Source organism: Imperialibacter sp., from assembly GCF_048007035.1.
GTDB lineage: Bacteria > Bacteroidota > Bacteroidia > Cytophagales > Cyclobacteriaceae > Imperialibacter.
In genome coordinates this window covers 3138615-3195923 of sequence record NZ_CP180355.1, presented here as the reverse complement: position 1 = coordinate 3195923, position 57309 = coordinate 3138615, and the positions used below count along the sequence as shown (strand labels likewise).

Annotated in this window: 54 protein-coding genes and 1 pseudogene (2 of these 55 running past the window's edge); 30 read left to right on the top strand and 25 right to left on the bottom strand. The window is 45.9% G+C overall.

Features of this window, described 5'->3' with window-relative positions; translation table 11 throughout:
- The 3 genes from ACMVP2_RS13795 to ACMVP2_RS13785 all read right to left on the bottom strand — a co-directional run.
- Positions 1–433: the 5' portion of an adenylate kinase gene (locus ACMVP2_RS13795; protein ID WP_339784836.1), read on the bottom strand. It extends 140 nt beyond the left edge of the window; 433 of the gene's 573 nt are visible here — the first part of the coding sequence; its start codon is at positions 431–433; its stop codon lies off the left edge, out of view.
- 71 nt (positions 434–504) lie between these two features.
- Positions 505–1032 carry a hypoxanthine phosphoribosyltransferase gene (gene hpt, locus ACMVP2_RS13790; protein WP_339784834.1) on the bottom strand — a complete coding sequence of 176 codons (528 nt, stop codon included), beginning with the start codon at positions 1030–1032 and terminating at the stop codon, positions 505–507.
- Positions 1033–1102: 70 nt separating this feature from the next.
- On the bottom strand, positions 1103–2014 hold the full coding sequence (locus tag ACMVP2_RS13785) for an aminopeptidase (protein WP_416868075.1): 912 nt from the start codon (positions 2012–2014) through the stop codon (positions 1103–1105).
- A gap of 81 nt (positions 2015–2095) precedes the next feature.
- On the opposite strand from ACMVP2_RS13785, the gene upp reads away from it, so the two are divergent.
- Both upp and ACMVP2_RS13775 read left to right on the top strand, forming a co-directional pair.
- Positions 2096–2776 (top strand): uracil phosphoribosyltransferase, encoded by a 681-nt coding sequence (gene upp, locus ACMVP2_RS13780; RefSeq protein WP_339784830.1) that lies wholly within the window; start codon positions 2096–2098, stop codon positions 2774–2776.
- A 71-nt stretch (positions 2777–2847) separates the two neighbouring features.
- A complete protein-coding gene (locus tag ACMVP2_RS13775) occupies positions 2848–3315 on the top strand; it encodes a hypothetical protein (protein ID WP_151996285.1) in 468 nt (155 codons plus the stop codon).
- Positions 3316–3326: 11 nt separating this feature from the next.
- Here the strand turns inward: ACMVP2_RS13775 and ACMVP2_RS13770 are convergent, their stop codons facing one another.
- Positions 3327–4358: an SMP-30/gluconolactonase/LRE family protein gene (locus ACMVP2_RS13770; RefSeq protein ID WP_416868074.1), complete on the bottom strand. Its 1032-nt coding sequence runs from the start codon at positions 4356–4358 to the stop codon at positions 3327–3329.
- 164 nt (positions 4359–4522) lie between these two features.
- On the opposite strand from ACMVP2_RS13770, the gene ACMVP2_RS13765 reads away from it, so the two are divergent.
- From ACMVP2_RS13765 to ACMVP2_RS13755, 3 genes are all read left to right on the top strand, one after another.
- Positions 4523–4783 (top strand): hypothetical protein, encoded by a 261-nt coding sequence (locus ACMVP2_RS13765; RefSeq protein WP_416868073.1) that lies wholly within the window; start codon positions 4523–4525, stop codon positions 4781–4783.
- A 154-nt stretch (positions 4784–4937) separates the two neighbouring features.
- Positions 4938–5318: a hypothetical protein gene (locus tag ACMVP2_RS13760; RefSeq protein ID WP_416868072.1), complete on the top strand. Its 381-nt coding sequence runs from the start codon at positions 4938–4940 to the stop codon at positions 5316–5318.
- A 35-nt stretch (positions 5319–5353) separates the two neighbouring features.
- On the top strand, positions 5354–5539 hold the full coding sequence (locus ACMVP2_RS13755; RefSeq protein ID WP_339784821.1) for a PspC domain-containing protein: 186 nt from the start codon (positions 5354–5356) through the stop codon (positions 5537–5539).
- Here the strand turns inward: ACMVP2_RS13755 and ACMVP2_RS13750 are convergent.
- From ACMVP2_RS13750 to ACMVP2_RS13710, 9 genes are all read right to left on the bottom strand, one after another.
- A complete protein-coding gene (locus ACMVP2_RS13750; RefSeq protein ID WP_416868071.1) occupies positions 5536–6738 on the bottom strand; it encodes a formimidoylglutamase in 1203 nt (400 codons plus the stop codon). The two genes, ACMVP2_RS13755 and ACMVP2_RS13750, sit on opposite strands and share 4 nt — an antisense overlap.
- Before the next feature lie 31 nt (positions 6739–6769).
- Complete coding sequence (gene nqrF / locus ACMVP2_RS13745) at positions 6770–8068, bottom strand: NADH:ubiquinone reductase (Na(+)-transporting) subunit F (protein WP_317489458.1); 1299 nt, start codon at positions 8066–8068, stop codon at positions 6770–6772.
- Between the two features lie 151 nt (positions 8069–8219).
- Positions 8220–9062, bottom strand: coding sequence for an acetyl-CoA carboxylase, carboxyltransferase subunit beta (accD, locus tag ACMVP2_RS13740; RefSeq protein WP_317489457.1), 843 nt, complete (start codon positions 9060–9062; stop codon positions 8220–8222).
- 134 nt (positions 9063–9196) lie between these two features.
- Positions 9197–10921, bottom strand: coding sequence for a hypothetical protein (locus ACMVP2_RS13735; protein ID WP_416868070.1), 1725 nt, complete (start codon positions 10919–10921; stop codon positions 9197–9199).
- A 133-nt stretch (positions 10922–11054) separates the two neighbouring features.
- Positions 11055–11315, bottom strand: a complete 261-nt coding sequence (locus ACMVP2_RS13730; RefSeq protein WP_317489455.1) for a DUF4834 family protein — start codon at positions 11313–11315, stop codon at positions 11055–11057.
- Positions 11316–11342: 27 nt separating this feature from the next.
- Complete coding sequence (carB, locus tag ACMVP2_RS13725; RefSeq protein WP_416868069.1) at positions 11343–14156, bottom strand: carbamoyl-phosphate synthase large subunit; 2814 nt, start codon at positions 14154–14156, stop codon at positions 11343–11345.
- Between the two features lie 217 nt (positions 14157–14373).
- Entirely contained in the window at positions 14374–15768 is a 1395-nt protein-coding gene (gene lpdA / locus ACMVP2_RS13720; RefSeq protein WP_416868068.1) for a dihydrolipoyl dehydrogenase, read from the bottom strand.
- 35 nt (positions 15769–15803) lie between these two features.
- Positions 15804–17324, bottom strand: coding sequence for a 2-oxoglutarate dehydrogenase complex dihydrolipoyllysine-residue succinyltransferase (gene odhB / locus ACMVP2_RS13715; RefSeq protein WP_339784807.1), 1521 nt, complete (start codon positions 17322–17324; stop codon positions 15804–15806).
- A 17-nt stretch (positions 17325–17341) separates the two neighbouring features.
- The gene (locus tag ACMVP2_RS13710) at positions 17342–20065 is read right to left on the bottom strand and encodes a 2-oxoglutarate dehydrogenase E1 component (protein WP_339784805.1); all 2724 of its coding nucleotides are present in this window, start codon (positions 20063–20065) and stop codon (positions 17342–17344) included.
- A gap of 270 nt (positions 20066–20335) precedes the next feature.
- Between ACMVP2_RS13710 and ACMVP2_RS13705 the strand changes: the two genes are divergently transcribed.
- The 9 genes and pseudogenes from ACMVP2_RS13705 to ACMVP2_RS13665 all read left to right on the top strand — a co-directional run bounded on the left by ACMVP2_RS13705 (position 20336) and on the right by ACMVP2_RS13665 (position 29850).
- On the top strand, positions 20336–21040 hold the full coding sequence (locus ACMVP2_RS13705) for a 30S ribosomal protein S16 (RefSeq protein ID WP_339784803.1): 705 nt from the start codon (positions 20336–20338) through the stop codon (positions 21038–21040).
- Positions 21041–21045: 5 nt separating this feature from the next.
- Positions 21046–21569 (top strand): annotated as a pseudogene (gene rimM, locus ACMVP2_RS13700) (ribosome maturation factor RimM).
- Between the two features lie 6 nt (positions 21570–21575).
- Complete coding sequence (gene trmD / locus ACMVP2_RS13695) at positions 21576–22250, top strand: tRNA (guanosine(37)-N1)-methyltransferase TrmD (RefSeq protein WP_339784799.1); 675 nt, start codon at positions 21576–21578, stop codon at positions 22248–22250.
- Between the two features lie 81 nt (positions 22251–22331).
- Positions 22332–23399, top strand: a complete 1068-nt coding sequence (locus ACMVP2_RS13690) for a LacI family DNA-binding transcriptional regulator (protein WP_339784797.1) — start codon at positions 22332–22334, stop codon at positions 23397–23399.
- Between the two features lie 98 nt (positions 23400–23497).
- Positions 23498–23854, top strand: a complete 357-nt coding sequence (gene rplS / locus ACMVP2_RS13685; protein WP_151996269.1) for a 50S ribosomal protein L19 — start codon at positions 23498–23500, stop codon at positions 23852–23854.
- A 74-nt stretch (positions 23855–23928) separates the two neighbouring features.
- Complete coding sequence (gene dapF / locus ACMVP2_RS13680) at positions 23929–24696, top strand: diaminopimelate epimerase (RefSeq protein WP_339784795.1); 768 nt, start codon at positions 23929–23931, stop codon at positions 24694–24696.
- A 78-nt stretch (positions 24697–24774) separates the two neighbouring features.
- The gene (gene secA, locus ACMVP2_RS13675) at positions 24775–28143 is read left to right on the top strand and encodes a preprotein translocase subunit SecA (protein WP_339784793.1); all 3369 of its coding nucleotides are present in this window, start codon (positions 24775–24777) and stop codon (positions 28141–28143) included.
- 6 nt (positions 28144–28149) lie between these two features.
- Complete coding sequence (locus ACMVP2_RS13670) at positions 28150–28659, top strand: SPOR domain-containing protein (protein WP_339784791.1); 510 nt, start codon at positions 28150–28152, stop codon at positions 28657–28659.
- The gene (locus ACMVP2_RS13665) at positions 28660–29850 is read left to right on the top strand and encodes a M20 family metallopeptidase (protein ID WP_339784789.1); all 1191 of its coding nucleotides are present in this window, start codon (positions 28660–28662) and stop codon (positions 29848–29850) included.
- 2 nt (positions 29851–29852) lie between these two features.
- On the opposite strand, the gene ACMVP2_RS13660 is transcribed toward ACMVP2_RS13665, so the two are convergent.
- Together ACMVP2_RS13660 and ACMVP2_RS13655 are read right to left on the bottom strand one after the other, a co-directional pair.
- Positions 29853–30983, bottom strand: coding sequence for a hypothetical protein (locus ACMVP2_RS13660; protein WP_339784787.1), 1131 nt, complete (start codon positions 30981–30983; stop codon positions 29853–29855).
- A 144-nt stretch (positions 30984–31127) separates the two neighbouring features.
- A complete protein-coding gene (locus tag ACMVP2_RS13655; RefSeq protein ID WP_339784785.1) occupies positions 31128–32312 on the bottom strand; it encodes a porin in 1185 nt (394 codons plus the stop codon).
- 380 nt (positions 32313–32692) lie between these two features.
- Between ACMVP2_RS13655 and ACMVP2_RS13650 the strand changes: the two genes are divergently transcribed.
- From ACMVP2_RS13650 to ACMVP2_RS13635, 4 genes are all read left to right on the top strand, one after another.
- Positions 32693–33892 (top strand): Na/Pi symporter, encoded by a 1200-nt coding sequence (locus tag ACMVP2_RS13650; protein ID WP_339784783.1) that lies wholly within the window; start codon positions 32693–32695, stop codon positions 33890–33892.
- A gap of 51 nt (positions 33893–33943) precedes the next feature.
- Positions 33944–34324, top strand: a complete 381-nt coding sequence (locus tag ACMVP2_RS13645) for a phage holin family protein (RefSeq protein WP_339784781.1) — start codon at positions 33944–33946, stop codon at positions 34322–34324.
- Positions 34317–34547: a hypothetical protein gene (locus tag ACMVP2_RS13640; RefSeq protein ID WP_339784779.1), complete on the top strand. Its 231-nt coding sequence runs from the start codon at positions 34317–34319 to the stop codon at positions 34545–34547. The genes ACMVP2_RS13645 and ACMVP2_RS13640 overlap by 8 nt, the downstream gene beginning before the upstream one ends.
- A 120-nt stretch (positions 34548–34667) precedes the next feature.
- Positions 34668–35435, top strand: a complete 768-nt coding sequence (locus ACMVP2_RS13635; RefSeq protein ID WP_416868067.1) for a geranylgeranylglyceryl/heptaprenylglyceryl phosphate synthase — start codon at positions 34668–34670, stop codon at positions 35433–35435.
- On the opposite strand, the gene ACMVP2_RS13630 is transcribed toward ACMVP2_RS13635, so the two are convergent.
- The 7 genes from ACMVP2_RS13630 to panC all read right to left on the bottom strand — a co-directional run bounded on the left by ACMVP2_RS13630 (position 35421) and on the right by panC (position 41071).
- Positions 35421–36341 (bottom strand): AraC family transcriptional regulator, encoded by a 921-nt coding sequence (locus tag ACMVP2_RS13630; RefSeq protein ID WP_339784775.1) that lies wholly within the window; start codon positions 36339–36341, stop codon positions 35421–35423. The two genes, ACMVP2_RS13635 and ACMVP2_RS13630, sit on opposite strands and share 15 nt — an antisense overlap.
- A gap of 121 nt (positions 36342–36462) precedes the next feature.
- Complete coding sequence (locus ACMVP2_RS13625) at positions 36463–37605, bottom strand: acyl-CoA dehydrogenase (RefSeq protein ID WP_339785014.1); 1143 nt, start codon at positions 37603–37605, stop codon at positions 36463–36465.
- 94 nt (positions 37606–37699) lie between these two features.
- The gene (locus ACMVP2_RS13620; protein WP_416868202.1) at positions 37700–38389 is read right to left on the bottom strand and encodes a zinc metallopeptidase; all 690 of its coding nucleotides are present in this window, start codon (positions 38387–38389) and stop codon (positions 37700–37702) included.
- Positions 38389–38880 carry a D-glycero-beta-D-manno-heptose 1-phosphate adenylyltransferase gene (gene rfaE2 / locus ACMVP2_RS13615; RefSeq protein ID WP_416868066.1) on the bottom strand — a complete coding sequence of 164 codons (492 nt, stop codon included), beginning with the start codon at positions 38878–38880 and terminating at the stop codon, positions 38389–38391. The genes ACMVP2_RS13620 and rfaE2 overlap by 1 nt, the downstream gene beginning before the upstream one ends.
- Positions 38837–39862: a lysylphosphatidylglycerol synthase transmembrane domain-containing protein gene (locus tag ACMVP2_RS13610; RefSeq protein ID WP_416868065.1), complete on the bottom strand. Its 1026-nt coding sequence runs from the start codon at positions 39860–39862 to the stop codon at positions 38837–38839. The genes rfaE2 and ACMVP2_RS13610 overlap by 44 nt, the downstream gene beginning before the upstream one ends.
- Entirely contained in the window at positions 39859–40209 is a 351-nt protein-coding gene (gene panD / locus ACMVP2_RS13605) for an aspartate 1-decarboxylase (RefSeq protein ID WP_416868064.1), read from the bottom strand. Before panD ends, ACMVP2_RS13610 begins: the two co-directional genes overlap by 4 nt.
- 4 nt (positions 40210–40213) lie before the next feature.
- On the bottom strand, positions 40214–41071 hold the full coding sequence (panC, locus tag ACMVP2_RS13600; protein ID WP_416868063.1) for a pantoate--beta-alanine ligase: 858 nt from the start codon (positions 41069–41071) through the stop codon (positions 40214–40216).
- Between the two features lie 128 nt (positions 41072–41199).
- Between panC and ACMVP2_RS13595 the strand changes: the two genes are divergently transcribed.
- From ACMVP2_RS13595 to ACMVP2_RS13560, 8 genes are read left to right on the top strand one after another with little or no spacing between them, the layout of a single operon-like run.
- A complete protein-coding gene (locus tag ACMVP2_RS13595; RefSeq protein ID WP_151996255.1) occupies positions 41200–42012 on the top strand; it encodes a glycogen/starch synthase in 813 nt (270 codons plus the stop codon).
- Positions 41996–43315 (top strand): DUF4270 family protein, encoded by a 1320-nt coding sequence (locus ACMVP2_RS13590; protein ID WP_416868062.1) that lies wholly within the window; start codon positions 41996–41998, stop codon positions 43313–43315. The genes ACMVP2_RS13595 and ACMVP2_RS13590 overlap by 17 nt, the downstream gene beginning before the upstream one ends.
- 3 nt (positions 43316–43318) lie before the next feature.
- Positions 43319–45169: a glutamine--fructose-6-phosphate transaminase (isomerizing) gene (glmS, locus tag ACMVP2_RS13585; RefSeq protein WP_416868061.1), complete on the top strand. Its 1851-nt coding sequence runs from the start codon at positions 43319–43321 to the stop codon at positions 45167–45169.
- Between the two features lie 2 nt (positions 45170–45171).
- Positions 45172–45555 (top strand): RidA family protein, encoded by a 384-nt coding sequence (locus tag ACMVP2_RS13580; RefSeq protein ID WP_416868060.1) that lies wholly within the window; start codon positions 45172–45174, stop codon positions 45553–45555.
- Complete coding sequence (locus ACMVP2_RS13575; RefSeq protein ID WP_416868059.1) at positions 45552–46013, top strand: hypothetical protein; 462 nt, start codon at positions 45552–45554, stop codon at positions 46011–46013. Before ACMVP2_RS13580 ends, ACMVP2_RS13575 begins: the two co-directional genes overlap by 4 nt.
- Positions 46010–47560, top strand: a complete 1551-nt coding sequence (gltX, locus tag ACMVP2_RS13570; protein WP_416868058.1) for a glutamate--tRNA ligase — start codon at positions 46010–46012, stop codon at positions 47558–47560. Before ACMVP2_RS13575 ends, gltX begins: the two co-directional genes overlap by 4 nt.
- Complete coding sequence (locus tag ACMVP2_RS13565; RefSeq protein WP_317489427.1) at positions 47557–47769, top strand: hypothetical protein; 213 nt, start codon at positions 47557–47559, stop codon at positions 47767–47769. Before gltX ends, ACMVP2_RS13565 begins: the two co-directional genes overlap by 4 nt.
- Before the next feature lie 8 nt (positions 47770–47777).
- Entirely contained in the window at positions 47778–48548 is a 771-nt protein-coding gene (locus ACMVP2_RS13560; RefSeq protein ID WP_339785010.1) for a TIGR00266 family protein, read from the top strand.
- A gap of 2 nt (positions 48549–48550) precedes the next feature.
- Here the strand turns inward: ACMVP2_RS13560 and ACMVP2_RS13555 are convergent, their stop codons facing one another.
- Positions 48551–49111, bottom strand: coding sequence for a methyltransferase family protein (locus tag ACMVP2_RS13555; protein ID WP_416868057.1), 561 nt, complete (start codon positions 49109–49111; stop codon positions 48551–48553).
- A gap of 60 nt (positions 49112–49171) precedes the next feature.
- Here ACMVP2_RS13555 and ACMVP2_RS13550 point away from each other — a divergent pair, with 60 nt between their 5' ends.
- Positions 49172–50386 (top strand): NAD(P)-dependent oxidoreductase, encoded by a 1215-nt coding sequence (locus ACMVP2_RS13550; protein WP_339784754.1) that lies wholly within the window; start codon positions 49172–49174, stop codon positions 50384–50386.
- Positions 50387–50464: 78 nt separating this feature from the next.
- Here ACMVP2_RS13550 and rho read toward each other — a convergent pair whose 3' ends face one another.
- On the bottom strand, positions 50465–52198 hold the full coding sequence (rho, locus tag ACMVP2_RS13545) for a transcription termination factor Rho (protein ID WP_317489424.1): 1734 nt from the start codon (positions 52196–52198) through the stop codon (positions 50465–50467).
- A gap of 263 nt (positions 52199–52461) precedes the next feature.
- Between rho and serS the strand changes: the two genes are divergently transcribed.
- From serS to ACMVP2_RS13530, 3 genes are all read left to right on the top strand, one after another.
- Positions 52462–53736 carry a serine--tRNA ligase gene (gene serS / locus ACMVP2_RS13540; protein ID WP_416868056.1) on the top strand — a complete coding sequence of 425 codons (1275 nt, stop codon included), beginning with the start codon at positions 52462–52464 and terminating at the stop codon, positions 53734–53736.
- Between the two features lie 62 nt (positions 53737–53798).
- Complete coding sequence (locus tag ACMVP2_RS13535; protein WP_339784750.1) at positions 53799–55937, top strand: prolyl oligopeptidase family serine peptidase; 2139 nt, start codon at positions 53799–53801, stop codon at positions 55935–55937.
- A 110-nt stretch (positions 55938–56047) separates the two neighbouring features.
- On the top strand, positions 56048–56497 hold the full coding sequence (locus tag ACMVP2_RS13530) for a GNAT family N-acetyltransferase (protein WP_416868055.1): 450 nt from the start codon (positions 56048–56050) through the stop codon (positions 56495–56497).
- A gap of 7 nt (positions 56498–56504) precedes the next feature.
- On the opposite strand, the gene ACMVP2_RS13525 is transcribed toward ACMVP2_RS13530, so the two are convergent.
- On the bottom strand, positions 56505–57309 hold the 3' portion of the coding sequence (locus ACMVP2_RS13525) for a serine hydrolase domain-containing protein (RefSeq protein WP_416868054.1). Its footprint extends 764 nt past the window's final position; only the last 805 of its 1569 coding nucleotides appear in the window; its start codon lies beyond the right edge, outside the window; the stop codon is at positions 56505–56507.

Genomic DNA, 57309 nt, shown 5'->3' with positions numbered 1-57309 from the left:
TGGTAATTTTTGCCTCGTCCTGGTCATCCACTCTCCCGGAAGTCTTACCTCTTTCTTTGATTCTGGCCCTTAGCTCGGCTTCCGGAACGTTGAGCGCTATCATTCCTTTGATAGGTTCGCCCATGCCATTGAGCAGGTTGTCCAAAGCCTCAGCCTGATTAACAGTGCGGGGAAAGCCATCAAAGATAACCCCCGACGATCCATTGGTAGATTTCAGCTTATCGTCCACCATGCCAATCACCACCTCGTCCGGAACCAGCTTGCCATCATCCATGTACTTTTGAGCTAGCTTTCCGAGCTCGGTGCCTTCAGTCAGGTGTTTGCGAAATAAGTCGCCAGTCGATATATGAGTCAGGTGATATTTGCTAATTAGCTTCTCACTCTGGGTTCCTTTACCGGCACCCGGAGGGCCAAACAAAACAATATTCAGCATTACATTAGGTTTCGTTTCTTTTACAAAGGGTCAAAAATCCGAAATACTTATCAAAAAAAGAATTACAAACTTCAGTCTTTAATTTTATAGATGTCTGGCAGTTGCCTGCCAAGCTCGTCATAGTCAAGTCCGTAGCCCACAACAAACTTATCAGGAATGCTGAAACCAACGTAGTCAAGCTGATATTTGTTCTTGAAAACATCAGGTTTTACCAGTAGTGTGCAGACTTTAACTGATGCTGGCGACTGCTCCCAAACCATTTCCAAAAGTTTGCTCATCGTGCGCCCAGTGTCTATAATGTCCTCTACAATCAGCACTTCTCTGTCTTTCAACTCATGCATGAGCCCAATCAGGGTTTGCACTTCACCGGTTGAGGCCGTTCCTTTGTAAGACTTCAGCTTTACAAAGGAAATCTCGGCATCAACCTTGAGCAAACGAATAAGGTCGCCGGCAAAAATGAAGGCCCCGTTCAACACCGCAAGCATCACCACGCTTTTACCAGCATAATCCGCATCAATTTGCCCGGCAAGCTCATTGAGTCTGTCGCTGATCTGATTTCGCTCTATGTATTGCTCAAATTCTTTGTTGTTAATCGTCATACCTCTTCAGTATTTTTAATGCACCCAGCTGGTTGGATTACCCGAGCATCCACATTGCAATGCTGCCTGGCTACAATTCAGCCATCAGTACCTCATACAGACTCACCATAGCCGTAATGTCATCTTTGTGCACGGTTTCGTTTGGCGAGTGCACATTGCTTTCAGGAGCCCCCACAAAGCACCAGTCGATAGGATAGGGAGAAATTTGCACGTCCCGACCATCGGAAGAGCCGCTCCCTTCTACTTCCAGCTGAAAAGGCACACCTGACGACTGAGCGATAGCTATGATCCTATGCACATACGATTTTCGTGGAATATTTTTATCTCTCATTGACACTGCAACACCTTTACCATGATGCACTCCGTCAGTCACCCAGGTAATGTCGGAAACCAGTGCCTGTTTTATCTGCCAGCGCTCGTACAAGTACTTTGTGAGGTATTGCACCGAACCACCTCCATGCTCTTCCCAGGCGCTGAAGACGATCACTCCGTGCTCTAGTGTTTCCGCCACTTTCAAGGCATTATAAACGCCCAAACGGTTATCAAGATAACAAGTGGTTACCATGTCGTCGTGTTGTCGAAAGTTGCATTTGTAGGTAAGCCCGGTGCCTCTGTCAATGGCTCTGCCAAATTCATAAAAGGCACGGCCTTCTTCATTTAATACAAGCTTGCATTCGATTGGCCCGAGGCTGTCTTCCCCTACCAGCAGCGTACCAGTATCGGCATCTGGCCCGCCAATGGGCACCAGTTGGTTGTCGTACCTGACAGTAAACCCAATGGAGTCCATGTGCGCAAAAATTGCCGTCCTGGGATTGCCAAAGGCCAGGATGAGGCAATCCTGAAACTCCGGCCCCTGAATAATCTCAGGCCTCACTTTCCATGTCTTTTGCTGCTTGTTTATATAAGACAACAAGAACTCCTTCATAGGAGCTTCATCGCCTGAGGGCGCATGCACGGCACAGAGGTCTTTCAATAGCTTCATGGATTTTCCAGTTTTCTTAAATGTCAACCCTGGAGAATCACCCCCATGGTCGTCGGATGCTTTTTAATGGCGGTTAAATTTATGAAATTGAAACATCTCAAAAGCATCGCCATGAAGATTCACATTTTAAATCAGCAAACCTCAATCGCCAACCAGTTTTTATGTGAATTGAGGGACACGTCGGTACAGACGGACAGGCTTCGTTTCCGTGCCAATTTGGAGAGGCTGGGCGAGCTGATGGCCTACGAGTTTTCGAAAACGCTGCTGGCAAAAAAATGTGAGGTAGCTACTCCTCTGGGGACTTCGCAAGCAGAAGTGCCAGTTAACGACTTGGTAATGGTAACGGTGCTAAGAGCAGGTATTCCCTTCTATCAGGGGTTTCTTAACATTTTCGACAAGGCAGAATCCGGCTTTATTGGCGCCTACAGGGAAGAGGGTTCTGCAAAAGATTTAATGATAACACTTAATTATTCTGCTTTACCCAACCTTGACAACAAACAACTCGTATTAATTGATCCGATGCTGGCTACCGGAAAATCGCTAGTGAAGGCTTTCAACCAGTGCCTGAAATATGGCCACCCGAAAGCCGTTCATATCATGTCGGTGATAAGCGCTCCTGAAGGTATCAGCTATCTGGAGGAATCAATTGACCATCCGGGAAGCATATGGACCTGGGCAAAAGATAGCCATTTAAATGAAATGGCCTATATCGTGCCAGGCCTTGGCGATGCCGGCGACTTATCTTTCGGTACCAAAGAATGATTCGTTGACGATTGGTGTTGATTTGGAAAGTGATAACTCCAACTTTTTAATATTGCTTTCACCCTGTATATATGCAGATCAATTTCGTAGCCGAACTCCTGAAATACCTGGGCGTTTATGTTCTTAGCATGTTTAAGTTCATTGTAGGCCCCACTATTGGTATTTCTTCAGGGCTAAATATTTTTGTCACCTTCGGGCTTTCAGTAGCCGGCATGATGACCATGGTTTACCTGGTCACCTACTTTGGCGAGCAGGTGAGGTTCCTCACCAGCCGCTTTTTCAAACCAAAGCCCAACGAAAAAAAATTCACAAAGAAGAAACGGCTTTTCGTGACACTCTGGAAAAAATATGGTGTCTACGGAGTGTCCTTCTTTTCCCCGTTATTCATCACACCGATAGGCGGTGCACTGATACTCAATACGCTCGGTGTGAAAAAGGAGCAGATCATTGGCCCGATGTGGGTGAGTGCCATTTTTTGGGGCATTATTCTCACCCTTTTCGTAAAATATGCCAAAGACCTCATTCTTTGGCTTTACTAACCAATAGGGGTTTAGTCCCTTAACTTCATCCTTAGCAATCGACTTTCGGAAGTAATAAAAACCACCTTGTCGTCACCTGCAAAAGCAATATTGGCTGTTGGCGCTCCCGTGATTATTGTGCCCAGGTGCTTTCCGGACGGACTTAAAACAACTACTCCACCCGGGCCAGTGGCAAAAATGTTTCCTTTGGAATCTACCTTCATCCCATCGGGATTTCCGGGTGTTACTTTCGTCAATTCAGTAGCATCAAAGAAGACCTTCCCTTCCCCAACAGAGCCATCTTCATTCACTGGAAAAGACATCCAAATTGACCTTTCAGGGTCTGAGTTGGCTACATACAATGTTTTCTCGTTGGGCGACAAGGCTATGCCGTTGGGCTTGGACATTTTATCCGTCACAAGTTCGATCTCTCCACTTTTCTTTAGCCGGTAAACGCCGTTGAAGGGAATCTCTTTGATAGGGCTGGCGTCCAGGCCGGTAAGACCATACGGGGGATCGGTAAAGTAAATATCCCCCCAACTGCTCAAAATGAGGTCATTGGGGCTATTCAAACGCTTGCCCTCGAACCTATCAACCAACGTAACAAATTTGGAGGCAGGCGCATCCAAGGGCGCATCCATCCTGGCCACCCTTCTATCGCCGTGCTGGCACAGCAATAGCCTGCCCTGTTCGTCCAGAATAAGGCCGTTGGCTCCAGGCTCCCTTTCCTCTTTTCCTGCCTCAGCAGTGTAGCCCGAAGGCTTCAGGAATACGCTAACACCCTCACCTTCCTTCCATTTGTAAGCCACATTGTTAGGCACGTCAGTAAAAAGCACCATTTGCTGCGAGGGCACCCACACAGGACCCTCTGCCCAGGTGTAACCCTCTCCCAGTATTTCGAGTTTTGCGTCTTTATCAATTAGTTTGTCAATAGCAGGGTCCAGTCGATCCACTACCTGTGGCTTCGATGCTTCTTCATTGCCAGTTTCTTCGGTCTGAGGTTTCTGCGGCCCGCAGCCGCTCATCAATATGGCAATGGCCACGCTATAATAAATAGGCTTCATACAAGTAGGTGTGTTAAAAATAGGTTCAACAATGTTTGGGTAGTTAATTTCCGAATATTTTCATTGGGAAGTGAGTGTAAAACGTAAATATTCGCATTCGTAAAAAAACTTTTCGCTTTCGTCAGCGTTTGCTCTATTTTTCTCCCGCATTAATTACTCCGAGAATGTTTGGCATATTTAAAAGAAAAAAAGACGCCCCCAAGAAAGAGAAAAAGCTTGAATTGGTTGATCTGGAGCAGCAGCCCCTTGCGGTTGGCGACAAAGTGGAATCTCTGAGGTATGATCTTGGCATAAGCATATTGATCCAGGAAGAAGATGGGCTCTATTACCAGTCGGAAGCAAGCGGAACCAAAGTCCACTGGACTAAAATGATCGATGCTTCTACAGAATTTCAAAAGGTAAAGAAGATTATTGTCGACAAATAAACGCTAAAAAGGGAAAGGCAGTCCGAACAAAGGTGAACAATCACCGGGCTAAAAGTGTCCGTTTTTGTTACACCCCTTATCTTTTATTTATTATTTAATATTTTGGTTATCAATTAGTTATATTGTTTGGCATTCGAATTGCAAGCTTTTTGGCATGCGGTCGAAAACTCAAATAAAGGGAGTCATATTCAAAGTCGTCTCTCTGCCTGCTTTTAAAAACATTGTTATCATTCTGGGGATAGCCGTAGCCCTTCTCGTAGGCTTCTTCACTTTGCACGCTCGGCCCAATGCAATGGGTGAGTTTGCTATTGATCCGAAGACAGTAAGCTCCAACGTCATAGTTGTGGGCTCGGATTTTCTTGACGTTGAAACTACGCCTGAAGTGATTATTTATGACAGGAACCTTGACCTTATTTTATCTGCCAATCTGACGTCAATTTCTGACTACGAAAAGGAGCACCTCAGTAGATTGCTGAAAGTATGTGATCTTATGTTTTCGAGCGACAATACAACCATTTATCAATTGGATAAATAATTGCCTTCGCCTATATTCCATAAACCTTATTTAACATGACTCAAAGACTAACAAGATCAAGAGATAAAATGCTGGGCGGTGTTTGCGCAGGAATTGCCAACTACTTTGGGTGGGATCCCACTATGGTTCGTCTTGGCTATGTTGTGCTGTCTCTGGTCAGCGCCGCCTTTCCAGGCATACTTGTTTACATTATTATGTGGATAGTGGTGCCAGAAAGTTAATTCAGCTTGGCGTGGGTGGTCATCCACCTTTCCGGAATTTCACCTTTGGTAGCCGTTTCATAGTCTTTGTAACTGCACGGCACAATGCTATTTCGGCTGTACTTGGCTTTCCCGCCCGGATAAGGTACTTCCATCCACCACTTTTCGGACGACTGACTCTTAAAAAATGTAATGGTGGAGGGCTGGTTGTTCATCGACACCACGTACTTGGTGTAGTCTTTCTCCCTAAAGTGCCTGTCGTCTTTCCTGTGATAATATCCCTCTATAAAGTACCAGATCATCGTGGCGGTTACCATGGCGGTTGAGCTACGAATATCATCTTTCAGCGGATTGTAACCGTAGAAGCCAGCCGAACTTAGCTTCTCGCTGTTGCCCGCATACCAGCAAATCTGGCAAGCCTCCTCACCAGTAAGGCCGAAAACCTGTGCATGTTGACCGCCTGGTGCATAAATAGAGCTCAGTGCCGACATGTCGAAGCTCAGCATATCAGCCTGCCGGATAGACGGCTCCATTTCGTCAATACTCTCTCTCAATACGCCCAGTCTTACTGATTCGAAATAAAATTTCTCAACGATGTTCAACGCCTGCTGGTCGACCAGATATGTTTGAAAAGCCAGGTGAGTATAGTTAAAAAGGTAATTGGGCTGATGAACAAGAATTCTATGCAGCCTGCGATCAGCCTCTGCAGCCTTTTTGTCATCCTCCAGGTCAAATGAACTATCTACGCCAAGCACTGAGATCATCTTGTCGAAGGCCTCATATGCCATGTACTGGCCATAGTCGATATCGTGTGAGCCTCCGATAATAATTGGCAGAATATCCTTTTCCAGCAGCGATTGCACCACCTCTTTCAGTCTTAGAACAGTGTCTTCGGCGGTCGGCCCGTTTCGCAAATTGCCGAGATCGACGATGTTGTTTTTGCCAAGCCCTTTGCTCAGCCCATACAGCTTTTTCCGAATGGCATCAGCCGATTGCTCAATGCCTTCACCGCTGTTTTCGCCTCTGTGCTCCTTGATCCCAACAATTGCTATGTCAGTGTTTTTTAGGTCGGGCATCTTGTTGGAGAATATCCTGATGCTCTTTAGAAATGCAGACTTCGGCAATGCTTTGGTGACATCTGAAGAAACCGGATCGAAAAAAAGCTTGAAGTCCATTTGCTCGCTTGAGATTGAATCATAAAAAAAGGGAAAAATTTTCATTTTTCCCTTTTACAGTGTCTTGATTCAGAGATTATCCTCCGAAGTCATCAAATCGAATATTTTCATCCGGGATACCAAAATCCTCTCCCATTTTTTGAACTGCTGAGTTCATCATAGGAGGTCCGCAGAAGTAAAGCTCTATTTCTTCAGGAGACTCGTGCTTGCTGAGATATTGGTCAATTACCGCCTGGTGCACAAAGCCCAGGAATCCGTCTCCTTCTTTGTCGTTTACATCCTTCTTCACTTTCCAGTTGTCTTCTGGCAAGGGCTCGGAAAGCACTACAAAGAATTTGAAGTTAGAAAAAGCCTTTTCCAGTTGATAAAAATGATCAAGGTAAAATAGCTCTCTTTTCGACCGGCCACCATACCAGAAAGTAACGGTTCTGCCAGTTTTCAAAGTTTTGAAAAGCTGATAAAGATGTGATCTCATTGGCGCCATGCCAGCTCCTCCACCCACGTACAGCATTTCTGCGTCAGAAGGGTTAATGAAGAACTCTCCGTAAGGGCCTGAAATTGTTACCTTGTCGCCTGGCTTTCTTGAAAAGATGTACGAAGAAGCTAAGCCAGGATTAACTTTCATCCAGCCATTATTTGCTCTGTCCCATGGAGGTGTAGCGATCCTCACGTTTAGCATGATTTCTCTACCCTCAGCAGGGTAAGACGCCATAGAGTAGGCTCTTTCGGCTGGTTCAGGGTTGACCATTTTCAAATCCCATAGACCAAATTTGTCCCACTCCTTCTGAAATTTCATTGGATCATCATGCTCCTTAGGGTGGGCAGTAATATCCATGTCCTTGAAATCAACTGTACATTTTGGAACCTCAATCTGAATATAACCACCGGCCTGGTAGTCCATATCTTCAGGTATTTCAACAACAAATTCTTTAATAAATGAGGCCACGTTGTAGTTTCTAACAACAGTCGCTTCCCATTTCTTGATACCGAAGATTTCTTCAGGTATCTCTATTCTCATGTCTTGCTTCACTTTCACCTGGCATCCAAGTCTAACGTGCTCTTTCTGCTCGCTTCTGCTCAAATGGCCAACTTCTGTAGGAAGGACGTCGCCTCCACCTTCCAGTACTTTGCACTTACACATGGCGCAAGTGCCGCCTCCACCACAAGCGGATGGAAGAAATATTTTTTGGCCAGACAACGTTGACAGAAGGCTTGTGCCTGCTGCCGCTATCAGAGGATTCTTCTCGTCCCCGTTAACAATGATCTTTACGTCGCCTTGCTGAACCAGCTTGGCCTGAGCCACCAGAAGAATTACCACCAACAAAAGAATGATGACGGTAAAGGCTACAATAGAAGTTAGAACAATAGATGTCATTGACTATGAAAGATTTTTGGTTCTTACTTAACAGACACAAATATATCTATAACACGGGTTTTCCATTAACCAAACACTGAAAATTTGAATATTATTAGCAAGTGCCATGGTTTAACCTTCTGTGCCCGTTTTAGTTATCAGCTTTTAGAAATTAATTATTGAGAAGCTTCAACAGATTGGTAAGTTTTGTCTTCAGATTCCTTCTGTCGACTATAAAGTCCAGAAAACCGTGATCAAGCACAAATTCAGCACTTTGAAAGCCTTTGGGAAGGTCTTTTCCAATGGTTTCACGGATAACCCTTGGGCCGGCAAAGCCGATCAAAGCACCCGGCTCAGCTATATTGAAGTCGCCCAACATAGCAAACGACGCTGTTACCCCACCGGTGGTCGGGTCTGTCAATAATGATATATAGGGTATTTTAGCTTCTGATAAAAGTGCAAGTTTGGCTGAGGTCTTTGCCATCTGCATCAGGGAAAAGCCCGCTTCCATCATTCTGGCACCACCAGATTTGGAAATCATAAGAAAGGGAATCTTATGCTTAAGGCTATGATCAATTGCCCGGGCGATTTTCTCCCCGACCACTGAACCCATTGAGCCGCCAATAAAGGTGAAATCCATACAGGCAATCACTATTTCGGAGCCGTTCATTTTGCCAACTGCCGATCTTACAGCATCATTCAACCCAGTCTTCTTAATGGAGGCCTCAATGCGCTTTGGGTAAGGGGCCGAGTCAGTGAACTTGAGAGGATCAGCCGACTTCATGTTGGCATCGAGCTCCTGAAACTTATTGTTATCAAAAAGTATTTCAAAATACTCTTTTGAGCCAATACGCACGTGAAAGTCGTCGTCAGGGCAAACGTAAGCGTTGTTTTTCAGCTCCCTGATATGAATGATATTACCACTTGGCGTCTTGTACCATAGTCCGTCAGGTGCCTCTCTCTTCTCGTCTGTCGGTGTTAATATTCCCTTGTCCTGTCTCTTAAACCACGCCATACTGTTTCCAATTGTTGGACTGCAAAGATATTAGATATTCTTTAAAAGTAACGACGAATTAAGCAGATGCTAAGTTCCCGCTCACAATGATAACCTGCCATTGCTGATGCAAATTTGCGACAGCCCCTTAGCCCCTAAAACTTAATGCTCACCCCAAAATAGGGCGAGATATACTGGGTAGCCTTGTAGGAGCCGTCAGCTGTTGGTGCAAAGGCCCAGTAATAGTCAACGCCAGCCGCCAAAAACCTATTGAGGTGATAAATGAAGCGAACCTTGGCCAGGGATCTTTCGTCGAGCTTAAATGCGTCTTTCAGGGTGGACAGATTGCCTTTCACATAGCTTCCATGAATCGACACCTTGTCGCCAAGCCTGTCCACATCAGCATTTAGCCTCACCACGGCAGGTGCTGTTTCGGAAACGTCGTCGGGCAACAAAATGCTGCCGCCAAGTTGCACTTTCTGCAATATGTGCCCTGTGAGGCTACCATATATGCCACTCATTTTCCCAGCATTGGCTAGCGAAAGCAACCGGGCATCCTTGTTCAGTTCATAGGAGGCGTCAAAAAACTGAGGCAAATAATTATCAGTATAGGTAAGACGCTCAATTCTCATGTCAGTGCTGAGAAGGTCGGCGATGAAATTGAAACGAAAATTGATCCCACCACTGATTCCATGTCCGTCGGTAAATTCTTTTGTATCGCCCTGTGCGGCATATATTGTGGCTATCGAATCGGCTAGGGCAGTGGTTCCGGCGTTTAGTTTCGAATAGTTGAAGAATGCGTCAATCTGAATAAAAGGAATCCTCAGCAAATTGATACCTGCATCCAGGCCAAAAGCACCCACACCTTCAGCGGTAAATTGATTCACCACAAAAGTGCTGTCGCTGGTTGGCCGCTTGGTCTGGTCTTTGTCCTTAATGATAGTGGCTCCTATCTCCAGCGTCCTCACAATCGGTATAATCGTCCATGCCATTGGGCGCACATAAGGGCGCACAGCCAGCAAATTGAGCGAGGCGGGGTCAAAATCGCTGTACATCCCTTCAAGCCCAAACAGACCTTTAAAATTCAGGTCGTAGTGAAGCCCAAGCTTCCGCTTTTCGTAGCTGGTTGTGTTAGTGTAGTTGTTAATCAACCCTCCAAAACCGATCATGGTATTGTTTAGCTCACCAACACGGACATAAACCGGGTCTCTCTTTTGTGAACCGTACCTGATGTACCTGATCAACCTTGCCGCACCAACACCACCTTTGAAAATCTCTGTTCGTATTGCCTGGCTCTCGAGCCCGTACAGTACGGGCACATTGAGGCCGAGGCCTATTTTCCAAATTTTGAATTCCGGAGCGAGTACCAAGCCTACAAAATTCTCATCTCCAATCTTGGTGTAGGTCACGCCTCCGGTGAAAGAACCTCCGGATTCACTGTCGGGCGGCCCAGCCCTGAAATCTTCAGGAACCGGTGCTATGTCTCTTTTTTCTCGTTCTTCTTTCGGCTCCTTTGTCTCTTCTTCTGGCTCACTATCAAGTATTTCTTTTTCAATGGGCGCCTGCAGGCTGTCCGTTGCTGGAATTGTGTCGGCTTGGTAAGTAGTAACAGGTGTTATTGAGTCAAGAGGTTGCGTTGGCAGCGTGACTGTGTCGGCTATGGATGCCGGCTCGGCAACCAGCGTATCAACGACTGCCGGTAGCTGATCGACCTTGCCAGCCTTCTTATCTTTTTTCTTTTTCTTCTTTTTTGTGTTCTCCCACAGGTACGAATAGTCAGCAAATGGGTCTTCTGCTTCCTGTTCCTGGGCAATTAAGGGTGCTGCGACTAAAACAAAAAAAGAAGCTGCAAGCAAGTAGTAGAGTATCTTCTTATTCATATAAGCTAAATTATCATAAAAATAATACTATTTCCAAGCAGTAAGGCCGCCGAAACCCTATTCCTCCCTCAAAAAAACAAAAGCGCCTCAATTGAAGCGCTTTTCACTATAAAATCAAAATATTGTTCGTGGGTTATTTTACTTCCTCATAGTCAACATACTCTCCACCTTTTTTTCCTGATGAGGATTTCCTTTTTTTTACTTCGTCTTCGGGTATGTAATCCACCCTAATTTCCTCGTGGCGGGCGTTCGTCGTTGTTCTGCTCCTGTACTGTTGCTGCTGCCGCTGTTGGTACTGCCTGCCCGATCCAAAATAAAGTGCTCTCATGATAAAGCCGCCTACTTTATAGAAGACGTAAAAGAAAATGAGGAGTATGAGAATGAATTTAAACATCTGCTTTAAATTTTTAAGTCCTACTGTTTAACGACTCAAATAAAGATTTCGTTCTGAATAAATTTTTAAGAAGTAGTCATCCATCAGATCGTCAATAAAATAAATCGCCTCACCCGTCGACTTCATTTCAGGTCCAAGCTCCTTGTTCACATTTGGAAACTTGTTGAATGAAAACACAGGAACCTTGATCGCATACCCTTGCTTTTTAGGTGAAAATTTGAAATCCTTCACTTTCTTCTCCCCCAACATCACCTTTGTGGCATAGTTTACATAAGGCTCATCGTAGGCCTTGCATATAAAAGGCACAGTACGTGATGCCCTCGGGTTTGCCTCAATAATATACACCTGGTCGTCTTTTATTGCAAACTGAATGTTGATCAGACCAACCGTTTTCAGTGCCAAAGCGATGGTTTTGGTGTGCTGCTCTATCTGGCGAATAATAAAGTCGCCCAGGTTGTAAGGAGGAAGCACGGCGTAGGAATCGCCAGAGTGAATGCCAGCCGGTTCGATGTGCTGCATGATCCCTATGATGTATACATCTTCACCATCGCAGATGGCATCAGCCTCGGCTTCAATTGCTCCGTCCAGGAAGTGGTCGAGAAGCACTTTGTTACCCGGAATATCTTTTAGTAAATCAATTACATGCGACTCCAGCTCCTGCTCGTTGATCACAATTTTCATGCTCTGTCCTCCCAAAACGTAGGAGGGTCGCACCAGCAGAGGAAACCCAAGCTCCTTCGACAATTCAATGGCCTGGTCGGCGTCTTCTATAACGCCAAACTCAGGATATGGAATGTTGTTCTCTTTTAGCAGGGAAGAAAAGCTACCTCTGTCCTCAGCAAGGTCAAGAGATTTATAGTCTGTGCCGATAATCTTGATGCCATATCTTTCGAGCTTTTCAGCCAGCTTAAGTGCTGTCTGCCCGCCTAGCTGCACAATAACGCCCTCAGGCTGCTCATGCAAAATGATGTCGTAGATGTGCTCCCAGAAAACTGGCTCAAAGTACAGCTTATCGGCAATATCAAAGTCGGTAGAAACCGTTTCCGGATTGCAATTAATCATGATGGTTTCGTAGCCGCATTCCTTAGCAGCCAGCACACCATGCACGCAAGAGTAATCAAACTCAATTCCCTGACCAATTCGGTTGGGCCCTGATCCCAGAATGACAACTTTCTTCCTGTCGCTTCTTACCGACTCGTTCTCATCATCAAAAGTGCTGTAGTAATAAGGCGTTTTCGCTTCAAACTCCGCAGCACAAGTGTCGACCAGTTTATATACCCGCTTTATTCCCAATGCATGACGCTTGGTGTGCACTTCGCTTTCCAGGCAGCCCAAAAGATGGGCGATTTGCCTGTCGGCGTAACCTTTGGTTTTTGCTATCCGAAGAATTTCCGCTGGAATGGTTTCTATTGTAAACGATTCGATCTCATTCTCCAGTTTCAAAAGTTCCTCAATCTGGTCGAGGAACCACATATCAATTTTGCTGAGCTTATGAATGGTCTTCAGCGGAATGCCCAGCTTAATGGCATCATATACATGGAAAAGCCTGTTCCAGCTGGGATGGCGGAGGCTCTCCAGGATTTGCTCCTGATTAGTGACTTCCTTGCCATCGGCACCCAGGCCGTTTCTTTTTATTTCAAGCGACTGGCAAGCCTTTTGAAGGGCTTCCTGAAAGTTGCGGCCGATGCCCATTACTTCGCCCACCGACTTCATCTGAAGGCCAAGGCGACGGTCAGCTCCCTTAAACTTATCAAAGTTCCAGCGTGGAATCTTTACGATTACATAGTCGAGTGCCGGCTCGAAAAATGCCGAAGTGCTGCCCGTAATTTGGTTTTGTAGTTCATCAAGGTTATAGCCAATAGCTAGCTTAGCCGCTATTTTGGCAATCGGATAACCGGTTGCCTTTGAAGCAAGGGCCGAAGAACGAGATACCCTTGGGTTGATCTCGATGCCGACGATCATGTCGTCTTCGGGGTTAACTGCAAACTGCACGTTGCATCCTCCGGCAAACATACCAATGCCATTCATCATTCTGATGGCCAGGTCACGCATATGCTGGTATATGGTGTCGGGCAAGGTCATAGCCGGTGCCACTGTGATCGAATCGCCAGTATGCACACCCATGGGGTCAAAATTCTCAATGGAACAAATGATGATTACGTTCCCAATATTGTCCCGAAGTAACTCCACCTCGTATTCTTTCCAGCCAAGGATACTTTGCTCCACCAGCACTTCGTGAATGGGTGAAGCGTGTAGGCCGTTGTTCAATGCCTGATCAAACTCTTCCGGCTTTTCAACAAACCCCCCTCCAGATCCACCAAGTGTGTAAGACGGGCGGATAACCAAGGGGAAGCCTATTTCCTGTGCTATTTCCTTTCCCTGAAGGAATGACGTAGCTGTTGCCCCTTTACACACGTTTACCTTTAGCTCGTGCATCTTCAACCGGAATTTCTCCCGATCCTCGGTGGTCTCGATGGCTGCAATGTCTACCCCGATGATCCTGACGCCATATTTTTCCCAAAGCCCGGCTTTGTCGCAGTCGATAGCGAGGTTAAGGGCTGTCTGTCCGCCCATCGTAGGCAATACGGCGTCAATTTTGTGCTTTTCAAGAATCTGTTTGATGTATTTCTTCTCCAGCGGCAAAAGGTACACATGATCAGCGGTGACCTTGTCGGTCATGATCGTGGCTGGGTTCGAATTTATCAGTATTACTTCTATTCCTTCTTCACGAAGCGACCTTGATGCTTGTGAACCGGCATAGTCGAATTCACAGGCTTGTCCGATGACAATTGGGCCGCTTCCAATGATTAGAATTGATTTGATACTGGGGTCTTTAGGCATCTTTAGAATGTATTGAAAGGAAGGTTAGCAATTCACAAATCCAGGCAAAGTTATATGCCACCGCCCGATTATCAAAAGAGATTTCGGAAAGATGGGCAAGAAAAATCAAGATGGCTGAGAACCGAGCCCTGTTCGCCGACAGATTCTCATCTATCGGTTATGAAACAATAAAAAAGCCACCCTGCCAGGGCGGCTTTTGATTCCAACCAATCGTTTTTTACATGTGAATTGGTCGGCTGTCCGTTGCTGCCAAACACGCTTCTTTCACAGCCTCCATGTAAGTGGGGTGTGCATGCGACATGCGTGACACATCCTCAGCAGAGGCCCTGAATTCCATGGCTGTGACGCCAGCAGCAATCATATCGGCCGCTCTGGCACCAATAATATGGATGCCCAGTATCTCGTCAGTTTGCTTGTCGGCCAATACTTTTACTAGTCCATCCGTATCTCCCGAAGCCCTTGCTCTGCCCAGCGCCTTGAACGGAAACTTGCCGACTTTATATTCCTTCTTCTGATCTTTGAGTTGCTCTTCGGTGTAACCAACAGCAGCTACTTCCGGCCAGGTGTATACAACACCGGGGATCAGGTTGTAATTAATGTGAGGTTTTTGCCCCATTATGGTTTCAGCTACAAACACACCTTCCTCCTCGGCTTTGTGCGCAAGCATGGCACCTTTGATCACATCGCCGATTGCCCAAATATTGTCCACGTTTGTGCGCAGATGATCGTCCACTTCAACCAGTCCTCTGTCAGTTACTTTTACGCCGGCCTTCTCCAGACCAAGCCCTTCAGTGTAAGCCTTTCTGCCAATCGACACCAGGCAATAATCTCCTTTCAGGTCTATCTTCTCTCCTTTCGGAGTTTCTGCAGTCACAGTCACTTCCTTGCCCTTGGCCTCTACTGCCGTTACTTTGTGGGACAGGTAAAAGTCCATGCCAAGTCCCTTTAGCGATTTCTGCAGCTCCTTACCCATAGTCGAATCCATGGTGGGAATAATGCTGTCGAGAAATTCTACCACAGATACCTTGGCCCCAAGCCTTGCGTAAACCGAGCCTAGTTCCATACCTATGACGCCACCACCTATCACAATCATGTGCTTGGGCACTTCGGTCAATTCAAGTGCTTCAGTGCTGGTAATGACTCTTTTTTTATCGATCTTGATAAAAGGAAGGCTGGCGGGCTTAGACCCGGTAGCAATGATTACTTTCTCAGTCGTAATCTTCTTTTCCTCTTTTCCGGAAATTTTAATGGTGTTCTTGTCTATAAACGAACCCATGCCATGAAAAACATCGATCTTGTTCTTCTTCATCAGAAAGTTGATGCCGTCGGTGTTTTGTTTCACCACGTCCGTTTTCCTGGCAATCATTTGCTTTAAATTCACTTTCGGCTGGGGAATGTCAATCCCATGCTCCTTAAATGTGTGTGCCGCATTGTGGAAGTGCTCGCTTGAATCAAGGAGCGCCTTTGAGGGGATGCAACCGACGTTGAGACAGGTGCCTCCCAGGCTATCATATTTCTCAATAATCGCAGTTTTTAAGCCCAGCTGTGCACACCTGATGGCTGCTACGTATCCGCCGGGTCCTGAACCAATTACTGTTACCTGATAATCCATGTTGTTTGTTTTAAATAAAAAATAGTGAATGGGTTTTACACTCCCAGAAGAAGTCTGCTAGGATCCTCCAGCAATTGCTTCACACGTACAAGGAAGCTGACAGACTCACGACCATCAATGATGCGGTGATCGTAAGAGAGGGCCACGTACATGATTGGCCTGACCACTACCTGACCATTTTCCACAACCGCCCTTTCAACTATATTGTGCATACCCAGAATAGCTGCCTGGGGAGCATTTATAATAGGTGTAGAAAGCATGGAGCCGAAAATACCTCCATTAGTTAGAGTAAACGTGCCACCCTGCATTTCGTCAATGCTCAACTTTCCGTCTCTGGCTTTCAACGCCAGTCTCACTATTTCCTTTTCTATTTGATCGAAGCTAAGCGCTTCTGCATTTCTTATCACAGGCACAACAAGCCCTTTTGGCGTGGATACGGCTATCGAAATGTCGGCGTAGTCGTTATAAACAATTTCCTCCCCGTCGATCTGTGCATTTACCGCAGGCCACTCTTTCAGTGCCATGGTAACTGCCTTGGTAAAGAATGACATAAAGCCCAAACCAACTTCATATTTCTCTTTGAAGCTGTCTTTGTATTTTTTTCTCAACTCCATCACAGGCGCCATGTTCACCTCATTAAAGGTGGTGAGCATCGCTGTTTCATTTTTCACAGAAACCAGTCTTCTGGAAATAGTCTTCCGAAGAGAAGTCATCTTCTCTCTGCGCTGTCCCCTTGAAACACCGCCACCGATTTGAGGTGCGGCATAAGATGGAGCCGCTGGCTTGCCAGCATCAGCTTTTGGAGCAGCCGATTTTTCCGCTTTCATAGCGTCCTCCTTGGTGATGCGCCCGTCGACTCCGGTTGCTTTCACATCAGAAGCAGAAAGTCCTTTCTCGGCCATAAGCTTTGCTGCTGCCGGAGAGGCATGCCCAGCTGCATAAGATGAACTGCTTGATGTTGCAGGAGCAGCAGCCGGAGCAGGACTTTTGGCCTCCTCTTTAGCAACTGCACCTTCCATTACTTCAATTTTGCATATTAAAGCACCTATCTCAAGTGTCTCACCCTCCTTAGCAATCACCTGAAGCTTGCCTGTAGCCTCGGCAGTCAGTTCAAAAGTGGCTTTGTCAGATTCAATTTCAGCGATTACTTCATCCAGCTGCACAATTTCGCCATCCTTTTTGACCCACGAAGATATGGTCACCTCATTGATGGACTCGCCAACCGTGGGGACATGCATTTCGATTGTCTCGCCAGTCGATGTCGCCTCTTTAGCCGGCGCTGACTTTTCTTCTTTTTTCTCTTCTTTCGCAGGAGCTGCGCTGTCGGTGTCGATACTGCATATAACAGCACCAATCTCAACAGTTTCTCCCTCTTTGACCAAAATCTTTATTTTTCCGGCTGACTCAGCGTTTAGCTCGAAAGTGGCTTTGTCAGATTCCAGCTCACACAGAAGTTCGTCCCTCTCCACAATGTCACCATCATTCTTTAACCACTTGGCAATGGTTACTTCGGTTATTGATTCCCCTACTGCAGGGATTTTAACTTCAAGGCTCATTATTTATTAGGGTTTAATTATGCAAATGCTTTTTGTACAATCTCTTCCTGCTCTTTGTTGTGCAGTTTGTAGTAGCCAGTGGCAGGAGAGGCTGCTGCTTTTCTTGAAACCAATTCCATTCTCACTTCAGGGAACATCCTTAGCAAGAAGGTCCAGGCACCCATATTCTCGGGTTCCTCCTGGGCCCACACGAGTTTGGCTCCTTTGTATTTATTGATTTCAGCGAGGATTTTCTTTCTCGGGAAAGGATGAAGCTGCTCCACACGAACAAGCGCAACGTCTTTTCTATTACTTTTCTGGCGTTCATCCAGTAAGTCAAAATAAATCTTGCCAGTGCACAGGATAAGCTTTTTCACATCCTTCGGCTTTACTTCCGTGTCGCCAATCACTTCCTGGAAACTACCATCGGTCAAGTCGCTTATGGGCGACATCACTAGCGGATGACGGAACAAAGACTTTGGAGACATTAGCACGGCTGGCATGCGGAACGGCATCACCAGCTGACGGCGGAGCATATGGAAGAAGTTAGCAGGTGTAGTCAGGTTACAGAAGAACATGTTGTTTCCTGAACACATCTGGAGGAATCTTTCCGGGCGGGCATTGGAATGCTCAGGCCCCTGCCCCTCGTAGCCATGAGGCAATAACAACACAAGGCCATTCATTCGCTGCCACTTGGTATACGACGGCACGATGAACTGGTCGGTCATTACCTGGGCGCCGTTAGCAAAGTCACCAAACTGAGCCTCCCAAATAACCAGCGCATTTGGATTGGCCATGGCATAACCAAACTCAAAGCCCAGCACACCAAACTCTGAAAGCAATGAGTTGAAAATTCTGAACTTTTCCTGACCTTCCTCAATGTGATCCAAACTATTGTGGGGCTTATTAGTGACACTGTCACGCAACACGGAGTGCCTGTGAGAAAAAGTGCCCCTTTGCACATCCTGGCCAGTCATTCTGACAATCTTTTTCTCAAGAAGCAGCGACCCATAAGCCAGTAGTTCAGCAGTTGCCCAGTTGACCGACTTCTCTTCGAAAATCATCTCGGTGCGTTGCTTCAGCACTTTGTCAATCTGCTTCAGTGGCTTGAAGCCCTTTGGAATAGTTGTGAGGGCCTTGCCTACTTTATCGATTACTTTCTGATCAACAGAAGTTTTAGGCGGATTTTCAAAATCATCAGGTTTTGAAATCCTCAATTCCTGCCATTCTTTTTCCATCGGGGAGTACTGATAAGGGAGTGGCTTTTGCTTCACCATGTTGAGCCTGTCCTGCAAAAGGTCTCTGAACTCCGAATCCATTTTGTCAGCCAGCTGCGCATCTACATCGCCTCTTTCTATCAAATGCTTGTTATATACTTCCCTTGGGTTCGGGTGCTTCGATATGATATTGTAAAGTGATGGCTGGGTGAATTTCGGCTCATCACTTTCGTTGTGCCCGTGCCGACGGTAGCACACCATGTCAATAAACACGTCTCTCTGGAATTTCTGTCTGAACTCCACAGCCAGGTTAACACAAAAAATAACTGCCTCGGGCTGGTCACCATTTACGTGAAGTACTGGCGAGTCAATCACTTTAGCCACATCCGTACAGTAGATACTGGACCTGGCGTCGTCAAAGTCTGTCGTAAAGCCTACCTGGTTATTGATAACAAAGTGAATTGTACCACCTGTGGTATAACCATCCAGCTTACTCATTTGAACCACTTCGTACACTATGCCCTGGCCGGCCACCGCCGCATCTCCATGAATAAGGATAGGAAGCACTTTGGTCGCATCGTTTTTGAATTCCCTGTCGACCTTTGCTCTCAGAAACCCTTCCACTAACGGATCAACTGCCTCGAGGTGAGATGGATTGGGCGCCAACCTGAGATCCACTGTGTTGCCCGAAGGAGTTACTATCTGGCTGGAGTAGCCCATATGATATTTCACATCACCATCGCCCATTGTCTGGTCGGTGGCTGCATTACCTTCAAACTCATTGAATATCTGCTCATAGGTTTTCCCCATGATATTGGCCAGCACGTTCAGTCTACCCCGGTGAGCCATGCCAATCATCACTTCCTGTACGCCCAGCTCAGCACCTTTATTAATAATGGCGTCAAGTGCTGCTATTGTTGTTTCGCCGCCTTCGAGAGAGAACCTCTTCTGCCCAACATATTTAGTATGAAGGAAATTCTCGAAAACAACTGCCTCGTTCAGCTTCCTGAGTATTCTTTTTTTCTCGTCAATAGAGGGATTAAAATTCAAAGCGTCGAATTCGACCTTCTTTTTGTACCACTCTAAAATATCCGGCTCCCTGATATACATATATTCGAAGCCAACAGCACCTTCGTAAATCTGCTTAAGAGATTCTACAATTTTCCTTAACGTCGCTTTCCCAATACCAATCGCCGCCCCTGACTGAAATTCAACATCGAGATCCGCTTCCGACAACCCGAAGTCGCTTAGGTCAAGCAGGGCCTTCCGATCCTTCCTTTCCCTTACCGGATTGGTTTTGGACTTAAGGTGGCCACGTGTTCTGTAGGCATGAATAAGGTTACTAACGGCGATCTCCTTGTCCGACACTCCTCCTGAGGCAGCCACAGCATGACCATTTTCGCCATACTTCGATTGAGAGAACTCAAAACCCTCGAAAAATTTCTGCCAGGTAATGTCTACTGACTCAGGATCTTGTTTGTAACTTTGGTATAGTTCATCGATGTAGGACGAGTGTGCGTTAGCGATATAGGAATATTTATCCATGTTGTTGGGTGACGTTATATTCAGGTAAAGGTAAATAATACATTAAATCTATTAAAATCGCATATTCGTTTTAACGAATATATATGCTATTTCTACTCCAGGGCACTTTTTTTGAACCCGATTGGCAGGCAATATGCTTTGCCTGCATTTTTCGCTCCTGAAGCCACTATCAATTTGCTGCGAATGAGTAGGTTTTGCAAAAAAATCTCTATCTTTGCGATCCAATTTTCCGGACGGGTTCCGGAAGAGATTAAATAAAACGAACAAAAAATGGCAGTTAAAATCAGGTTATCACGTCGAGGACGTAAAAAACTTGCAATGTTTGATGTGGTTGTGGCTAACAGTACTTCGCCACGGGATGGTAAGTTCATCGAGAAATTGGGAACGTACAATCCAAATACCAATCCGGCAACAATTGTTTTGAATGATGAAAAGGCATTTGACTGGGTCATGAAAGGTGCACAACCTTCTGACACCGTTAGAGCCATGCTTTCTTACAGAGGCATTCTTTTGAAAAAACACCTTCAGATTGGTGTGAATAAAGGAGCCATTACACAAGAACAGGCTGATGCCAAGTTCGAAGAGTGGAAGAATCAACAAGATACCAAAGTGACTGGTAAAGTTGAGTCTCTGGCTAAGAAGAAAGAAGACGAAAGAAAATCACGTCTTGCTGCTGAAACCAAGGTGAGCCAGGCAAGAGCTGAAGCTATTCGTAAGAAGGCTGAGGTTGCTGCTGCGCCCGAAGCCAGCGAAGAAGCTGCAGTAGAAGAGGCTGCGGTTGCGGAAGAAGCACCTGCTGCTGAAGTAACTGAAACAGCACCGGTAGTAGAGGAAACACCTGCTGCTGAAGCACCAGTTGAAGAGGCTCCGGTTGCTGAAGCACCTGCTGCAGAGGAAGCTCCCAAAGCAGAAGCTCCTGCAGAAGAGGCCCCTAAGGCCGACGCTCCTGAAGCAGACGAGAAAAAAGAAGAGTAGTCCTTATGCATTTGGATGATTGCTTTCAGCTTGGGGTAATCACCAAAACCCATGGCACAAAGGGCGATGTTCAGGTTTGGATCGATTCGGACGACCCTGGGCATTACAAAAATCTGGAATCAGTTCTGTTGTTGATCAACAACGAGCTGGTTCCTTTTTTTTAGAGCATTGGTCACTCAACGGAAAAAAGGCCATTGCCCGCTTCGATGAAGTGAGGTCGTTGGATGCGGCTGAAAAGCTTGCCGGCACGGAGGTCTACCTCCCAGAAAGCAGCCTGCCGGAACTTTCGGAAGGGCAATATTTCTTCCACAACCTTGTGGGGCTTAAGGCAGTTGAAGAGGGCAAAGTATTGGGCACCATATCAAACATCCTTAACTTTCCTGGGCACGATGTACTAGCCATAGATTGCCAGGGAAAGGAAGTGCTTGTGCCAATAAGCGATGATATTATTAAAGCTGTGGATTTAAAAGCGAAATCGGTTACGCTGCAGCTCCCACCCGGTTTGCTTGATATATACTTAGACTCTTAGTCAGTCATGGTAAGATTCGATATTATTTCATGTGTACCCGAGCTTCTCAAAAGCCCTTTTGAGCACAGCATTCTCAAAAGAGCCATCGACAAGGGCCTGACGGAAGTTAAAGTGCACAACCTGAGAGATTATGCTGTCAACAAACACAAAACTGTTGACGACTACGCTTACGGCGGAGGAGCTGGCATGGTGCTACAAATAGAGCCCATCGACCGTTGCATCCAGGCCCTCAAAACCGAACGAACCTACGACGACATTATATATATGAGTCCTGATGGGGAGCTGCTTACCCAAAGGCTGGCCAACGGCCTGGCTATGAAAGGAAACATGATTTTGCTCTGCGGGCATTATAAAGGAGTGGACGAAAGAGTACGTCAGCACCTGATAACAAGAGAAATCAGTGTTGGTGATTTTGTGCTGTCGGGTGGAGAACTGGCCGCCGCCATTGTGTGCGACGCAGTGATCAGACTTATACCGGGTGTGCTAAACGACGAAACCTCCGCACTTACCGACTCCTTTCAGGATGACCTGATAGCACCGCCAGTTTACAGCAGACCCGCCGACTACAAAGGCATGAAAGTGCCGGATGTTTTGCTGTCAGGAAACGATGCCCTTATCGACGACTGGAGACACGAGCAGTCGCTGCAGCGAACGAAAGAGCGAAGGCCAAATTTATTGTAGACATTCGCCCGTAAACACATTATCCCATATTAATACAGACAATCTTTTATTTTTTTGATTATTTAGAGGTCTCGATTTTTTATGGAAAACAAAAATATACGGATCAAAGATATCGCCCGCCTTGCCGGAGTGTCAGTGGGCACTGTGGACAGGGTGTTGCATAAGCGAGGCAAAGTATCCGATAAGGCGCTTGAGAAAGTTCATGCCATCCTTGACCAAATTGACTACAAGCCAAACCTGATTGCCCGAAGCCTCGGTCTCAACCGAACCTTCAGGGTGGCGGCGGTGCTGCCCGACCCCAGGCTTGACGCTTTCTGGGTGCAGTCGCATGAAGGCCTGCAACAAAGCGAGCAGGAATGGCAGCAGCAAGGGCTTGTTATTGACTACTACTTTTACGACCTCCACAATAAAGAATCTTACAATCTGGCGTTTGAAAAGGCCATTGCTTCAAACCCAGACGGAGCGGTAGTTGCGCCACTTTTCTATAAGGAAGCGCTGCCCTTTTTCCAAAAATTTCATGAAAATGGGGTGCCTTACATATTGTTCAACACTCATATTGAGCATCCACACCCCTTGTCATTCATCGGGCAAGACCTGTATCAAAGCGGGCGGCTGGCCGCTGAATTGATTTCCCCCGGACTGGCCAGTGGCAAAAAACTGGCGATCTTACATATTCACGAGGATCTGCCAAATTCTGCCCACCTTTTGGACAAGGAAAAAGGCTTCAGGGAATATGTAGCTTCGATGTCTGGATTGAATGTGGAGGTAAACACCATCAACCTTGAAGCCCCGGAGAACGCCTCCTTCGAAACTGATCTGAGGAAGCTCTTTAGCGATCCCCAGTTGCACGGGGTTTACATAAGTACTTCCAAAGCCTATCAGGTGGTGGAATTTATGAAAGCGACCGGCAAAAATGGCTGTAGAATTGTTGGCTATGATTTACTGGAAAAGAACCTTCAGTTTCTTAAAGAAGGGTATATCAACTTCCTGATTAATCAAAACCCAAGCAAGCAAGCTGCCTTGTCGATCAGTCACCTTATCAATCATCTGGTGTTTAAGACCACACCACCCAAAGAGGCCCTTCTGCCCCTCGAAATTATCACCAAGGAAAATATTGACAGCTATAAGCCAGCACTTGCTGCACAATAACTGCCAAAAGAAGATTTTTATTTGATTGTATTATTTGTGTTTAAAAACATAGTCGTATATTTGCAGTCCGTTTCAGAATACGGCTTAAATAGACAGTCATGAGCGAGTTGATAAAACTAGTTGAAGCAGAGTACCAGGAGAAGAGAAATTCACTGCCCGCATTTAAGGCAGGTGATACTATAAATGTACACGTGAAGATCACGGAAGGTAACAAAGAGCGTATCCAGCAGTTTCAGGGTACCGTTATCCAACGTAAGAATATCAGCACGAATGGAGAAACCTTTACTGTAAGAAAAGTATCTTCAGGCATTGGTGTGGAAAGAATTTTCCCGATCATGTCTCCAAGCGTTGAGAAAGTTGAATTGGTTCGTCAGGGATCAGTTCGCAGAGCCCGTCTTTACTACCTTCGTGGTAGAAAAGGAAAAGCCGCAAGGATCAAAGAAAAAATGTCCTAAGGGATTAAATAAAATAGCTGAAAAGCCAACTCTCGGGTTGGCTTTTTTCGTTTACTTGCTATTAGTTTTATGCTATGGAAATTCGTTTTCACAAATATCAGGGCACAGGTAACGACTTCATTCTCATTGATGACAGGGAACTCCAATTTCCTGATGACCTGACCGTTATAGAAACCCTTTGCCATCGCAGGTTTGGCATCGGCGCAGACGGACTCATTCTCATACGCAATCATCCCGACTACGACTTTGAAATGGTCTACTACAATTCCGACGGCACGCAAAGCATGTGCGGGAACGGTAGCAGGTGCGCAGTGCACTTTGCGAAGTCTCTTGGCATGACCACCGACAGAACTACTTTTATGTCTACCGACGGGCCTCATGAAGCGACCATCAAAGGAGACATTGTTTCTGTGCAGCTTTATGATGTGGACAGCGTTGAAGAACTTACTGACGGCGTCTTCATCAACACGGGATCCCCTCACCATATTGCCTTCCTTGAAGATGTTAAAAACTTCCCTGTTGTGCCGGAAGGAAAAGCTATTCGCTACAGCGAGACCTATGCCCCCAAGGGTACCAATGTTAACTTCGTAGAGTTGGAGGATGGCAATGCTATCTTTGTGAGGACTTATGAAAGAGGGGTGGAAGATGAAACGCTGTCGTGCGGCACGGGAGTCACAGCTTGTTCGCTCGCCGCATCACTCAAAGGATATAAAAGCCCGGTAATAGTTCACACTCTGGGTGGAACCCTCGAGGTCAGTTTTGCGGTTAAGGAGGATGGCTTTAGTGATATTTTCCTGAAGGGCCCGGCCACACCCGTTTACTCAGGCCTCATTGATGTGTAAATCTGTCAAGAAACACCTTGGCAATTAGTATCGAATTAGGAAAAAGCGGTTAATTTTAAGGTTTTAAAAAACGACGAAATGTTGAATATATTCACCAAAGGGGTAGCCAAACTTTTTGGAACAAAATCAGAGCGAGATATCAAGGAAGTCCTTCCGCTTGTTGAGCAAATCAAAAAAGAATTTGAGAAACTTAAGAGTATTTCTGACGATGAGCTGAGAGACAAAACCAGTCAGTTCAAAGCGTTCATCAAAGAGGGGAATGCCACTATCCAGAAGGAAATTGACGATTTGCATCAGAGGATAATCGACGAACCAGATTTGGATATTGACCAGAAAGATGACGTATTCAAAAGAATAGATCAACTTGAAAAAGATAAGAACAAGAAAATTGAAGATTCGCTGCTTAAACTGCTACCGGAAGCTTTTGCCGTAGTGAAGGAAACTTCCAGGCGACTTGCTGAGAACAAGAAGCTGGTGGTGAAGGCCACTCTCATGGATAAGCAGATGGCGGCGACCAAGCCCCACATAAAAATCACTGGAGAGACCGCCGAGTGGTCCAATAAATGGCTCGCTGCAGGCACTGAGGTAGAGTGGAACATGGTTCACTACGATGTGCAGCTCATTGGTGGTGTTGTACTGCACTCAGGTAAGATTGCCGAAATGACGACAGGTGAGGGAAAGACCCTTGTGGCTACTTTGCCTGCCTACCTGAATGCCCTTGCTGGCAAAGGCGTGCATATTGTTACAGTAAACGACTACCTGGCCAAGCGTGACTCAGAATGGAACGCACCCTTGTTCCAGTTTCATGGGCTAACGGTTGACTGTGTTGACAGGCACCAACCCAACTCACAGGAAAGAAGAAACGCTTATCTCGCCGATATTACCTACGGCACCAACAACGAATTTGGCTTTGACTACCTGCGGGACAACATGGCCAGAAGCCCGGAGGAATTGGTTCAGCGGGAACACCACTACGCCATGGTGGATGAGGTTGACTCCGTACTTGTGGATGAAGCCAGAACACCACTTATCATTTCCGGTCCTATACCTAAGGGAGATGAGCATGAGTTTTACGAACTGAAGCCCAGAATATTTAAGCTGGTTGAATCTCAACGCAAGCTATGTGCACAGTTTTTGAATGACGCCAAAAAACAAATTGCTGAGGGCAACGAGACAGATGGCGGCTTGTCACTGTTCAGGGCTCACAGAGGGCTTCCCAAATACAAGCCTTTGATCAAATACCTCAGTGAAACAGGCATAAGAAATGTTCTTCAAAAAACGGAGAATATCTACCTGGCTGACAATCAAAGGATGATGCCGGAGGCGGATGAGCCTTTGCTCTTCACCATTGAAGAAAAAAATAACTCTATCGAGCTGACTGAGAAGGGTGTCGATATGATAACCGGCGATGGTGAAGATCCCAATTTCTTCATTATGCCTGACATTGGGATGGAAATTGCAAAGCTTGAGGGTGACACCTCTCTCGCTGAAATCGATATCCTGAAAAAGAAAGAGTCGGTTATCAAAGACTACCAAATCAAAGCACAGCGTATCCACACCGTTAATCAGCTGCTAAAAGCCTACACACTCTTCGAAAAAGACACCGAATACGTGGTGATTGATGGGAAAGTAAAGATTGTGGATGAGCAAACCGGCCGTATGATGGAAGGTCGCCGCTATTCAGATGGTCTTCACCAGGCAATCGAGGCCAAGGAAAATGTGACGGTGGAAGATGCCACGCAGACTTATGCGACCATCACGCTGCAGAACTACTTCAGAATGTATCACAAGCTGGCAGGTATGACTGGTACTGCCGAAACCGAAGCTGGTGAGCTTTGGGAGATCTACAAACTTGACGTGGTCGTTATTCCAACCAACAGGCCGATCGTCCGGAAAGACATGGAAGACAAGGTCTACAAGACCATGCGTGAGAAGTTCAATGCCGTTATCGATGAAATTGTTGCGCTGACTGAGGCCGGCAGACCAGTGCTGGTGGGTACTACTTCTGTTGAAATTTCGGAGGTGCTAAGCCGCATGCTTAATATCCGCAAGATTAAACACAACGTACTGAATGCCAAGCAACACCAACGGGAAGCAGAAATTGTGGCGGAAGCAGGCCATCCTTCTACCGTGACGATTGCCACCAACATGGCGGGACGTGGTACGGACATAAAACTGACCGAAGAGTCGAAAAAGGCTGGAGGTTTAGCTATTGTAGGAACTGAAAGGCACGAATCAAGAAGGGTAGACAGGCAGTTGAGAGGCCGATCAGGCCGACAAGGTGACCCTGGGTCTTCGCAGTTCTTTGTGTCTCTTGAAGACAACCTGATGCGTTTGTTCGGCTCAGACAGAATTGCCAAGTGGATGGACAGAATGGGATTGGAAGAAGGTGAAGTAATCCAGCATTCGATGATTACCAAGTCGATTGAAAGAGCCCAGAAGAAGGTAGAAGAGAACAACTTCGCCATGCGTAAGCGCCTCCTGGAGTACGATGACGTAATGAACTCACAGAGAGAGGTCATCTATACCAGAAGGAAGAATGCTTTGTTCGGCGAAAGACTACAGCTTGACATCCTCAACATGATGTACGATACGTCTGAGGACCTGGCCATATCAGCCACTGCCTCTCAAGACTATGATGGCTTTAGACTGAATGTGCTCAGCACCTTTGGCCTCGATATGCGTATCAGTCAGGAAGAATTCGCCGGTATCAAAAGCGACGCACTTGCTGCAAGACTTTACGACGAAGTATTGGCACACTATACAGCCCGAAAAAACACAATCAGAGAAAAAGCGCTTCCGGTTCTTAAGCATACCCTTGATAATAAAGGAGCCACCGTGGTGGATATTCTTGTCCCATTTACTGACGGGAAGAAGCAACTCGGCATTGTGGTGAACTTAAAGAAAGCAGTGGATACTGAGGGTAAGGAGATGGTGGCCGCTATGGAGAAAATGATCACCCTGGCGCTGATCGACCAAACCTGGAAGGAACACCTTCGTGAGATGGACGATTTGAAGCAATCTGTTCAAAATGCGGTATACGAACAAAAAGACCCACTTTTGATCTACAAATTTGAAGCCTTCGAATTGTTCAAAGTATTCCTTGCCAAGGTAAATGAGGAAACTATGTCTTTCCTTATCAAAGCCGACATACCTAGCCAGGATCCAAGTCAGGTAAGAGAAGCTCGCCAAACCCGCACAAAAAGCGACTACAAAGAAAGTAAGGAAGAATCACGTTCTTTGCTGGAAGGAAAAGAAGGACAACCTGTTGGCTCGAGGCCTGCTGTTACCCGACCAGAACCAATGAAGTCGCAAAAAGTGGCTGGAAGAAACGATAGGGTGACTGTGCAGTACACAGACGGAACTTTAAAAGAAGGGGTGAAATACAAAACTGTGGAGCAAGACGTCAACAACAACAAATGCGTTGTGATCAATATTGAAGACTAAACAGCTATGAATAGAGTCGTTTCTTTAGCACTTGGAGTTTTTATCCTGTATGGGTGTTCAAAAAAGGTGGTTCCTTCTTCTGGTACCACTGACTCTTATTCTGAAGACTTGTCTATTTTACACCCGGTCATTACCACTGACGAAAGCCCTCTTAAAACTACAGAAATAAGCAAATCGACGATTTCTTCAGAACCACTGAAGACACAATACGACATCACTCAAGAACTCGACAGCGTCGTTATGTTTATAGCCGAAAAAAACCTCCAGAAGAGAGTAGTTGACGGCTTTACGGTTCAGGTGTATTCCGGCCCAAACAGAGACCAGGCGAACAATGCGAGGGCGCAGCTTCATTCAATCGGACTGGACATTCCCTCCCAGGTTGTTTACGTCCAGCCCAACTTTAAGGTAAAAATAGGGAAGTTTTATTCCAGGTTAGAGGCAAATCAGGTATATGCGCAGGTTAGGGAGGTATTCCCCAACGCACTCCTCCTTCCCGAAAAAATACCCGTAGAATAAATGGATCTAAAAGACAGAATCAAAACGCTCAGTGGTCAGCTTTCGAAAGAGGTTATTGGCGCACGAAGACACCTGCATGCTAATCCTGAACTGTCCTTTGAGGAATACAACACAGCAAGCTACATCAGAGAGTTCCTTCGAAAGCTTCCTATCGACCAGCTGGACGAAATGGCAACTACTGGCACTGTGGCCATCATAAAAGGAAATAACCCTGACAAGAAAGTGGTTGCATTAAGGGCCGACATTGACGCTTTGCCTATTTTGGAAAAGAACACCGTGCCTTACAAATCGACAAACGAGGGTGTTATGCATGCCTGCGGGCACGATGTGCACACCTCCTCCCTTCTCGGCGTTGCCAAAATCCTCTGTGAGCTGAAAGGTGAATTTGAGGGAACCGTTAAGCTGATTTTTCAGCCGGGAGAAGAAAAGCTACCGGGAGGCGCCAGCTTAATGATCAAAGAGGGAGTGCTTACCAATCCTTCTCCAAAAAGCCTTTTCGGTCAGCATGTGATGCCCTTGTTGCCTGCGGGCACGGTAGGCTTTCGCCCTGGCATGTACATGGCCAGTGCTGACGAAATATATGTGACAGTGACAGGACAAGGTGGTCATGCAGCCATGCCTGAAACTTTGGTAGACCCTATTGTGGTAACAGCCTACATAATCACAGCATTGCAGCAAGTGGTCAGCAGAATGGCCAGCCCAAAGATACCCTCGGTACTTTCTTTTGGCGATATTGAGGGCAAAGGGGCTACCAATGTTATTCCATCTGAGGTCAAACTAAAGGGCACGTTCAGAACGCTCAATGAGGAATGGAGAATGGAAGCCCATGCGAAGATGAAAAAGATGGCCGAAGGAATTGCCGAGTCAATGGGCGCCACCTGCGACTTTAACATCATGAAAGGCTACCCGTTTCTTGCCAATGATGAACAACTGACCAATCGTTCTAAATCATGGGCAGAAGAATTTTTGGGAAAAGACAAAGTTGTTGATCTTGATATCTGGATGGCTGCCGAAGATTTTGCCTTCTACTCCCACCACGTCGATTCATGTTTCTATCGGCTTGGCACCAGAAATGAAGCTGAGGGCATCACTTCCGGCGTCCACACACCCACGTTCGATATTGATGAAAGTGCTCTAGAGCTCGGTGTTGGGCTTATGACCTGGCTGGCCTTGAAAGAGTTGGCTGTTTAAAGTTACCAGCCAATCAGGTCCAAGAACTCCTTCCTCATGTCGTCGTTGATTGACAAAGCGAGGAGGATCGAAATCACCAGACCAATACCCGCATAAAGGGCATCTTTACCTATCAGCTTCAAACTCTTTCTTATTCCCTTTCTGCGGCTTGACTTGCTTTTCTTCATGTAGTTGATCGCCAACTCACGGCCTCCCAAAAGCCCTATGAAGACCCAGGTAGTGCTTATTGGGATCGTATTAACAACTTTCAGGTAGTAGAGTAAGCACGCATAAACCAGATCGACTATGGTGGCGGCCCTCACATCAGTAATGTCAGCCTTTTCTTCCACGATCGACTGTATTTTGTCCCCTTTGAGGTAAAACAACACGCCTAGCCCAAGAAATATAAATGACGCAAATGCAACAAACTCTACCGTGTTCAACGCCCTTGGCAAGACAACCGCAATGTTTGCAGCATCCTGCATGATCCAAACGGACCACAGCGCTCCGCTGGTAAGCCATTGTAGCGGTGCCCACCAGTGAGCTGGCTTTTTCTTGGCATATTTATCGAATAGCTGTGCCGTTAGCGTCCATACAATAATGGCAATGACGAAAGCCAGGGCATAACCAACAAGACTTTTAGATAAGATACCTCCGATGGAGCTGGCTTTGGTTGAGAAGGCACTCAATAGCAGGATCGAAGTAGACACTGGCATTCGAAGCCTTGTAAGGACCAGCAGAATTACCGGAGCGGCAACCTGAAGAAAGCTAAAGGATGTAGGTGCTACCTCAAGGCCTTTTGTGTTTAACCGCTGATAGGACACGTCGCCCCCATAGGTAATCCAGCTATAAGTAACGGTAACAAGGAAAATCAGTCCCATGAAAAGCCACAAATGATACCATTTCCTATGGGAATTTGAAGAAATAAAAGTGCCAATGGTTTGAATACTATCGTTGGCAATAGCTGAATAGCCAGCCAAAGCGAAAGCAACCCACATAGCCACCTCCTGATAGGGATACACCATGCCGCAGACAAACGTAATGGCTAGCAAAAAATAAAGATAATTTCTTTCCTTTTTTGACACACTAAACAGCTTAAAAGCTCCTTTGCCTAGCTTTTGTGTAGTGATACTATCAGACGGTTTGGACGACATCGCAGGTGTATGCTTAATTTGAAAGTTCCGGCAAAGCTAAATATAGTTTTTGTTACCACTGTTAAGAAAGTGTTAAGGCTTTTATTTTATGATCTTTGCATAGCCTTATAATCTTATGAGCCATTGACGGCAACATCTGTCAGGCTAAAAAGAGACCTCAACCTGTGCACGGTACATCATTGAGCCATCCTCTCCTTCAATTTCTATCCTTGTCAAGTCCGACTGTATTTTAAGAGAATGGCCGACAATATATTTTGAGACACCAAAAGTATATTGATGAATACCTGCCCGCAACGTTTCGGCGGCTGGCAGCACTTCCGTAAACCTAAGCGCCAACTCCAAATTATTTTTGAGTAAGTATCCTGTTTGAATATTAAGACCAGTGCCAGTATAGAATATTCCGTCAGAAACGACAGCCCCGTCCGGTGCCTGCTTGTTAACATACTCCGACATTACTGACCACCCTCGGTACTTAAAATGCATATCTATAAACACAGCCTGGAGAGTCCTGTTTTCGCCTAGCACCCTACCCAGCTGACCTCTTTCTCTGTTTGTATTATCATTGTAGTCGTATACAATGCCAAACATCAGCTTCGGAGTCGTCTCTCTGAGAAGGTCACCTCCAACATAGTCGCCATTCCTTCTGAATCGCCCAAGCGGAAGCCACTCTAGTCTCGCAGTATAGTCGTATCCGCCTTGATTCTCTTCGGAAATATTCCGACCCTCTCCGATCGACACAGCCGTTATTACGCCGAACCTCTCTCCATCGTAACGAACCTGAACTCCCCTGTCCCTGTCAAGGTTGTATCTGGAGTTAAGAAAACTTCGGTCAACAAACTGAAGCGCCTGCGAAGAAATCACCCTCTCTATATTGCCGGGAAGCTTTGTTTGCCCAACCCACAGGCTCCAGTTGCCATAGAAGTTGTATTTTATCACAGCATCAAGGATCTGCAGTGGAGCATAATTTGACTCAGACACAACGTCCTTATTTCCAATGTCGCTACCACTCAGGCCCAGTTCAATCTTGTATTGTATTTTTGGGTTATACACAAACCCATCAAACTTCAACCTCGCTCTTCTTATCAATAGATTATCTGTGTATTTATCGGCCTCCAGGTCATGTACTCCCTCATACAAGGTCTGAAACCTCGTGCTAAACTTCATCGAAAATGAAGAGTCTCTGGCAAATACTGATATTCCACTTCCGAATTTGCTTTCGGTGATGTTCTGTGCTTTGACAATGTCTGGTAAAATGAAGGATAGAGCTAAAAAGGCGGCTAACCCAATGTTGGTCACTTTCTGCATGAAGCTTAGGTCGGTTGATTTCAAAAGAAGAGCTACAATGTTAAGAAATTGATAACTATATATTAACAAAAAGGCATTTAGTTAACAATTTAGAAATATTAATAACATTGTCTTAACACTGGAAGGTCTGGTGCTCAAGCGCCCTTGTCTATGCGGCGAGCAAAGTCTATAACAAAATGATTGAAACCGACGTATTTTGAATGATAGCAAATATTTCCACCCATACATTTACTGTCTGGAGTAAAATTTAAGCGAATCTGGTCATGTGCAAATTCCCTTACAGCCTCGGTTTGGGTATTTCGACAACAGGTGAATTAACAATAGTTTCATACCGCTAACTGATTGAACAATTAGTTTTTGATAACTTTGCGGCTTGCTTCTTCTGGCAACAACTTTTCAATTGGATGACCGTCAAGAAAGTTTTAAACATAGACGAGGGAAAGCAGACTTCTGCGAAAAACCTGTACCGTAATATCGGGTACGTCCTCATCACTGTTTTCATCTTTCTCCTGTCCATCAACATGATGGGGCAGGCCTTCAACCAGCTTACTGAAACTGCCGCCCAATCTATCCTGGCCGCCACTTCTGACCCCTTCGTTGGCTTGTTTATTGGCCTTCTGATCACGGCGCTTATACAAAGTAGTTCGTCAAGCACCACCATGATTGTGGCGGCCGTAGCTGTTGGCTCAATCTCATTTGAGGATGCTGTTCCCATTATCATGGGAGCCAATATTGGCACTACTATCACGTCGTCAATTGTATCGCTTGGTTATATCACAAAAAGAAATGAGTTCAGGAAAGCCATTGCCGCTGGGGCAGTGCACGATATTTTCAATATCCTTACCACCATCATTCTTTTTCCACTAGAGCTAAAATACCACCTACTTTCCCGTCTCTCCCGTGAAATAGCCTCTTCTCTGAGCGCTGGCGATATGTTTTCGAAGAGCGGCCCAATTTTTAATATCAACACCTTGCTGTTTGACCCCATTAGCCACTGGGTAAGTCTTTGGATATCGCAGCCCATTATTCTTCTCACTCTTTCATTTTTGGTGCTGATAGGCTGCATCAAGCTGCTGTCGAATATCATCTACAAAAGACTTATTGGTCAGTCAAAGGTGAATTTTGAAAATATTGTTTTCAACAATCCCCTTAAGGCCTTTGGCTGGGGAACTCTTCTCACAGCAGGTATCCAGTCGAGTTCTATCACCACTTCTCTTATTGTTCCTTTGGCAGCTACCCGCAAAATCTCCGTGCAAAAAGCCTTCAACTTCATCCTGGGAGCCAATGTTGGAACAACCATTACTGCCATTATTGCAGCGCTGTTCAAGTCGGAAGAGGCCATTGCCGTCGCAATTGCCCACCTGTTGTTCAACTTAATCGGAGTCCTGATATTCCTGCCCTTCCCTGTCATCCGAAGGATTCCTGTTAAAATGGCTGAACTTCTTGGAAAATTTACGCTGAGGTATCGCATCGTGGGATTTGCCTACATACTGCTCACATTTTTCATCATCCCCTACAGCCTCATTCTGGCGCATAGATCGTTTACACAAACAGTTTCTCCTCCCGTAGAGCTAATTGACAAAAAGCCTGTCGAGGAACCTTAACCGTTTGATCAAAGTTTCATACCTTGAACACTTAGTCCAAAGGAGGTATTTTTGTCAAAGTTTTTGAAAATAGATGAATTAATTGATTCCGTCACCGAATATGTGCGGATAAAAATAGAGCTCGTCAAACTCAATATGATCGAAGAGCTCTCCGGAATTCTCGCCCAGCTCATAGCACTGTTTCTGATTCTCACGGTATTTATGTTCTTCCTGTTTTTTGGAAGTATTACGCTGAGTACTTTTTTAAACTATCTTTGGAACAGTGCCTACCTCGGGTATGGTGCAGTTACGTGCTTCTATCTTCTTGCGTTGTTTTTTTTCGTGTATCTGCTTCAATCCGGCAAATTGAAGGACGCTGTTGAAAATCAGATCACCAAAGCGATGAAAGAGAAGGAAGCCCTCACAGAAAAATCAATTGAAGAAGATGAGTAAAGCGGATATTACCAAACGGAAGGAACAACTTCAGGAAATGGAGCGAAAGGCAAAAAAGAAACTTCAGTCCGGAACCGACTCAGTTGAGCAAAATGTATCCCGGGCGCTGAAAACCGGACTGATTATTGGCGGCGTCCTTTTTGCCGGCTACCAGATAGCCAGACTTATCACATCCTCTTCCAGAAAAGAGGATCTTAAAAAAAAAGCCCTGACCAGCCAGTAGAACTAGTTGAAAAACCACCAAAATCATTTTTTAAGTTGACACTCAACAAAAGCATGGCGGCTCTTTGGGGGGTTTTTCTTCAATTTGGCTTAAATTATATTCAAAAAAGAATACTAAAGAATGAACCACCTACTGAGTCAACTGACACAGAAGAGTAACGAAGGTAAACGTTCCCTGGGCATATTGATCGACCCCGACAAGGTGTCGGACAACAGCGCTTGCCTCAGGGTCATTAACATGTGTGTAGAAAATAAGGTTGACTATATTCTTGTGGGTGGCAGCCTGATGACCAAGAATAATTTTAGCCAGATCATCCAGCTCATCAAAGCGAATTCCAGCATTCCGGTGATCATTTTTCCAGGCAACTACTATCAAATAGACTCCAATGCCGACGCTATCCTTTTTCTTTCTTTGATCTCAGGAAGAAACCCGGAGTATCTGATAGGCCAGCATGTAATAGCTGCACCCATTTTAAAAAGAACGCATCTGGAGGTAATACCAGTCGGGTATATGTTGGTGAACAGCGGCCATGCAACTGCTGCGAGCTACATCAGCAACACCACGCCCATTCCTACGGACAAGGTAAGCATCGCTGTTTCGACAGCAATGGCCGGCGAAATGCTCGGCTTACAAACAATTTATATGGACGCTGGCAGCGGGGCGGAGGTGCCTGTTCCTCCCAAAGTAATTACTGCCGTCAAGAAAAATATTAATGTGCCTTTAATTGTGGGTGGGGGAATCAGCTCTGTTCATTTGGCCATACAGGCCCTTCAGGCTGGGGCCGACATGCTTATTCTGGGAAACAGTGTGGAGGAAAACCCAAATCTATTGATTGAAGTATCAGAGAGAATTCATCACCTCAATCAAAAGCCTTTAAACATTAATTAAAGACTCTCTTCTTCGCATTTTACCTGCCGGGATACCAAACATCATTTTGAAACGACGGCAAAAATACGCCGTGTCTTTGTATCCCACATCCTTACCTATTTCCCTGATGCTTTTCTTTGAGGTTCGCAAAAGATTCACTGCCTTTTCCATTCGCTGGTACTCGATGTAGTCCTGCGGGTTAATGCCGGTCAACATTTTGAAGTACTGCCCCACATAATCCTCCGAAACATTGGCAACATTGGCCAAAATCTTATTGGAAAGGTCGTCACCAAGATTATCCTTTATATAGGCAAAAATATCAATCAGGCGAGGGTCTTTGAAGTAATTGCTATTGGTAGCCAGCTGCTCCACATACAAGTTGTGCTGAATGATATACCTGATGGCCTGCACCACCAATCTATCCGTTTCAAGCTTCACAATTCTATCCCTGCCCAGCTTTCCAGAAAAGTGCTCAACAACAATGTCCTGGATCAAAGCACCCATCATAGGATCTTTCATCACAAACGGCGGTATGTCAAGTGAAGCAAAAAAGTTGACCGTGTCAAATACTTTTGCTTCGAAAGTGATGTAGCTAAAATTATCTCTGGTTTCTTCCTCCTGACTATAGCCCTTCACGCTCTCCAGGTACTTCTCTTTGTTGTTCAAAAAGTCGTCATTAGACAAGCTGATGGCCTTTCCTGAGCCATAAGTAATAGACGCCATTTTGCCGCCGGGTACAAAAAGCACCTCGCCGGCATGCACCTCTTCTTTGTCCTTACCAAACTTCAAAACCCCCTTGTGAACCAAAAAAATGGTGTTTTCAACGTCGTAAAAATTCTCTACCGTAACAGATTGAATTACATTGGTGTGGCGTGCCTTAATAAATCTGATACTAAGAGATTCAATAATTTTATTATACTCTTCCATGAATCATACAATTTGCGAGAGCGGGTGGCAATAGAAAAAATTAACAATGAATTTGTATAAAACTAATACAAATATGATTTAATAACAAAATACCTAGCTCAAATATGAATTAAAAAGGAACTCATTTTTTGAGCAACCCTCTGGAAATTACAATTTTCTGAATTTCTGACGTCCCTTCGTAAATCTGCGTGATTTTTGCATCCCTCATAAGCCGCTCCACATGGTACTCCTTTACGTAGCCGTAACCACCATGAATCTGCACTGCTTCCACCGTCGTCTTCATAGCTACATCGGATGCAAAAAGTTTGGCCATCGCACTGGCCTGACTAAAATCGGCCTTCTGATCCTTTAATTGCGCTGCCCTGAGACAAAGCAACCTGGCAGCTTCAATATTAGTAGCCATGTCAGCAAGTTTGAACTGAATGGCCTGGTGCTCAGCGATGCTTTTCCCAAAAGCCTTGCGTTCTTTCGCATAGGCAATTGACAGCTCCATCGCCCCGGAGGCAATTCCGAGCGCCTGCGACGCTATGCCAATTCTACCGCCGTTAAGCGTGCTCATGGCAAACGAAAAGCCAAATCCATCGTCGCCTATCCTGTTTGCTTTTGGCACCTTCACATCCTGAAACATCAGCGAATGGGTATCGGATCCTCTGATGCCCAGCTTATTTTCCTTTTTCCCAACAACAAAGCCATCCATACCCTTCTCCACTATCAATGCGTTGATTCCTTTGTGGGCTTTGGACGCATCGGTTTGCGCCATTACAATGTACACAGACGCACTGTTGCCGTTCGTAATCCAGTTCTTCGTTCCGTTGAGCAGATAGTAGTCGCCCTTGTCCTCAGCAGTGGTTCGTTGCGAGGTGGCATCGGAACCAGCTTCCGGCTCTGACAGGCAAAATGCCCCGATGATCTCACCTTTAGCTAATCTTGTAAGGTATTTCTGCTTCTGCTCCTCGTTCCCATATTTTTCGAGGCCCCAGCACACCAGTGAATTGTTCACCGACATGCAAACGGAGGCTGAAGCATCAATTTTCGATATCTCCTCCATGGCAAGCACATACGACACAGTGTCCATACCACTCCCGCCATACTTAGGATCCACCATCATTCCCATGAACCCAAGCTCGCCCATCATTTTGACCTGCTCAGCCGGAAATTTTTGATGCTCATCCCTTTCAATTACTCCGGGGAGCAATTCGTTCTGTGCAAAATCTCTTGCGGCATCTCTTACTGCCAGCTGCTCTTCAGTCAAATCAAATTTCATCATGAGTTATGTGCGGGTTATTGTATGAGCTAAAAATAAACAAAAAAGGACTTGAGCCACGCCCAAGTCCCCATCATTTCTTTAAAATATTTTGCTAGTCTCTGCTCATGCCCAGATAGGACAGAATAAAGTAAAACAGCGTAACCAGCGCCGACAATGCAGCCACCACATAAGTCATTGCGGCCCATTTCAATGCATCTTTTGCCATTTCGTGCTCTTTTGACGTCACAATGCCTTTGCGGTCAATCCAGGCCAGCGCCCTGCTACTCGCATCGAACTCAACCGGGAGGGTAACGAAAGCAAACAAGGTGAATACAAAGTAACAACCTATAATGATCAGAATTCCCGTTTGCATAAATCCCTGCAGGAAGAATGAACCAAACAACATGGCCATGAATATAATATTCATTACCCTGGCTGTAACGTTCTGCACTGGCACCATCGCTGATCTGAACTCAAGGAAGCTATAGGCCGTAGCGTGTTGCACAGCATGACCGCATTCGTGCGCAGCCACTGCAGCGGCGGCGGCGGATCTGCCATGGTATACTTCAGGGCTCAGATTGACCGTTTTATTGGCCGGATTGTAATGATCCGTCAATTGGCCTTCTACTGACACCACTTTCACGTCATATATGCCATGATCTGCCAGCATTTTTTCGGCAATTTCACGGCCACTAAGGTTAGAAGCTAACCCAACCTGAGAGTACTTTTTAAATTTATTTTTCAGCTTGTTACTCACCGACCAGCTGATAATCATAAATACAACACCAATCAGAAGAAGCATCATAAGTTTTTATCGTTTAGCTTAATTTTATTCACAAATGTAGTAGTAGAATACCCATCTATCAATGGGAGGGGAATAACTTTTCCACCGTGTTTCAAAACAAAATCGGCACCCACAATAGTTTCAACAGTGTAGTCACCGCCTTTCACTAAAATATCTGGTTGAAGGGCTTCGATCAGCTCTTTCGGCGTTTCCTCATCAAAAAAGACCACCAAATCGACGAAACCGAGAGCGGCCATTACTCTGGCTCGGGATGCCTCATTCACGATAGGCCTTTCCGGCCCTTTCAATCGCTGAACCGAAGCATCAGTATTCAGCGCCACTACCAGCTTGTCGCCAAGCTGCCTCGCCCTTTCAAGATAGTCGACGTGACCCAGGTGCAGAATGTCGAAGCATCCATTGGTAAACACCACTGAAAGCCCTTGGGTATGCCAACTAGCGACCTGGCTACTGGCCGCCTTCCGATCTTTGATTTTCGACGCTGTTTTCAATTTGGGTCTTTACTGGTAATAGCACTGCCACAAGAATCGATACCCCTCCCAATACAAGAATGGTTACGACCTGTGACGTATGAAGCAGTGTAGCAAAAAATACGCCTGTTTGCTCTCCGATGCCATACCACAGTAAAATTCCTGCCACAAAGGCATGATATGTGCCAATTCCGCCCTGAACTGGCATAGCCATGCCAATTCCGCCCATTGCTAGCAGCACCAAGCCTGCCTTTAAGTCAAGCCAGGCAGTCTCCTCCATAGAAAAGACGATTACGTATGACATGAAAAAGTAACTCAACCACATGGCCACGGTACTGAGAATAAAAAGAGTAGGAGACTTGAGCTTAGTTATGCTGCCGATACCATGACCCAGGTTGACGAGGAATTCCTTGAGCTTTGCAAAGGCCGGCATTTTTTGAAACCTTTTGATCAGCCAGTAAATGAGAACAACCACGGCTGCAATAATTCCAATGGTAATGGTCAGCTGACTCACCGAAAGTCCGGACCAAAGGCGCCTCATCATGTCGCCTAACAGCGATGAAATTTTCCCAAACTCGACAAGCATAGCCCCTGCCAGCACCGATAATAGAGAAATTAGATCGACTCCTCTCTCTGTAACCACCGTGCCAATCGAGGTAGACATCGGGATGTTGTCCGTTCTTCTCAGGATAGCACACCGGCTAACCTCCCCCATCCTGGGAAAGGCCATATTGGCCAAATAGCCTACCATAACAGCCAAAAACAGCCTGAACGTACTAACCGATACATCAAGGGATTTAAACAGCAGGTTCCATCTATAGGCCCTTACCCAATAACCAAAAAACGATATCCCAATAGACAGGTACACCCAGCCATATTCCACCTTCTTAAGTCGTGACATGAAGTCATCCAGGTCGATATCCTTAAAAAGCCACCAAAGGAGAGCAAAGGCAAGGGCAAGGGTTAAAACGTATCGGACAACACTGGTGATAGTTTTTCTCAACTGATTAGTTTGTTATTGTCGTCAGGGAAAATGAGCGTGGGCTTAAAGGTTTTTGCCTCTTCAAAATCCAGGTGACAGTAGGAAATGATTATGACGACGTCGCCTACCTGCGCCTTTCGGGCTGCCGGCCCATTGAGGCAAATCTCCCCACTTCCGGCATCTCCCTTAATCACATAGGTTTCAAGGCGTTCACCATTATTAACATTGACGATCTGCACCTTTTCATTCTCAATAAGGTTGGCAGCCTTCATCAGGTCTTCATCAATTGTGATGCTGCCCACATAGTGAAGCTCCGCCTGAGTAATTCGAACTCGGTGAATTTTTGACTTAAGAATTTCAATCTGCATTTTCTTATTCAGTTTCTTCCTGAAGGAAGATATTATCAATCAATCGAACGTCACCCACATACCCTGCAATGAACAAGGAAACAGGTACATTCGTCTCAACACTTTGTACAGGCTCTAAAGTTTCACGGTTCGCTATTTCAAAGTATTCGAGTCTTACTTGCGGCATGCGATCAAATGCTTGCCTGACTGAGGAAACCGTTTCCTCAATGCTATCTCCCGACAGAAGTTTTTTTCTCGCCGAATACAAGCTTTTGCTAAAAATCACAGCCAATGATCGTTCCTTCTCGCTCAAACGTTGATTCCGGGAAGACATAGCCAATCCATCTGGCTCTCTCACTGTTGGCACCGAAATAATTTCTGTGTCGAAGTGAAGATCTTTGACCAGCTGTTTGATAATAAGCACCTGTTGCCAATCCTTCCTGCCGAAAAATGCCCTTTGCGCAGGCACCGCATGCAGCAGCTTCGAAACGATAAGAGCGACTCCCTCAAAATGTCCCGGGCGATAGTGCCCCTCCATCGATTTTTGCAGGCGGGGGAAAGATATTTTCACCTCAGGAGTCCCCGGATACATATCGCTATCTGACGGCGCAAAAACGATGTCACATCCGGATTGGCTCAGCTTTGCAGCATCGCCATCAAATGTCTTTGGGTATTTTTCGAAGTCCTCTTCGCTATTGAACTGTGTCCTGTTTACAAAGATGCTAACCACCACAAAATCACAGGACAACTTTGCCTGTCTAACCAATTCCAGGTGCCCCTGATGCAGTGCCCCCATGGTTGGAACAAACCCTATATTTTTCCCCTCCACGGTCAGAGAAAGTATCTTTTTTCGACATTCTACAGGGGACGTTACTATCTCCACAGCACTGATTATGAGTGAGCTAAAGGGCAGCAAAACTAAGTTATAAAAGGGAATATGTATGGAAAGCACGTTATTTTTTTGTACTTTTGTGCCTCGTTTTGTTCCGTCAAATATAAATCAATACTCTTATGGCAAAACTTCGCATTCTATACGTAGCCAGCGAAATCAATCCCTTTCTCCAGACAACTCAGGTAGCAGAATTCGTAAGAAGACTGCCGCAGGCGATGCAGGAAAGAGGCATGGAGATCAGAATTCTTGTTCCACGTTTTGGGTTGATCAACGAGCGAAAAAACAGACTGCATGAAGTAGTAAGATTGTCCGGCATTAACATTGCCGTGGGAGATGAGGAAAAGCCTCTTGTTATTAAGGTTGCTTCTATCCCTAACGCTAAATTACAGGTATACTTCATCGATAATGAAGATTACTTCCACAGAAAGTCTGTGTTTCACGACAAAGAAGATAAATTCTATAGCGATAATGATGAAAGAGCTATTTTCTTCTGCAAGGGTGTGCTCGAAACGGTTAAGAAATTGGGTTGGGCTCCAGACATTATCCACTGCAACGACTGGATGACAAGCCTGATTCCGTTGTATGTAAAAACTACTTACAAGAATGATCCCATCTTTCAGACAGCTAAGTGTGTCTTGACGATATACGACAACGCTTTCTCTTTCAAGTTTGGCGACAACCTGCTTGAAAAGGTGAAAATGATTGATATCGAGGATAGCATGTTGAATCCACTTAAGTCTGCAGACTACGAAGGTTTTATTAAGATGGGCATCGAGTATTCGGACGCTGTTATCAGAGCAGAAGAAGAAGAAAGCGAAAGCCTCAATAATTTAACCAACGAATTATCCAAAGAAAAGAAATTCAACGTTATCGAAAATGACGAGAACTTTTTAGACAGACACTACAATCTATATAATGAACTTGCAGGGTAGGACTGCATCAGGGTTGCTCTTTGGAGCAGCCCTAATGCTTTTTGGGTGTGAAAGCCCAAGTGAAGTAGGGTTGGAGCTTAATCCAAACGAAAATAATGTAGGTGTTTACGAAGAGGTATTTACTCTTCCATCTTCTGTTATTCTTTTTGATAGTCTAAATACCACCAACGACTCAAGGTTACTCGTTGGGAGGTTTAAAGACCCATTCTTTGGAGACATTACCGCCAAATCTTTTTCTCAGGTAACGAGAAACGGCGAGCTTGTTGCCATCAACGACAAGGGCGTTCTTGACTCTATCATGTTTGATTTTGAGTTGAGTTACCTGTATGGAGAATACACAAGTGTCTTTCAAACCATTAATGTTTATCAGCTATCAGACACCCTGTATTCCGGGGTTAGCTACTATTCGGATGATTCAACCAAGTACTTGTCACGTACGCCGGCTGCCTCCAAAAAGTTCTTTTACTCTCCAACAAAAGACACAGTAATAAGGATAAAGGCAACTCCTGCATGGGCCAGTAACTTCTTTAGTATCGTTAGAGATGGAACATCAGCTTCTGAACTGGAAAATGAGATAAAAGGATTCGCCCTGATTCCAGGGAAAGACAATACCCTTATTTTTGGATTCCACCCCGAGAACTCCAAAGTGAATGTTCATTACCACGTGCCTGACGGAGCAGATTCATTGGTTTATACACTGAACTTTAACGCCACAAGATATAACGGCATAATTGCAGACAGGGCTGGCACCGAACTGGAGGCACTCGTAAAGAGAAGTGATGAGTTTATTCCTCCTTCAGGCGATATGTATCTTCAGGGAGGAACAGGCATTTACACCAAGCTGTCGCTCAGGCCGTTCAGAAAGTTTGTGGATTCTTTGGGCAATATTATCATCAATCGTGCTGAGATTAGGCTAGGGGCTATTGATGAATTGACTTCGGTAGACTATCGAATTAAGCCCCCAAATAGCTTTATGTATATATTTGCCGATAGTACGAATAGAATTATTGGGGCAAATATTGGACTGGCTTCCAGAATCGCCAATCATGTTGTCCTGACCGATGTCAGCTACGGCAATCCCAGTTCGCCTCGTGCCCTGTTCCCACTTTACGATTCTGCTTCAAGATCCTACAGTGGCACGCCAACTTTCTTCTTTCAGCGATTAAGAGATAGCATTTTTAATACAAACGACCTGATCATTTATCCTGGCACAATCTCAACTAATGATGTAACGAGCTTGAGCAGATTCATTGTGCCTAAAGACAGCATCCAGCTAAAAATTTATTATACGAGATTACAATAAGCTATGTGTGGAATAGTTGCCTACAAGGGAAAAGAGCAAGCATTGCCAATTCTCATTAAGGGCCTTAAAAGACTTGAATACAGAGGTTACGACAGTGCAGGAGTTGCTTTATACGACAATTCCATCTCTGACATTAAGATATATAAGAAGCAAGGCAAGGTCAAAGAGCTCGAAAACCTCATTGACGGTAAAAGCCCCAAATCTGGCGTTGGGATAGGCCACACACGCTGGGCTACTCATGGTGAGCCCAGTGATACCAATGCCCATCCCCATAAGTCCTACAATGGGAGACTTTCACTAGTGCACAATGGCATTATTGAAAATTACGCTGCGATAAAAACAGAGCTTCAAAAAAAGGGTTACACATTTGAGAGCCAGACTGACACAGAAGTGCTGGCGTCTTTCATCGACTATATTATTACGTCCGAAGATTGCTCTCTTGAGGAAGGTGTAAGGCTTGCTCTGACCAGAGTGGTAGGTGCCTACGCTATTGTAGTAATCGCCAAAGACAACCCCGATACACTTATTGCTGCCAGAAAAGGCAGCCCGCTTGTTATTGGTATTAAAGAGGATGATGGCTCTTTCTTCCTTGCCTCTGATGCAACACCGATCGTAGAATACACCAAGAAGGTGGTGTATTTGAAGGACGAAGAAATGGCTGTGATTAGCGGCAATCAAATGACGATCAAAAGCCTTGAGGATGTAGAGCAACATCCTCAGGTGCATGAGCTTGACCTCAATCTTGAGGCCATAGAAAAAGGTGGATATGAGCATTTCATGCTCAAGGAGATATTTGAACAGCCCAACAGCATCGCCGACTGTATGAGGGGCCGTTTAAAGGCCAACGAAGGCAAACTGGTGCTGGGAGGTATTCATGAGTATGCTAATGCACTCACTAATGCCCAAAGAATAGTGATTGTGGCTTGCGGCACTTCATGGCATGCTGGGCTCGTAGCTGAATACATTATTGAGGATTTTTGCCGCATCCCGGTAGAGGTTGAGTATGCGTCAGAATTCCGTTACAGGAACCCGATCATTAACGAAGGGGATATTGTAATCGCCATTTCACAGTCTGGTGAAACAGCCGATACACTTGCCGCCCTTGAATTGGCCAAATCCAAAGGAGCCATTATCCTTGGAGTGGTTAACGCCGTGGGATCTTCCATTTCGAGAATAACTCACGAGGGAGCCTATCTGCACGCCGGCCCTGAAATTGGCGTTGCAAGTACCAAAGCCTTTACTGCTCAGCTGACTGTTCTTATTATGATGGCTTTGCGGATAGCTCATCGCAAAGGCACCATTACGGAGAGCAAGTACCATGAATTGCTTGTAGAACTTGAGAGCATCCCGGCAAAAATCAAAAAAGCATTAGAAGTCAACGAGCAGATCAAAGAAATATCGGCCCTTTTCAAAGACGCCAGAAACTTCATCTATTTAGGTCGTGGCTACAATTTCCCCGTGGCACTTGAGGGGGCGCTCAAATTGAAGGAAATCTCCTACATCCATGCGGAAGGCTATCCTGCAGCGGAAATGAAGCACGGCCCCATTGCGTTGATTGACGAGGAAATGCCCGTGGTGTTTATTGCCACCAGGGATTCTTCCTACGAAAAAGTAGTGTCCAACATTCAAGAAGTGAAGGCACGAAAAGGAAAAGTAATTGCTATTGTTACCGAAGGAGAGGAGACCATCAACCAGATAGCAGATTTTGTGATTGAGGTTCCCCACACTTCCGAAGCACTTATGCCATTGGTGTCTGTTATTCCACTTCAATTGCTTTCGTATCACATTGCGGTGATGAGAGGATGTAATGTGGATCAGCCACGAAATCTTGCCAAGTCAGTAACTGTTGAATAAGCATGAAGAAAATAGTCTACACTAAAAATGCTCCTGCCCCTATTGGGCCCTACAGCCAGGCGGTACGATACGGCAACCTTGTGCTGGTATCAGGACAAGTGGCTATCAACCCTGCAACGGGTCAGTTTGAGTCGGGTGATATTAAGTCACAAACCAAATTGGTGATGGAAAACCTCAAGGCTATCCTTTTGGAAGAAGGGCTTTCATTTGCAGAGGTGTTAAAGTGTTCCATCTTTATCAAAGACATGAACGACTTTCCCGTGATCAATGAGATTTACGGAGGCTATTTCAAGAATGAGCCCCCGGCACGTGAAACCGTTGAAGTGGCGAGGCTACCTAAAGACGCCCTGGTTGAGATTTCCCTGATTGCAGGCATTGATGCATGAGGTTAGTCCCTTTTGAAAGAGAGACAATTGTTTCATCGGCGAAAGCTGTCAGCATCATCGCTCTTTTAAAAACGGAGACTAAATCCGAGGCAAGCACCGGAAAAGACTTTGCATTTACCGGTCTCGTCTACGAAAAATCGTTCCGGGTTTCAGTGAACGTAGCCAAGCCTCAAAATTTCATTCCACTGGCGGAGGGTGTTGTCGATCAGACTTCGACAGGCTCACTGATTCAGGTAAAGTACCGCCTTTTTCCCAGCACCCGGTTCTTCCTGATTTTCTGGTGTCTATTAACTTTTCTGCTCACGCTTATTTTTCTGGGGCCAGCCAAAAATTACATCTACGGTTGCCTTTCTTTGGCAGGCTGCATTGCCAATTATCTGATAGCATTGGCTAACTTTGACGTCCATTTGAAACAAACACAAAAAGCACTTCACCAAGTACTTGATAAGTTAACATGAACAATTCAGAAGTTAGGGTTCGTTTCGCTCCAAGCCCTACCGGAGCCCTCCACATCGGAGGTGTTAGAACCGCCCTTTATAACTACCTCTTCGCCAGAAAAAACAACGGCACCATGCTTTTGCGCATAGAAGACACCGACCAGTCGAGGTTTGTGCCAGGCGCCGAAGCATATATTTTGGAATCACTAAAGTGGGTGGGTATAGAGATAGACGAAGGTCCATTAACCGGAGGCCCCCACGCCCCCTACAGGCAATCTGAAAGGAAAGATATCTATGCGCAGTATGCCCAGCAGCTAATCGACGAGGGAAAGGCCTACTATGCCTTCGACACCTCGGAGGAGCTTGACGCTATGCGGGAGAAGCTGAAAGCTGCCAAGGTAGCCAATCAGCAGTACAACGCCGTGACCCGCAACACTATGCAAAACTCCCTCACGCTACCAGAGGATGAGGTGAAAGCGAGGCTTGCCAATGGAGATCCGTATGTAGTTCGTTTGATGGTGCCCCGCAAAGAAGACATTCGGTTTCATGACCTCATAAGAGGTTGGGTGGTTGTGCATTCGTCTGTGCTGGACGATAAAATATTACTGAAGTCGGATGGTATGCCCACTTACCACCTGGCCAATATCGTCGACGATCACCTCATGAAGATTACGCAGGTAATCAGAGGCGAAGAATGGTTGCCGTCGGCACCACTGCATGTGCTGATGTACAGGTACTTTGGGTGGGAGGACACCATGCCGCAGTTTGCTCACCTGCCTCTGCTGCTGAAACCAGACGGCAACGGCAAACTGAGCAAGAGGGACGCCGACAAAGCTGGCTTCCCTATTTTTCCACTCAACTGGACAGACCCAGTTTCAGGAGAACTATCACAGGGGTTTAAAGAGAAGGGCTACCTGCCTGAAACAATGATTAACTTTCTGGCTTTGTTGGGCTGGAGCCCTGGCACCGAAAAGGAAATATTCAGCATAGAAGAGCTTATCCAGGAGTTCTCCATCGAGCGCATAAGTAAGGCCGGAGCGAAATTCGATATTGACAAAGCCAACTGGTTCAACCAGCATTATATCAAAAGCAAATCAGCAGAGGAACTGGCAGTTTATTTGGAAAAAGACCTGGAAAAAGCCGGTTTAAAGGCTTCCTCAGAAAACACAATCAGGATTTGCGAAGTGCTAAGGGAGAGAATCTCTTTTCCACAGGAGCTATGGGAACAGGGCAGGTTCTTTTTTGAAGCCCCAACCGCCTACGACCAGCAAGTTGTTGAAAAGAAGTGGAACCCGGACGTGGCAGCGGTTCTTCAGGACTTATCGAAACGTATTTCCCAGCTTGAAGAATCGGTTACGGCCACCACTGCTCACGACACTATAGAAAATTTCTTTGCTGCCAAAGAATTGAAAATGGGCAAATATATGCAGCCATTAAGGCTGTCAATTACCGGACAAGGCGGCGGACCCGACCTCATGGCAATCATAGAAATACTTGGTGCCAAAGAAACTGCTAAACGAATTGACTCAGCTATCGTTACATTAGGAGGACAAAGCACACAAGCATGAGTAAGAAAGAAACCGAAAAAAAGAAACCTAAAGTAGCCAAAGACCTGAGCGGCTTCGAGATAAGCATAGATACGTTTGGGGAAATCTCCTCCAACCTTCAAATTGATAAGATCAACGAGTTTCTCAATAAGAACGTAGACGATAAAAAACTGCGTGACAGGGAAGACATCGAAGAAATAAAAAAGAAAACAAGCAAAGACGAAGACTAGTCATGGCGATACGATCACACGAAATTGATTACAAGATTTTTGGTGAAAGCATTCAAACCGTTGAAGTAGAGCTTGATCCACGAGAAACTGTCATAGCCGAAGCTGGGGCCATGCTTTACATGGAAGACGGAATCATCTTCGAAACCAAAATGGGAGACGGCTCAGAGCCTGACCAGGGTTTCCTGGGCAAATTGCTTTCGGCCGGTGCCCGGGCACTTACCGGCGAGTCCGTTTTTATGACCCATTTCACTAACCATGGCGTCGGTAAAAAGAAAGTGGCCTTTTCTGCGCCCTACCCCGGCACCATCATTCCCATTGACCTGGCTTCCCAGCAGGGCAACCAGCTGATAGTACAGAAGGATGGGTTCCTGTGCGCCGCACTCGGCACAAAAGTGTCGATCACCTTCAACAAAAAGATTGGCTCCGGCCTAGTTGGCGGCGAGGGCTTCATTCTTCAAAAGCTCCAGGGAGATGGCAAAGCATTTGTGCACGCCGGTGGCACCATGATAGAAAAACAGCTGAACAACGAAACGCTAAGGATCGATACCGGCTGCGTAGTGGCCTTTGAGCATACGCTTGACTTTGATGTGCAGAGCGCTGGAGGGTTAAAATCTATGCTTTTTGGTGGAGAAGGGCTTTTTCTGGCTACTCTAAAAGGCACCGGAAAGGTATGGCTACAGTCGATGCCAATCAGAAAACTGATTCAGGTGCTGGCTCCCTACGGTAAAAACAGTGGTAAGGAGGGCAGCTCCATTCTTGGAAGCCTCCTGGAATCATAACCCTAAAATAACTTAGGAAACACGGCAGGGACTCTGGAGCGATATTCTTCAAAGGCTCTGCCATATTTTTTTATCAGTTTCTTCTCTTCGAGCCAAATCCCAATTGGCAAGTAGGCGAAAATCCACACGACCGTCACCAAATTGATCATTTTAGGAATGTAGAGCAGAAAACCCAGGCAAAGCAATATAGTGCCTGAGTAAATCGGGTGCCTGACCCTTTCAAGAATACCTCCCGATTTAAACTCAACGTCCTCCACCTCCTTTTTTAAACCAAGAAAAGCCCCGAGAGAAAATTGACGAAAAGAAAGCCTGATGATAATGACACCATATGCCGCCAGTGAAAAAGCGAAAAAGTCAGTAACGGGTGTCTTGTCAAAGGCAAATGGGGAGTCGACAGTAGCCATGTAGAAAACAATGGCCAACAGCAACAGCAGGGCCAAAGTATTGTAAAAAAGCCGAAACCATTGCCTGTTAAACCTGCGTTTTACAAAATCCGCTGCCAGAAAGCTATGGAGGGAAAAGTAAAGTACCCAGAACAGGCTTACCAAAATTAATCCGTCCATATGATTATGCTTGTCTTTGCATCTTAGTAATATTGGGGCAAGAATACAACTCCCAATTCAATGATGAAGATAAAGGTAGGCATAATCAAAGAGGGAAAAGTTCCCATCGACAAAAGAGTCCCTATAACTCCCGATCAGGCACTTGAAATACAGGCGAAGTTCCCAAATGTAGAAGTGCTGGTGCAAAGAAGTGATGTGCGTTGCTTCCCGGATGCTGCGTATGAGGAGAAGGGCCTCAAAATGGTCGATTCTATGGATATGTGCGACATCATATTTGGGGTCAAAGAAGTCCCTATGGCGCAACTCATTCCTGGTAAAACCTACTTCTTCTTTTCCCACACTATCAAAAAGCAGGAATACAACAAACCACTGCTAAAGGCACTGTTGGAAAAGAAAATCAAAATGGTGGACTACGAAACCCTAACAGACGAAAATGGCCAGCGGGTTATCGCTTTTGGCCGATGGGCGGGGATAGTGGGTGCCTACAATGCTATTTGGACTTACGGAAAAAGATACAACCTATACCATTTAAGGCGGGCGCATGAGTGCTTTGATCTGGAAGACTTAAAAACCGAGTTTGCTAAGGTAAAACTGCCCCCTATAAAAATGGTGGTAACGGGTGGTGGCCGGGTAGCCAAAGGTGCCATGGAGGTGCTGGTGGGCATGAATGTCAGAAAAGTGACACCTGCCGCCCTGCTAACACAATCCTTCGATTTTCCCGTATTTGCTCAGCTAAATTCGAGAGACTACAATGCACACAATGAAGGCAAAGAATTCAACCGTGGCGAATTCTACTCCCATGCAGAAAACTTTCATTCCGATTTTCTGAAATATGCCAAAGTAGCTGAAATACTTATTGCTGCTGCTTTTTGGGAACCAAAGGCGCCAACACTTTTCACAAGGGAAGATGCCACCAAAAATGATTTTTGCCTGCGTGTGATAGCCGACATTACCTGCGATATTGAAGGATCGATCCCTTCAACAAAAAGGCCGTCGACAATAGATGAACCAGTGTACGACTACGACCCTACGCAAGATGAAATAATGCCTGAGTTTAGCGAAGAGGGCAATATTTCGATGATGGCTGTCGATAATTTGCCCTGCGAGCTCCCCAGAGATGCCTCTATGGACTTCGGGAACATGCTGGTGAAGAACGTATTGCCCCACCTGTTCAGCAACGATGAGTTTAGAATCATCCAGGATGCCACTATCACCGAAGACGGAAAGCTGACCAGCCGCTACCAGTACCTGAAAGAGTGGGTTGAAGGTAGGTAGTCGGTCAGGCTTAGATTTAGAAGGGCACAAAAAAAGAGCGGTTGTAGGCCGCTCTTTCAATTTATAAGTCTCTATTTTTTATCCGTTCATCGAGATCAGGAACTCGGCGTTGTTCTGAGTCCCCTTCATTTTGTCAAGAAGGAATTCCATCGCCTCCTGAGAAGTCATGTCAGACATGTATTTTCTCAGTATCCAAACCTTTGATAGCTCGTCTTTTTCCATGAGCAGGTCTTCACGACGAGTTCCGGATGCAGGTACGTCAATAGCAGGGTACACTCGCTTGTTGGATAGCTTGCGATCCAATTGCAGTTCCATGTTACCAGTACCTTTAAATTCTTCGAAGATAACCTCGTCCATTTTAGAGCCTGTCTCAATCAATGCAGTTGCAATAATGGTCAACGAACCACCATGCTCTACATTTCTGGCAGCACCAAAGAATCTCTTAGGCTTATGCAGTGCATTAGCGTCCACACCACCGGAAAGTATTTTGCCTGATGAAGGAACCACTGTGTTATAAGCCCTGGCCAAACGAGTAATCGAGTCAAGAAGAATAACAACGTCGTGTCCGCATTCCACCATTCTCTTAGCCTTCTCAAGAACAATGCTCGCCACCTTCACGTGACGGTCGGCCTGCTCATCAAAAGTTGATGAAATAACCTCAGCATGCACACTGCGAGCCATGTCGGTTACTTCTTCAGGACGTTCGTCAATAAGGAGTATTATCAGGTAAATTTCAGGATGGTTCTCAGTAATGGCGTTGGCAATTTGCTTAAGGAGCACTGTCTTACCAGTCTTTGGCTGTGCCACAATCATTCCACGCTGTCCTTTTCCAATTGGAGCAAACAAGTCGAGAATTCTGGCTGAGTAGTGATCAGGTCTCTTAGGCGAGCTTAGTCTTATCTTCTCTTCCGGGAACAGCGGTGTCAGGTATTCAAAGGAAACCCTGTCACGTATTTCTTCAGTTGTTTTACCGTTAACGGTTTCTACTCTTAGTAAGGCGAAATACTTTTCTCCTTCTTTTGGGGGCCTGATTTGCCCCTTCACAGAATCGCCAGTTTTTAAGCCAAATAGCTTAATCTGAGACGGCGACACATATATATCATCAGGGCTAGCCAGGTAGTTGTAGTCTGGAGAGCGAAGGAAGCCATAGCCGTCCTGCATGATTTCCAGCACACCTTCGTTAACTATAATACCGTCGAACTCTTTGATATTAGTGTTATAATTTCTTTTGGGCTTAAATGGAGCACGCTGCTCTTTTTGATCGCCTTTGTCTTCTCTGCCAGGTTGGTCACCTCTGTCTTCACGATTTCTCGTGTCTTCTCTAAGTTCGCCTCTCGAGTCGTTAGATATTTCTTTTTCTACCTTCTTGCCTTCTTCTACCACCTCTTTCGCTGATGTGTCATCGTCGTCAGTTTCAAGATTGAAAGACTGAAGAAGTTCATCAGCACTGCTTACCTCTCTCTTCTTTGGACGATCATCCGATTTGCCTTCAGCAGGCTTGGCTGCGTCCTTTGCTACCACATTCTCCCTGCGAATCTTCGGTTTGTTGTTAGGCCTTCTATCGTCCTCCCTTGGCGGGCGGGCAGGCTTCGGTTTGTCCTCCGGGGCCGGAGCTGCGGCTACCGGGGTAGCGGCCTTATCTGACTTCTTTATTTTGGAAACTTCCTCTTCTGGCATGACCGCCTGGTGATCGAGGATTTTGTAGACTAATTCTTGTTTTGCAGCTTTTTTGTAGTTGGGAACTCCAAGTTTTTCTGCGATGTCTTTTAATTCTGAAAGAAGACGGACATTAAGGTCGTCAATGCTATACATAAACTATGAATTGAGATAGTAATATTCTAAATGAAGTGGTTACAAAAAAAGGTCGAGATACGATTCCGTTAAAACAAAATTGATAATGAGAAACGGCCTGAGGTTTGTCGGAAAATGACGCCGCAATTATATGCTAAGCATTCATTAATAACAAGTAATTGCTGAAAAAAGACCGCTGGAGACACAAGAGAATTTAAGCGGGAACCAGCCTGAATATTTCTTTGTAAATCTCTTACTTTTGCAAACTTAACTAATTAGGCATAATGTTACAAGTTTCTGAAATACGTGCTAATAAAGAAAAGGTTCTGACAGGCCTCAAGAAAAGGGGACTGAAAGAGGTAAACGAAAAGATTGACGAGGTGCTGGCTCTGGACGACAAGCGGAAATCTCTGAAAACCGAGATGGACGTAGCTTTGGCAGAAGCCAACCAACTGGCCAAGCAAATCGGGCAGTTGATGCAAAGCGGCCAAAAAGAAGCAGCTGAGAAGATCAAATCGCAGACATCGGAGCTTAAAGAAACTTCCAAGAAATTAGGCAGTGACCTGGAGTCAACTGAAGAGCTGCTTACAAATAAACTCTATGAGCTTCCCAACGTGCCGCACGAAAGCGTGCCCGAAGGGCGAACAGCCGAGGACAATGAAGTGGTTTTTCAGGTAGGCACGCTACCCAAGCTGCCGGAAAGCGCCAAGCCACATTGGGATCTCATTAAGGAGTATGACATCATCGACTTTGACCTTGGTATAAAAATAACCGGGGCCGGCTTCCCTGTTTACAAGAAACAAGGGGCCAGAATTGTGCGTGCTATGATCAATTACTTCATTGATCAGGCATTGGACGCAGGCTATCTGGAAATGAGGCCCCCCATCGTGGTCAACAAAGAATCAGGCTACGGAACGGGCCAGCTACCCGACAAAGAGGGACAGATGTACCACGCCACCGCCGATGACTTGTACCTTATCCCAACAGCGGAGGTGCCCATTACCAACCTCTACCGGGACGTAATTCTGGCTGATGAAGAGCTGCCTGTAAAGAATGTGGCCTACACGCCCTGCTTCAGGAGAGAGGCTGGCAGCTGGGGTGCGCATGTACGTGGTCTAAACAGACTCCACCAGTTTGATAAGGTGGAAATAGTACAGGTAACCACGCCTGAGGAGTCGTACAAAGCACTCGACGGAATGAAGAACCATGTTGAGCGGTTGATTAAAAACCTGGAGCTTCCCTATCGCATCCTAAAACTGTGCGGAGGTGATATGGGCTTCACCTCTGCGCTTACCTTCGACTTCGAAGTATACTCTGCGGCACAGAAAAAATGGTTGGAGGTAAGCTCTGTATCTAACTTTGAGACTTACCAGGCTAACAGGCTCAAGCTGAGACGCAAGGTGGACAAAAAGACCGAACTGCTTCACACGCTGAACGGAAGTGCCCTGGCCCTGCCAAGAATACTGGCAGCCATGCTGGAAAACAACCAGACCCCCGACGGGATCAAGATTCCGAAGGTGCTGGTTCCGTATACAGGATTCAATATGATCAAGAAATAATTTAACGCATAAGCCTGAAACCAACCTTTCAGGCTTTTTTTATCCCTTTAACCCATTCAACCATGAGAAAATCATCCATTCTTGTCGTATTAGCCGGCCTTGTCAGCTATTGCTCACAGCCCCCGAAAGAAGAGGCTGTCATTTACCCTACTACCGAAAAGGTAGCACATGTTGATGAGTACTTCGGCACAAAAGTAGAAGATCCCTACCGATGGCTGGAAAACGACACGTCGGCTGCCACCGCTCAATGGGTGGAAGCTGAAAACAAAGTGACCTTTGGCTACCTGAACAATATCGACTTTAGGGAAGCCGTGAAAGAGAGGCTTACAAAGCTTTGGGACTATGAGAAAGTGTACGCTCCGTTCAAGCGTGGCGGCTACTACTATTTCTATAAAAATGATGGGCTTCAAAATCAGAACGTCCTTTACCGGGTGAAAAATCTTGGAGACGAACCCGAAGAGTTTTTGAATCCCAATACATTCTCTGCTGATGGCACGGTGTCGCTTGCAGGCCTGAGCTTTTCTAAAGACGGTTCACTTGCCGGTATGTTGCTGTCAGATGGCGGCTCTGACTGGAGAAAGGGTGTGCTTTTTAATACCGCCACGAAAGAGCTTGTTGGAGACACTTTGAGAGACTTGAAGTTCACAGGCTTTTCATGGAAAGGCAACGAAGGTGTCTATTATAGCAGCTACGACAAACCTAAAGATGGGAGCGTGCTTTCAGGTAAGACACAGCACCATAAACTGTACTTCCACAAGCTCGGCGAGCCTCAGGCAAGCGACAAGCTGATTCTGGGTGGGGCCGAATTTCCAAGACGCTACGTGGGAGCTAACCTGACGGAAGACGAGCGCTTCCTGGTTATCTCTGCTTCTGTTAGCACAACCGGCAATGAACTCTACATTCAGGATTTAACGGTTCCTAATAGCCCGATTAAGCCAATTGTAAACAATGTGGACAAAGACCACTATGTGATTGACAACGACGGAGAGACCTTATTTATCTTCACTAACCTGGACGCCCCCAACAACAGGATTGTGAAGACCTCGTTTGCTGACCCGACGCCAGCCACCTGGGTAAATGTAATTCCCGAAACCAAAAATGTGCTCAGCGCCAGCACTGCCGGGAAGAAGATTTTTGCTGAATACCTGGTAGATGCCAAGTCCGAAATCAAACAATATAACCGGAAAGGCGAACTGGAAAGAGACGTAAAGCTGCCTGGCATCGGAAGCATTTACGGCTTTGGAGGCGAAGAAAGTGACACCGACATCTATTACACGTTTACCTCATTCACTTATCCAAGTTCGATCTTCTCTTATAACATTGCCTCAGGAAAATCCACCCTGTATCAGCAACCGAAGGTCGACTTCAACCCTGAAGATTACACCACCGAGCAGGTTTTCTATAGCAGCAAGGACGGCACGAAAATCCCCATGTTTATCACTTATAAGAAGGGGCTTGAAAAAAACGGCAAGAACCCCACCTACCTCTACAGCTATGGCGGGTTCAATATCAGTATGACGCCAGGTTTCAGTGTTTCGAGGATTGTGTGGTTGGAAAATGGTGGCATCTATGCGCAGCCCAGCATCCGTGGCGGTGGTGAGTACGGCGAAGAATGGCACCTGGCTGGCACAAAAATGAAAAAACAAAATGTGTTTGACGATTTCATCGGTGCAGCCGAGTACCTGATCAAAGAAGGTTATACCAGCAGCGACTACCTGGCTATTGCAGGTGGCTCCAACGGAGGCCTTCTGGTGGGCGCCACTATGACGCAACGCCCGGAACTATTTAAGGTGGCGCTCCCTGCAGTAGGCGTTATGGACATGCTTCGCTATCACACTTTCACGGCAGGTGCCGGCTGGGCTTACGATTATGGAACCTCAGAAGAATCAGAAGAGATGTTCAAGTATATTCTGGGCTATTCTCCTGTTCATAATGTGAAAGAAGGTGTAAAGTATCCTGCGACCCTGGTTACCACAGCTGATCACGACGACAGGGTGGTGCCTGCTCACTCATTTAAGTTTGCCGCTCAGCTGCAAGCTAAGCAGGCTGGCGACAATCCGGTGTTGATAAGAATTGAAACCAGAGCAGGTCATGGGGCCGGAAAGCCAACTTCCAAAATTATAGAAGAGGCCGCTGATCTCTACTCTTTTACCTGGTACAACATGGGTGTTGTGCCTGAAGTGGCCAAAAAAGCGATGTAAATAGCCGCTGGCTTGATGTATTAACTGAAAGGGGCATTTTGGTCCCTTTTTTATTTCATTCAGGCTGGGATGTCTATACATTTGAGGTAATACCTACCTTTTTATCAGGCATGGAAATAAAAATACGTGAAGGTCAAATTGAAGACCTGGCCCAAGCACTGGAGCTGGTGAAGGAGCTGGCAGAATACGAAAAGGCATTAGACCAGGTCGATAACAGCGTTGAACAAATGGCAGCCGATGGTTTTGGCGAGCATCCGGTCTTCGGCTTTTTTGTGGCGGAGAAAGGCGCAACCATTATCGGCATTGCCTTGTACTATTACCGCTACTCAACCTGGAAAGGCAAGAGGATTTATCTCGAAGACATCGTTGTGACCCAGTCGGAAAGGGGAAGTGGAATTGGTAAGCAGCTATTTGATGCCACCATCCGAAAAGGAAAGGAAACCAATTGCACAGGCATGATGTGGCAGGTGCTCGACTGGAACGAACCTGCCATCAATTTCTACAAAAAATACGGCGCAAGGTTTGACAACGGCTGGCTCAACTGTCACCTCGATTTTTAGCAATCACTTATTCTACCAGCTCTCCCGCTATCACCGGAGGCTTCATGGTGGGCGCAAAGCTCCATTTGAAATCAAGTATGACGTCTTCCCCTTCAAAAGTACAGGTGATTGTCTCTGTATGAGGGCTTTCAATATATCGCAACGTTAACTCCAGCACATTCTCTTCTTTCCAGGAATAAGCCGCAGCAACTTTGAATGGAGGCAGACCATTCAAAGCATTTTTTGCCCTGGCCACAAGGTAGGGCCCGGGTCTTTTAGTTTGCGAATACTTCCACTCTCCCCAGCCAATAGGAATCTTATAGGTGTCATTTTTAAACTTCAAAGCCACATCACTTCCAGCCGATCCAAACTGGAAACTTATGCTCTCCATATTTCTTCCATTCGAGTCAAGCTCGAATACTTTGCCTGACAGCGCCCCTTCCATGGTAGACGCTAAATCTGCCGACGGCATCAGGAGCGCCAGAGAAGCAACTTTTCTTTCCAGAGATGCCACTGCAGCAGCGTCAACCGGTAGCTCGTCGTCAGACATGGCCGGAAGCAACTGATCCCAAACCATGTTTAAGATTCCCTGCATATCAGATGTTTCCGACGTAATGGCAATGACTGCGTCCTGATCAGGCATCACGATAATGTATTGACCAAAAGCACCATCGCCCCGAAAGGCATTGTTACGGCACCGCCAAAACTGGTAGCAATAACCCTGCAGCCAGTCACTTTTTGCTTTGGTTTCTGCCGGCAGCTCCGGCGACTGCTGTATTTTGAAAGAAGTTGCTTCCGTTATCCACTCCTCTGAAAGGACTTGCTCCCCGTTC

What these genes read in the sequence shown, in the direction of transcription:
- hpt (WP_339784834.1), bottom strand. Translation starts at nt 1,032, where the DNA reads ATGACGATTAACAACAAAGAATTTGAGCAATACATAGAGCGAAATCAG.
- ACMVP2_RS13785 (WP_416868075.1), bottom strand. Translation starts at nt 2,014, where the DNA reads ATGAAGCTATTGAAAGACCTCTGTGCCGTGCATGCGCCCTCAGGCGAT.
- upp (WP_339784830.1), top strand. Translation starts at nt 2,096, where the DNA reads ATGAAATTGAAACATCTCAAAAGCATCGCCATGAAGATTCACATTTTA.
- ACMVP2_RS13775 (WP_151996285.1), top strand. Translation starts at nt 2,848, where the DNA reads ATGCAGATCAATTTCGTAGCCGAACTCCTGAAATACCTGGGCGTTTAT.
- ACMVP2_RS13770 (WP_416868074.1), bottom strand. Translation starts at nt 4,358, where the DNA reads ATGAAGCCTATTTATTATAGCGTGGCCATTGCCATATTGATGAGCGGC.
- ACMVP2_RS13765 (WP_416868073.1), top strand. Translation starts at nt 4,523, where the DNA reads ATGTTTGGCATATTTAAAAGAAAAAAAGACGCCCCCAAGAAAGAGAAA.
- ACMVP2_RS13760 (WP_416868072.1), top strand. Translation starts at nt 4,938, where the DNA reads ATGCGGTCGAAAACTCAAATAAAGGGAGTCATATTCAAAGTCGTCTCT.
- ACMVP2_RS13755 (WP_339784821.1), top strand. Translation starts at nt 5,354, where the DNA reads ATGACTCAAAGACTAACAAGATCAAGAGATAAAATGCTGGGCGGTGTT.
- ACMVP2_RS13750 (WP_416868071.1), bottom strand. Translation starts at nt 6,738, where the DNA reads ATGAAAATTTTTCCCTTTTTTTATGATTCAATCTCAAGCGAGCAAATG.
- nqrF (WP_317489458.1), bottom strand. Translation starts at nt 8,068, where the DNA reads ATGACATCTATTGTTCTAACTTCTATTGTAGCCTTTACCGTCATCATT.
- accD (WP_317489457.1), bottom strand. Translation starts at nt 9,062, where the DNA reads ATGGCGTGGTTTAAGAGACAGGACAAGGGAATATTAACACCGACAGAC.
- ACMVP2_RS13735 (WP_416868070.1), bottom strand. Translation starts at nt 10,921, where the DNA reads ATGAATAAGAAGATACTCTACTACTTGCTTGCAGCTTCTTTTTTTGTT.
- ACMVP2_RS13730 (WP_317489455.1), bottom strand. Translation starts at nt 11,315, where the DNA reads ATGTTTAAATTCATTCTCATACTCCTCATTTTCTTTTACGTCTTCTAT.
- carB (WP_416868069.1), bottom strand. Translation starts at nt 14,156, where the DNA reads ATGCCTAAAGACCCCAGTATCAAATCAATTCTAATCATTGGAAGCGGC.
- lpdA (WP_416868068.1), bottom strand. Translation starts at nt 15,768, where the DNA reads ATGGATTATCAGGTAACAGTAATTGGTTCAGGACCCGGCGGATACGTA.
- odhB (WP_339784807.1), bottom strand. Translation starts at nt 17,324, where the DNA reads ATGAGCCTTGAAGTTAAAATCCCTGCAGTAGGGGAATCAATAACCGAA.
- ACMVP2_RS13710 (WP_339784805.1), bottom strand. Translation starts at nt 20,065, where the DNA reads ATGGATAAATATTCCTATATCGCTAACGCACACTCGTCCTACATCGAT.
- ACMVP2_RS13705 (WP_339784803.1), top strand. Translation starts at nt 20,336, where the DNA reads ATGGCAGTTAAAATCAGGTTATCACGTCGAGGACGTAAAAAACTTGCA.
- trmD (WP_339784799.1), top strand. Translation starts at nt 21,576, where the DNA reads ATGGTAAGATTCGATATTATTTCATGTGTACCCGAGCTTCTCAAAAGC.
- ACMVP2_RS13690 (WP_339784797.1), top strand. Translation starts at nt 22,332, where the DNA reads ATGGAAAACAAAAATATACGGATCAAAGATATCGCCCGCCTTGCCGGA.
- rplS (WP_151996269.1), top strand. Translation starts at nt 23,498, where the DNA reads ATGAGCGAGTTGATAAAACTAGTTGAAGCAGAGTACCAGGAGAAGAGA.
- dapF (WP_339784795.1), top strand. Translation starts at nt 23,929, where the DNA reads ATGGAAATTCGTTTTCACAAATATCAGGGCACAGGTAACGACTTCATT.
- secA (WP_339784793.1), top strand. Translation starts at nt 24,775, where the DNA reads ATGTTGAATATATTCACCAAAGGGGTAGCCAAACTTTTTGGAACAAAA.
- ACMVP2_RS13670 (WP_339784791.1), top strand. Translation starts at nt 28,150, where the DNA reads ATGAATAGAGTCGTTTCTTTAGCACTTGGAGTTTTTATCCTGTATGGG.
- ACMVP2_RS13665 (WP_339784789.1), top strand. Translation starts at nt 28,660, where the DNA reads ATGGATCTAAAAGACAGAATCAAAACGCTCAGTGGTCAGCTTTCGAAA.
- ACMVP2_RS13660 (WP_339784787.1), bottom strand. Translation starts at nt 30,983, where the DNA reads ATGTCGTCCAAACCGTCTGATAGTATCACTACACAAAAGCTAGGCAAA.
- ACMVP2_RS13650 (WP_339784783.1), top strand. Translation starts at nt 32,693, where the DNA reads ATGACCGTCAAGAAAGTTTTAAACATAGACGAGGGAAAGCAGACTTCT.
- ACMVP2_RS13640 (WP_339784779.1), top strand. Translation starts at nt 34,317, where the DNA reads ATGAGTAAAGCGGATATTACCAAACGGAAGGAACAACTTCAGGAAATG.
- ACMVP2_RS13635 (WP_416868067.1), top strand. Translation starts at nt 34,668, where the DNA reads ATGAACCACCTACTGAGTCAACTGACACAGAAGAGTAACGAAGGTAAA.
- ACMVP2_RS13630 (WP_339784775.1), bottom strand. Translation starts at nt 36,341, where the DNA reads ATGGAAGAGTATAATAAAATTATTGAATCTCTTAGTATCAGATTTATT.
- ACMVP2_RS13625 (WP_339785014.1), bottom strand. Translation starts at nt 37,605, where the DNA reads ATGAAATTTGATTTGACTGAAGAGCAGCTGGCAGTAAGAGATGCCGCA.
- ACMVP2_RS13620 (WP_416868202.1), bottom strand. Translation starts at nt 38,389, where the DNA reads ATGCTTCTTCTGATTGGTGTTGTATTTATGATTATCAGCTGGTCGGTG.
- panD (WP_416868064.1), bottom strand. Translation starts at nt 40,209, where the DNA reads ATGCAGATTGAAATTCTTAAGTCAAAAATTCACCGAGTTCGAATTACT.
- ACMVP2_RS13595 (WP_151996255.1), top strand. Translation starts at nt 41,200, where the DNA reads ATGGCAAAACTTCGCATTCTATACGTAGCCAGCGAAATCAATCCCTTT.
- ACMVP2_RS13590 (WP_416868062.1), top strand. Translation starts at nt 41,996, where the DNA reads ATGAACTTGCAGGGTAGGACTGCATCAGGGTTGCTCTTTGGAGCAGCC.
- glmS (WP_416868061.1), top strand. Translation starts at nt 43,319, where the DNA reads ATGTGTGGAATAGTTGCCTACAAGGGAAAAGAGCAAGCATTGCCAATT.
- ACMVP2_RS13580 (WP_416868060.1), top strand. Translation starts at nt 45,172, where the DNA reads ATGAAGAAAATAGTCTACACTAAAAATGCTCCTGCCCCTATTGGGCCC.
- ACMVP2_RS13575 (WP_416868059.1), top strand. Translation starts at nt 45,552, where the DNA reads ATGAGGTTAGTCCCTTTTGAAAGAGAGACAATTGTTTCATCGGCGAAA.
- gltX (WP_416868058.1), top strand. Translation starts at nt 46,010, where the DNA reads ATGAACAATTCAGAAGTTAGGGTTCGTTTCGCTCCAAGCCCTACCGGA.
- ACMVP2_RS13565 (WP_317489427.1), top strand. Translation starts at nt 47,557, where the DNA reads ATGAGTAAGAAAGAAACCGAAAAAAAGAAACCTAAAGTAGCCAAAGAC.
- ACMVP2_RS13555 (WP_416868057.1), bottom strand. Translation starts at nt 49,111, where the DNA reads ATGGACGGATTAATTTTGGTAAGCCTGTTCTGGGTACTTTACTTTTCC.
- ACMVP2_RS13550 (WP_339784754.1), top strand. Translation starts at nt 49,172, where the DNA reads ATGATGAAGATAAAGGTAGGCATAATCAAAGAGGGAAAAGTTCCCATC.
- rho (WP_317489424.1), bottom strand. Translation starts at nt 52,198, where the DNA reads ATGTATAGCATTGACGACCTTAATGTCCGTCTTCTTTCAGAATTAAAA.
- serS (WP_416868056.1), top strand. Translation starts at nt 52,462, where the DNA reads ATGTTACAAGTTTCTGAAATACGTGCTAATAAAGAAAAGGTTCTGACA.
- ACMVP2_RS13535 (WP_339784750.1), top strand. Translation starts at nt 53,799, where the DNA reads ATGAGAAAATCATCCATTCTTGTCGTATTAGCCGGCCTTGTCAGCTAT.
- ACMVP2_RS13530 (WP_416868055.1), top strand. Translation starts at nt 56,048, where the DNA reads ATGGAAATAAAAATACGTGAAGGTCAAATTGAAGACCTGGCCCAAGCA.